We start from the raw sequence: 55,925 nt of genomic DNA, 5'->3' as shown, positions 1-55,925 counted from the left end.
ATGCAGCCCGACGGCATCCATCCCAATGGCGCAGGCGTGGCGCGGATTGTCGAGGCGGTCGGGCCGAAGGTCGAGGCGCTGATTGCACGGGTTGACCGCTGAGCGGTCAGGCGTCGACCTCTGTGCAGTCGTGGTCCAGAGCGTGCAGGGACGTCAGGATCAGGGCCATGCCCACCAGCAGACTGACGCTGAGATAAAGGCCGAAGGCGGCGAGCACCGACATGTCGAACCCGAGCCATCCGACCACCGCGCAGACCAGTCCGATCATGCAACCTATAAGGAAAGAGAAAATAGCCACTACACCCTCCATCTGTTTGGACGGTACGTGGTCAGACCCTAACAAAGCCTTAAGACCCGACTCGTGGCGCGGGGGATATTCGTTAAGATTCTTCATGTGCCGCTGACGGCCCGCCATGCAAAGCCCGGAAGTCTCGCGGCCATTTTCTGCATCAGGGGGCCATAATCCGTCTCTCCGGCCATCATGCGCAGGTATTCGCCGCGCAGGGTGCGAGAGCTGCGGAAACTGCGGATGAAGGCGGGGCGAAGGGTTTCCCGGAACATCAGGTTCCGCAACAGTCGGGCATGGCGCAAGCCGCGATGGATCGGGCGCAAATCGTTTGTATAGGCGGCCAGGGCCTTGTCCGGCGCGGCGTCTTCAAGAGCACGGCAGGCGGCGCGGGCCGCAAGCGCGCCGCTGTCCAGGGCATGGGCAATGCCCTCGCCGGTGATCGGGTCCACAAGGCCCGCCGCATCGCCCGCCAGCAGGATGCGCCCCTTGCCGGGGACGGCCCGGAAATCGCCGAAGGGCAGGAACTGTCCCTTGACCGGCAATGTGTCCGGCAGGCCCAGCTGGTCGAGGTAGCGCGCGAGCCCGGCTTTCATGTTGGCGTTTCGGGACATCACGCCGCCGAGGCCCACGGTGGTGCCCCGCGGTTTCGGGAACTGCCAGCCATAGCCCCAGTCCGCGGCGCCGAAATCGATGCGCAGCGGGCGGTCGGGGTCGGTGCCGGGATGCTCGACCTCCAAGGCAAATCCGATCCGGGCCCGGTCGAAGGCGGCGCCAAAGAGTGTCCGCGCTGTCGGGCTGTTGACACCGTCGGCGGCGATCATCAGCGGTGCCTCGATCCGGCCGCCGGGCAGGTCCAGTGCCGGGCCATCGGGGTCCAACCTGCCGCTCTGCCCTGTGAAATCCACCGCACCTGCCGCAAGTGCCTGTTCGACCAGCGCCGCGTCCAGCTCATAGCGCATACCCAGGTGCAGGGGGGGAGCATCGCGGCTGTCTCCGAGCGGTTGACCGTAGGCATGAAAGGTGAACATGTCGCGCCGTTCCAGCGGAACGGGTGGCAGTGTTCCGCCGAAGGTCTGGCGATAGCGCGAAATGGCGCGGCCGGTCAGGCCACCGCCGCACAGCTTGTTACGGGGAAATCGCGCCTTGTCGACCAACGCAACGCGCAGCCCGGCCTGAATCGCGCTCATCGCGGCGGCGGACCCGGCGGGTCCGGCCCCAAGAACGATCAGATCGAAGCGCCCGGATGCCTGCGCGCGCCCCCCCGTCACAGAACGGTGACTTTGGCGCCGGGCTGTACGCGTTCGTAGAGGTCGATCACGTGGTCATTGATCATCCGGACACAGCCGTTCGACACCGACCGACCGATCGACCGCGGGGCCGTCGTGCCGTGGATCGCGTTGAAGGTATAGCGCCCGTTCCGATACAGGTACAACGCCCGCGCGCCCAGCGGGTTGCCGGGACCACCGGGCTGGACATAGTCGTTGTCGATGAACTTTTCGTAGGCGTTCGGGTTGCGCTTGATCATCGCGTCGGTCGGACGCCAGGTTGGCCACTTCTTCTTGCCGCCGACATCGTAGGTGCCCGAAATCGCCTGCCCGGCGGTGCCAAGCCCGACGCCATAGCGGCGCGCCTGCCCCGGGGCCTCGACCAGGTAGAGGAAATGCGCCTTGGACAGGATGAGGATCTGGCCCGGGCTCAGGTCCGGCTTGATCGAGACGACCTGCGGCTTGAATTTCGTGTCCACCGAATAGGCGAGCGCGGGCATGGGGAATGCCGCGGCGGTGGCCGAGGCGGCAAGGAAGGTACGGCGGTTCAACATGGCAGCCTCTGCGATTTTATCCCGAGTGCGGCAATTTATGTGGCCCAAGACGGTCTGAAAAGCAATCCCGTGACAGCCACACGGGCGTCACGTTGCCGTGCAACTGCGCCCCACGTGGCACACCAAGCGGTGAGAGGGGTCACTCCTTGGGAACATCCGCGTTGCGCCCGGCCAAGATCACGCTGACCAGATAAGCGGATTGCGGGGTCATCCCGGCCATGATCGCGGCGGCGGCATCCGGGCGCATCCGGCCAAGGAAACCAGCGGCAAACTGGGGGTCCATCTCTTCGAACAGGGCGGCGGCCTGCTTGGGTTTCATGTTGGCGTAGACGTCGGTCAGCTTGTCGACATCGTCCGAGGCGGCGGTCCGTGCAAGGGCGAGGGTCTGCTTCAGGCTGGCCTCGGCCTCGGCCAGTGCCTGCATCTTGCGCTCGATTTCCTCTTCGGCGACGGCCAGCGCCTGCATGCGCACGTCGATGGCCGATTCGCGCTTGCGCAGGCGGGCCTCGCGGGCGTCGAGCGCCTCCAGCAGGGGTTTGATGTCGGCCTCTGCCACCACGCGCGGCGCGGGTTGGCCGGCAGCCGGTCGGGCCTTGGCCGCATCCGCCGCGAGGGCCGCCTCGAGCTGGGGTTTCGGGGCGGTGTCGCCTTCGCGGGCAATCGCCTCGCTGGCGCCCACGGCCAGCCGCAACAGGCCGGATGTCACCAGCAGGGCGCAGATCGCCGCGAGGGCGCCGCGCGGCTTGCGCTTGGGCGCCTTGCGCGCGGATTTTGCGGCGCCGGTGCGCGCGGAAACCTTGGCTTTGGCCATGTTCAACCCTCGTGTTGCGTGGCGATGCGGACGCTCAGTTGCGCGAGTGGCGCAGGAAAACCGGATCTTTCGCGTCCTGCTGTGGCGGCGCGCTGTTCTGCGGCAGGTCGTGCATCGAGGCCACCAGCAGTTCCAGCCTGCGGGCCACGTCTTCGGCCCTGTCGGTCAGCTCGCCCAGCGACTTGTTCGATTCGCCTGCGCTTTTCTGGGCGCTGCCCAGGGTCCTGGTCAGGTCGTCGACCTGCGCCGACAGCACCGCGACGGCGCCACCGACACCGTTTTCCAGGTCGGTAAAGCGCGACAGTCGCCGCGCCAGGATAAAACAGTAGAAACCGGCGCCAAGGGCGCCCGCCACCAGCAGGATATCTGCAATCGCTTCCATTCCCATCTCCCTCAATTCAGGACAAATTCAAGCACGAGGAGGTCGCGCACACGGCCTTCGCCGGCCACCAGCTTGATTCGGCGCAGCATCTGGCCACGCAGCCGCACCAGGGCGCCCTGCGCCTCGATGTCCTGCGCTTCGAGCGCGCGCAGGTAACTGTTGAGCACGTCCTGGATGCGCGGCAGGATCTTCTCGACCTCGCTCTTGTATTCCGACGGCACCTCAAGGCTGGCGCGAAAGCGCAGGTGGGTCGCCTGGGCGTTCGGCCCCAGCGAGATCAGCACCGGTGGCACCTCGACGAATGTGACGTCGGGCAGGGCCTTTGTCGCCACATGCGGTTCGCCGTGATCCGCCGGGGCGTGGCTGTCCGCCGCCTTGCCACCACCAAGGCCAAAGAGCCCCGACTGCACCGCGTAGAACCCGCCGCCGCCGCCAACAAGCGCCAGCACCAGGCCAATGATCAGCGGCAGCTTTGACGGCTTCTTGCCGGCAATCTCGTCTTCATCAACGGTGGCGTCAGACATTCTTTACCTCTTCGTCGGCGATGGGCTCGTTGTAACGAAAAGGGGCTAACTGATTGTTAAGGCGAATAGGCGAACCTCGGCACAACCGAACAGAATGTTTGGAGCGGAGGTCGGTCTTGAATCAGGTACTGTCGAGCTGGAATGCCCTTGCCGGGCGTCAACGCATGATCGTCATTGGCGCCACGGTGGTGGTGATGCTGGCGGTTCTCGGTCTGACGCGTCTGGCGTCGGCCCCCAACATGGCACTGCTCTATGCGGGGTTGGAAAACGATGCCGCCGGTGACGTGGTCAAGGCGCTGGAGGCCCGCGGAGTTCAGTATGACGTGCGTGCCGGAGCGATTTTCGTCCCCGAGGCAGAGCGCGACGCGCTGCGGCTCACCCTTGCCAGCGAGGGTCTGCCAGCCAACAGCGGCCAGGGGTACGAACTGCTCGACGGTCTGTCCGGTTTCGGCACCACCAGCCAGATGTTCGACGCCGCCTACTGGCGCGCGAAGGAAGGCGAGCTGGCGCGCACGATCGTCTCAAATCCCCAGATCGCAAGCGCCCGCGTCCATATCGCGAACTCCAGCGCGAACCCCTTTCAGCGCGATGTCACGCCCACGGCCTCGATTTCCGTCACCACCACCGGCGCGGTTCTGAACGCGGCGCAGGCACGGGCGCTGAAATTCCTTGTCGCCTCGGCCGTTCCCGGGCTTATCCCCGAGAATGTCGCCGTGATCGACGGCAAGGGCGGGTTGATCGGGGCCGAGGAAAAGACCGGCGGCGGCGTGACCGCGGATGACCGGGCCGCCCTGCTGCGCGATCGCGTCCAGCGCCTGATGGAGGCCCGGGTCGGGTCCGGCAACGCGGTGGTCGAGGTCAGCGTCGACACGGTGACGGAGCTGGAACTGATCCGTCAGCACAGCTTCGATCCCGACGGGCGCGTCATCGTCTCGACCGACACCGAGGAGCGCACCGACAAGTCGGAAAACCTGGGCGGGGGTGGCGATGTCACCGTGGCGTCGAATCTGCCCGATGGCGGCGCGGGTGGCGGTCCGGACCAGTCCTCTACCGCCAAGTCCGAAACGCGAGAGCGAATCAACTACGAGATTTCCGAGACCACGCGCGAGATCACCCGCCAACCCGGCGCGATCAAGCGGCTGACCGTCGCTGTCCTGGTCAACGGCAGCTTTGAACCGGCCGCCGACGGCTCCCAGACATTTGTTCCCCTGCCTGACACCGAGTTGGAGGCGCTGCGCGACCTCGTGGCTTCGGCCGTGGGTTTCGACGAGACGCGCGGCGACCAGATCACCCTGCGGTCGATGCCGTTCGAACGTCCCGACGGCCTTGGCACCGGCCCGCTGGAACCGGGCCTGTTCTCGGGGTCTCTCGACATGATGCGGCTCATCCAGATGGGGGTTCTTGCCGTGGTGGCGCTGATCCTCGGGCTCTTTGTCCTGCGCCCGATCCTGTCGCGCGGTGGCGAGACGGTCACGGCCAGCGCCGGTGCGCTGCCCGCGCCGGGCCTGCCGGCCGAAGGTGAGGCGCTGGAAGGCGAGATCGAACCCGACGGCGGTTTCGACAACCTGCCCGTACTGGCGGACGGCCCGGATTTCGGTGGCATGGGCATGGTCGATTTCGATGCCCCGGCAGAAGAGGATCCCGTCGAACGCCTGCGCAACCTGATCGAGGCACGCAAGACCGAAACCGTCGAGATCCTGCGCAGCTGGCTTGAGGAAGACAAGGAAGACGCGACATGAGCGCGCTTGCGGAGTTGCTCGAGGACTTTGGCGCCAAGGCAAAGGCGGCGGGTCTCGCCACGCAGCCGGAACCCTCCGAACCGCGGATCACCGAGGCCGAGATCGAGGGGCAGAAACTCGAGGCCTTCGAGAAAGGGTATCGCGCGGGCTGGGACGATGCGGTCAAGGCCCAGTCCGACGACCGCACGCGGATTTCCAGTGCCTTCGGTCAGCATCTCCAGGACCTGAGTTTCACCTATCACGAGGCCTATACCCAGGTGATGAACGCGGTGACGCCGCTGCTGGACGAGATGGTCCGCTCGCTCTTGCCGGAAATGGCCCGGCAAACACTGGGTCATCACATCGTCCAGCAACTCCAGGCCATGAGCCTCGAGATCGGACGGATGGACGTCGTGATCGCGGTACACCCCGATCGGGTCGAGGCGGTCGAGCCGCTGCTCGAACAGGACTTCGGATTTCCCATCCGCCTGACCCCGGACGATTCGCTGGCCGAGGAACAGGCCGACATCCGTTTTGGCGCAACCGAACGCCAGATCGACCTGAGCGACCTTGCCGCTTCGCTGGCCGAGGCCGTCGCGGGTTTTGCACATGACAACCAGAGGAAGATGAAACATGGATAGCGCGCAGACCGCCGCCCGAAGCGATCAGGGCACGCCCTTTACCTCGGTCCCGATCGAGATCACGGTTTCCGTGGGCCGCGCCCGCCCGCTGGTGCGTGAACTGCTGCAACTGAACGAGGGTTCCGTGCTGACGCTGGACAAGCAGCTCGACGATCCGGTCGAGCTCTATGTCGGGGAAAAGCTGATCGCCATCGGTGTGCTTGAGGTTGTCGATGGCGATGGGTCCGGCCAGTTGGCGGTCCGCATCACCGAGGTGGTCGACCTGCAGTCGCCGGCCTGAGCGATGCGTATCCTTCTGCCGGTGCTGGCGCTTTGCCTGCTGTTGCCGGGCATGGCCGGCGCTCAGTCCATTGCCATCGACATGGGCGATGGCGGGTCGGTCACGGCGACCTCGATCCAGTTGATCGCGCTGATCACCCTGCTGAGCCTGGCGCCGGGCCTTGCCATCATGGTGACCTGCTTTCCCTTCATGGTGACGGTGTTGGCGATCCTGCGCCAGGCCGTGGGCCTGCAACAGTCGCCGCCCAACATGCTGATCGTCAGCCTGGCACTGTTCCTGACCTACTTCGTGATGGAGCCGGTCTTCAACGAGGCCTGGGAAACGGGCGTCCAGCCCTTGCTGGAGGAACAGATCGAGGTTGAGGAAGCCGCGGTTCTGGCAATCGAACCCTTTCGCGATTTCATGGCAGGCCGCGTTGATCCGGACACCTATCGCGCAATGGCCGACCTGCGTCCGGATGCGGTCGAGACCACCCTGTCGCCGCACGCGCCGCTATCGGTGCTGGTGCCCAGTTTCATGCTGTCCGAGGTGGCGCGGGCCTTTCAGGTGGGGTTCCTGATCTTCCTGCCGTTCCTGATCATCGACCTTGTCGTTGCCGCCGTGCTGATGTCGATGGGGATGATGATGGTGCCGCCGGCGATCGTGTCTTTGCCGTTCAAGCTGGCCTTCTTCGTCCTGGCGGACGGTTGGGCGCTGCTCGCCGGGAGCCTCGTGCGTGGATATTTTTAGCCAGCATTAAGGTTAACGCGGTTAAGGTTAATGCGATTTGGGGCAGTGAAACAGTGGCGTGTTCACGGCTGGCGGGACGAGGGCCGGTCGAAGGGAAGGTGCAGGCGTTGGCGGCCGGACTCGGTTGGCCGCAAGCCGAGCCCGGCCGCCATTCCATCCTGTCCAAGCCGCAGGTCTAGTGGACAAAAGGGCGACCGGGGGTTCCGTCGGGCAGTTGATCCTGTGTCCGGGCGTCAGCCTCGGGCGATCTCGATCCGTGTCACTTGTCGATAAGGCTTGTCCGGTGACACCAGGATCGACCCGAATCCCGGCGTGTTGAGCGCATTCGGAAACGCCTGAGCCTCCAGGCAGATGCCGGCGAAATTCCCATGTTCCACCCCCGGCCAGGGCGAGGCATGGGGTTTGAGGAAGCCGCAGGTGTAGACTTGCAGCCCCGGTTGATCCGTCCAGAGCCGCAGGCTCATCCCGTCCGGAGACGTCAGTTCCGCGGCTGGTCCGTCCGTTCCGTCCAGGGCAAAGTTCAGGTCATAGCCCTCGCCGTCCGGATCGGCCTCGTCGATCCGCCTTGACTGTCGGTAGTCAAAACGCGTGCCATCGACGGCCGGTTGCTCTCCGGTGGGGATCAGGTCGGGGCCGGTCGGGGTATAGGCCGAGGCCGCAAGTCGCAGGGCATGGTCGCGCACCGTCCCCGACCCCATCAGGTTGAAATAGAGATGCTGGGCCAGGTTCACCGGGGTCACCCGGTCGGGCTTGGCCGTCATGTCCCAGGTCAGGGCCGCGCCCTCCAGCGACAGGCGGACCTCGAAATCGACGGCCCCGGGATAGCCCTGGTCAAGGTGCGGCGAATGCAGGCTCAGGCGCACCGCGCGCGGTCCTTCCGGCTCCATTTTCCAGTTCCGCTTGCCCAGGCCCATCGGCCCGCCGTGCAGGTGGTGCGGACCGTTGCCCAGGTCCAGCTGCCAGGTTTCGTCGTCGAGGGCAAAGCGGCCCTCTGCCGTGCGGTTCGCGACCCGGCCCACAACCAGCCCCATTGACCCCGGATTTTCGCGGTAAGCCTCGGGATCGTCATAGCCCAGCACGACGCGGCGCCCGGCCACCTGCCAATCCTGCACCGCGCAGCCCAGCGAAAGCACCGTGACCTGCGTGTCGCCATCGCTAAGCACATGGCTGGAAATCGGATCTGTCATCTTTGTCCTCCCCGTCGCGGGGAGGCTATCAGGCGGTCGGGGGAGTTCCCAGCCCGGTCAATCCTCGTCGGTGATGTCCGCGTGCAGGTGCCGTTCACCGCGCGCCGTTGCCAGGGCGATCTGTTTCTGCCGTTCGCGAAAGCGGGCCTTGTCCTCGTCCGAGGTTTCGTCGATGCAGAGGTGGCAGGACACGCCATGTTCGTATTCCGGGCGCGCGCGGTCCGTGGGCAAGATCGGGCGGCGGCAGGCGTGGCACAGGTCATGCGGGCCTTCGCGCAGCCCGTGTTCGACCGAGACCCGACCGTCGAAGACGAAACAGGCGCCTTGCCATGTGCTGTCCTCTTCGGGGATTTCCTCGAGGTATTTCAGGATGCCGCCCTTGAGGTGATAGACGTCCTCGATGCCCTGGCTCAGCAGGTAGTTCGTGGACTTTTCGCAGCGGATGCCGCCGGTACAGAACATGGCGATCCGCTTGTTGTGAAAGCGGTCCTTGTTGGCCTCCCACCAGGCGGGAAAGTCGCGAAAGCTGTCGGTCCGCGGGTCCACGGCGCCCTCGAAGGTGCCGATGGCGACCTCGTAGTCATTGCGCGTGTCGATCACGGCCACATCCGGCGACCGGATCAGTTCGTTCCACTCGGCGGGGTCGATGTAATGGCCGACGCGGGCGCGCGGATCGACGTCGGGCTGGCCCATGGTGACGATCTCTTTCTTCAGCCGCACCTTCATGCGGGCAAAGGGGCGCTCGGTGGCGGTGGAAAGTTTCCACTCCAGGTCGGCGCAGCCGGGCAGGGCGCGGATATGCGTCAGCACCGCCTCGATCCCGGCGGCGGGCCCGGCCACGGTGCCGTTGATTCCCTCGTGGGCCAGCAGCAGCGTGCCGGTGATCTTCTGACTACGGCAGAGGTCCATCAACGGATCGCGCAGCGCGGCAGGATCTTCGAAGCGGGTGAAGTGATAAAGGGCGCAGACGGTGAACATGGGATGTCGATACGCAGGCAGAGAAGGGTCGTCCAGCGGCTATTCTGCCGCAATGGCCAGCCCGTGCACAACAGCGGTAAAGACCTCGCTGTCGACGGGTTTTGCGTTCGGCAGGGCGCGCGACATGGCGTTGCGGACGGCGCCCAGAAGGCTGGAGCCACCGACATAGACCACCTGGTCGACCTTGTCCGGTGCGCAATCCGCCATGCGCAACGTGTCCAGCGCACACATGGCGATCTCATCGCCGTAGCCCGCCAGGGCCGCGGTCAGTGCCTCGGCCTTCAGCGATACGGAAAGCCCGCGTTCGACCACGCCCAATGCGATTTCGCCCGCCTCCGCGCCATTGGCTGCAATCTTTCCCGCCTCGACCGCATAGGCGATGTCATGGCCCAGGTGGGATTCCAGAACATCGGCCAGCCTTTCGAAACAGCGCGGTTCCGGGGCCAGGCGGATCCATTTCTGCACCTCGCGCAAGAGCCCGGCGTCATAGACGAAGGGGATCTTTTCCCAGCTTGCAAGATCATGGAACAGTGCGCGCGGTGCAGTATGCGTCTTGGCGCCCAGCTCGGCACCGATCTGCGCCCCGTAACCCAGAAGGGGCATGACATGGCCAAGGCTCAGCGCCTTGTCGAAATCCGTCCCGCCCAGCCGGATGCCGCCGCTGGCCAGAACACGGGTCTGTCCGTCGTCGCGCTCGCAAAGCGTGAAATCCGATGTCCCGCCACCGATGTCGACGATCAGCATCCGGCCCGCGCCGTCCACCGCCCGTGCGGCGGCCTCGGGCTCGGGCAGGAAATCGACCGAGGTGAACCCGGCCAGGTGATAGGCCTCTGTCAGGTCGGCCAGGGCCTGCGCGTCGCGTTCGGCCGAGGCCGAGTGGAAATGCACCGGGCGCCCGGAGAGGGCCGTGTCGAAGGTCATGCCGGTATGCGCCTCGGCCCGACTACGGATTTCGGACAGGAAGCGGGCGATGACTTCGATCAGGGTCAGGCGTTCGTTCAGCAAGCGGCGCGGTTCCCGCGCCAGCGGCGTGCCCAGGATGCTTTTCAGCGCGCGCATGAACCGGCCCTCTGCCCCGTCCATCATGGCGCGGGCGGCGCGGCTGCCGTAGAGGTATTGGCGCTCGGCGAAATCGACAAAGATCGCCGTAGGCAGCGTCTGTTCGCCCGGTTCCAGCGGGATCGCGTAAGGGCGCCCGCCCGCCATGACGGCGGCGCCCGTGTTGGACGTGCCGAAATCCACGCCAAGCCGTGCCATGTCAGAATCTCCTGTCCGGAAGGGCGCCACGCCTAGCAGTGCCGGCGCGGCATGGCAATTCCCGAACGCGCTGCCTATGCTGCCCCAAGACGCAAACGGGAGATGGCCCATGCACGCCCTGATCGTGATCGACGTTCAGAACGATTTCTGCCCCGGCGGGGCATTGGCGGTAGAGCGCGGGGACGAGATCGTGCAGCCGATCAACGCGCTGATGGCGGAGTTCGACGCCGTGGTGCTGACGCAGGACTGGCACCCGGCGGGGCATTCCTCCTTTGCCTCGACGCATGCGGGAAAGGCGCCCTTCGACATGGTCGAAATGCCCTACGGTCCGCAGGTCCTCTGGCCCGATCACTGCATCCAGGGGTCGCCCGGTGCCAATTTCCACACCGAGCTGGAGGTGGACCGCGCCGAGCTGGTCATCCGCAAGGGCTTTCGCTCGGCGATCGACAGCTACTCGGCCTTTTTCGAGAACGACCACACGACCCCCACGGGGCTGGAAGGGTACCTGCGCACGCGGGGCATCGACAGGCTGACAATGGTCGGTCTGGCGACGGATTTCTGCGTGAACTTCTCGGCCGTGGACGCCGCGAAACTGGGGTTTGCCGTGACCGTGCGGCAGGATCTGTGCCGGGCGATCGACCTTGACGGCTCGCTGCAGGCGGCGCTGGACGGGATGAAAGAGGCGGGTGTCACGCTTGCGTGAGGCCGCCGGTTCCGCTTTACCTGACCGCTGACGCGACGGAGGACGGGCATGGTCGATATTGCTACCCGGGTCTGGAACCACAAGTGGAAGATCGATCCGATCGTCCGCTCCCTGATCGACACGGATTTCTACAAGCTGCTGATGTGCCAGTCGGTGTTCCGCAACAAGCGCGACACCGAAGTGACATTCTCGCTCATCAACCGGTCGACGCATGTGCCGCTGGCCGAACTGATCGACGAAGGCGAGTTGCGTGAACAGCTGGACCATATCCGCTCGCTCAGCCTTACCCGCGGCGAAAGCACCTGGATGCGCGGCAATACCTTCTACGGCAAGCGCCAGATGTTCACGCCAGAATTCATGGACTGGTTCGAGAACCTGCGCCTGCCGCCCTACCACCTGGAACGGGTGGGCGATCAGTACGAGCTGACATTCGAAGGCAAGTGGCCCGAGGTCATGCTGTGGGAAATCCCGGCGCTGGCGGTCCTGATGGAATTGCGCGGGCGCGCGGTGCTGCATGATATGGGGCGGTTCGAATTGCAGGTGCTTTATGCGCGGGCGATGACCAAGCTCTGGCAGAAGGTCGAACACCTGCGGCAGGTGCCGGATCTGCGGATCGCCGATTTCGGCACCCGGCGCCGGCATTCCTTCCTCTGGCAGGACTGGTGCGTGCAGGCCATGCTGGAAGGGCTGGGCCCCAGTTTCGTGGGGACGTCGAACTGCCTGATTGCCAAGAACCGCGACCTCGAGGCCATCGGCACCAATGCGCATGAGCTGCCGATGGTCTATGCCGCCCTGGCCGGGGATGATGCCGAATTGGCGCGGGCGCCCTATGACGTGCTGGCCGACTGGCACGAGGAACACGAGGGCAACCTGCGCATCATCCTGCCCGATACCTACGGCACCGAGGGGTTCCTGAAGCGCGCGCCGGACTGGCTGGCGGGCTGGACGGGCATCCGCATCGACAGCGGTGATCCGGCGGCGGGGGCAGAGGCCGCCATCGACTGGTGGAAAAGCCGGGGCGAGGATCCGCGCAGCAAGCTGATCATCTTCTCGGACGGCCTGGACGAGACCAAGATCCTGGAACTTTTCCAGCAATTTACGGGGCGTGTCCGCGTCTCTTTCGGCTGGGGGACGCTTTTGACAAATGATTTCCGGGGACTTGTCGAGGACGACCGCCTGTCGCCCTTCAGCCTAGTCTGCAAGGCGGTCAGCGCCGAGGGCAAGCCGACGGTGAAACTGTCGGACAACCCCAACAAGGCAATGGGCCCGGCGGATGAAATCGCGCGTTACAAGCGTGTCTTTGGCGTCGGCGAACAGGAGGCGATGGAGGTCGTCGTCTGACATCCGCGGCCATGACGGCCGCGGGAGGGATTGAGAGCAGTTACTTTCTGGCCGGCCAGGGACCGGCCCCGTTCCACAGGGGTTTGCCTCGATGAAATACCGCCCGGAGGTCGACGGCTTGCGCGCCGTCGCCGTGTTGCCGGTGATCCTCTACCACGCCGGGTCCGAGGTCTTTTCGGGGGGCTTCGTCGGCGTCGACGTGTTCTTTGTCATCAGCGGCTATCTCATCACCGGTCTATTGCTGGAGGACATGGACGGGGGACGATTCTCGCTCTGGCGGTTCTACGAACGCCGGGCGCGGCGCATCCTGCCGGCGCTGATCGCGGTGATCCTGCCCTGCCTCGTGCTGGGCTGGTTCGTCATGCTGCCCGACCCCTACGAGAACCTGGGACAAAGCGTTGTCGCGACCCTGGTCTTTGGCAACAACCTGCTGGTCTACCTGACCAGCGGATATTGGGGCCCGGTCGGAGAATTCCGGCCCTTGCTGCACACCTGGAGCCTGGGGGTCGAAGAGCAGTTCTACGTCGTGGCGCCCTTGGCGCTGTTCGCGGTGTGGCGGGTCGCGCGGGGCTATCTGCTGCAGACGGTACTGCTGCTCTGGGGCATCAGCCTTGCCCGCAACCTGTCGCTGACCTGGACGGACTGGGACTATGCGTTCCTGATGATCGACACCCGGGCCTGGCAATTGCTGACCGGCGCGGCGGTGCTGCTGGCAGAGCGGCGCGGCTGGTTGGCTGGCAATGGCTGGCTGGCCTGCGCCGGGTTGATGGCCATCGGCGTTTCGGTTTTCGGGTTCAGCGTCGACGTCCCCTATCCGGGCTATGCCGCGCTGTTGCCGACCCTCGGCGCGGCGGCGGTGATCGGGTTCTCGGGCGCCGGTTCTCCGGTTGGGCGGCTGCTGTCTCTGGCGCCCCTGGTCAGGATCGGCCTCATTTCCTACAGTCTGTACCTCTGGCACCAGCCGGTCTTTGCCTTCACGCGTATCCTCAGCCACACGGAACCGCCGCTGATGCTGCTGGTCGCGCTGCTCGGTCCTGTCTTTGTGCTGGCCTGGCTGTCCTGGCGCTTTGTCGAGACACCGTTCCGCGACCGCTCGCGTGTGCCGGTGCCCATTCTGTGGCGGACGCTTGGCGGTGCATCGGTTCTGCTGTTGGGGGTGGGCTTTGCCACCTACCAGTTCAAGGGCTTTCCCGCCCGCATGGTCGACCTCGCGCGATTTGAACCGGCCGATGTCTACCGGGCCTACAACACGCGCATCTTCGGCTACCGGGCGCATGAGTTCGAAGACAACAACCGCCCCGACGTCCTGGTGATCGGCAACAGCCAGGCGCGGGATTTCATCAATATCTTGATCGAGGGCGGCTATGGCGACAGCGCCGACATCGTCTATCGCGACGACTATTTCCTCTGCGACCCCGACCGGCAGTCCGCCGAAACCGCGGATCTGTTGAGGCGCGCAGACGGAGTGATCTTTGTCACCTACTGGCTGACAGAAGCATGTTGGGACAGGGTCGCGGCGTCCGGCCTTCCAGAGCGGCCCGGCATCCTGTTCGTCGGGCCGAAGGTCTTTGGATACAACCTGAACGTCTTTGGACGTGTCCCGCCACAGGACCGACCGCAAGCGCGGGTCCAGGTCCTGCCCGAAACCGTGGATTGGAACGACTGGCTGCGCACGAAGATCCCCGAACCAATCTACCTGGACATCCTCCGCAGCTTTTCGAAGGACGGAAAGACACTGCCGGTCTTCGACGCGAACGGGACGTTCCTGTCAGGCGACCGCACCCATGTGACCCGCGCGGGCGCGGTTTTCATGGCGGGGCCCTTGCTGGACACGCCGCAATGGCGGCGGTTCCGCGATGCGGTGGGCTGGCTCCCGGACTAGGCGGTGCCCGTCACAACCCCCCGGCCTGCCGCAAGGCGCGCGGCAGGTCGCCCTCGACCCGGAACAAACGCCCCGAGGAGATGTTGGAGAGTTCGGCAAGCTGCCCCGCGTCCGCATCCCCGAAGGCGACAACCTGGATCGGAACATCCTTGGTAAAGGCAGTCTGATCCCGGTAGGCGAGCAACGAAATGCGGCTTTCCGTGTCGGACGGTCCGGCGGCGAGGACCACGATCCTGGGCTGGTAGTCGGTAATCGCACCGTCCACGGCATAGGGGCTGATGGCCTCGAAAGCCTCGTAGACGGCGTAATACATGTCCAGACCACCCGTGGCTTGCAGGTCGCTGAACTGTCGCAGGGCGGACTGGACCGCTGCCGCGTCGTCGCCCTCGATCACCATCGGATCAAGGATGTTGTTGTTGTAGGGAATGACGATGCTCACGTCCTGCGGGCTTGGCTGCAGCAGCCCGGTCATCGCGTCTTTCAGGTCGGTGATGGGTTGTCCGTTCATGGCGCTGGAGACATCCAGCACCCAGACTGTCAGAGAGGGTTTGCGCAACTCCGTGTCATAGAGCGCCAGCGCTTCGGAGATCACGGAGGCCTCAGGCCGGGGCATTGGGACGATGGCACGTGCGGGGTCGATGCCCCAGCCCGGGTTCCAGATGGATGTGTCCAGGTCGTCCGCTGACGCGGTCAGCGGTTCGGCGACCGACCCGGCCCGCCAGCCCAGTCCCGACAGGATGATCCGCGAGTCCTTGGTCCCGAGAAAGGCCTGTAGCTCGAGGAACTTGGCTTCCTTGTCTTCGTCGCCATCGGTCAGCATGCCCAGCGGGGCCTCCAGCACGGGCTGCGCCCCGGGCAGGTAGAGCACTTGCAGCGGCTCGATCCCCTTGGCCGCCAGTTGCCGGTTGGCAGCGATGACCTGCGCCTCGCTTGCAAACAGCGCGTCGAAGGCGTCGTCATTCGCCACAAGCGTCTCTGTCAGCGGGCCCGAACCGCCGGAGGTTCGGCTCATCCGGTCCAGCAGGGCGCGCATCTCGTCGCGCAGGGCCTCGTCTGCCAGGTGCTCTTCCGTCAGCACGTCCCCGGTGCCCGAGAGTGTGTGCCACATGCCCAGGTAGGTCGCGACGCCTGCGCCGGATTGCGTGGCCGAAGGCATGGCAAGGCGGAACTTGCCCTCACCGGCGGCCTCCCCGATCTCCTGCAGGGTCACGTCGGCTCGCCCGGTCCATCCCAGGGTCGTTGCCGTCGAGTTTCGCAGGGCCAGGACGACGGGGGAATGATGGACGGGCGCGGCATAGCGGATGCCACTGCTGTCGCCAAGCGTCAGCCACAGCGAATCCGCAGGCCAGACGGCGTCGTATTCGCCAACCGCCCCTTCGGACAGGTTGCGCGCGATCTCGGCGGAACCGCGATAGGTAAAGCTCAGCTCGGCATTGTTGTCGTCGGCCCAGTCCACCAGGGCGGGCTCAAGGGCGCGGTGCGTCGGATCGGCCAGGACATGCAGCGCGATACGCGGGGCGAAGGCGCCGAAATAGATCAGCAAGAGAACGACCAACAGCGCGTTCAGGGCGAGGAATATGGCAAACAGCGTCCGCATGAATTGGATCCGTGAAAACTTCTGACCGCATCGTATCCTGCGGGGCGTGGAATGGAACCCGTTTGTGCCTTTTCTAAGCAGGGGCACGGCGCTATGCACGGGGGGCTTTTGGAGGTGAGAATGACAGCGATCAAGCCGCAGCCCGGGATCATGGACATCGCGCTTTACGTGGGGGGCAAATCCCACGTCGAGGGTGTGACCAACGTGGTCAAGCTGAGCTCGAACGAGAATCCGTTCGGGCCGAGCCCTGCCGCGCAGGAGGCCGTCAAACGGTCCGTTCACGAGTTGCATCGCTATCCGTCCACCGACCATCGCGGCCTGCGCGAGGCGATCGGAGAGATGCACGGTGTCGACCCGGACCGGGTGATCTGCGGCGTGGGTAGCGACGAGATCATCACCTTTCTCTGCCAGGCCTATTCGGGGCCGGGCACAGAGGTTGTCTATACCGAACACGGCTTTGCCATGTACCGCATCAGCGCGCTGGCCGCCGGGGCGACCCCGGTCGAGGTCAAGGAGCGTGAGCGGGTCACGGATGTGGACGCGATCCTTGCCGGCTGTACCGACAAGACGCGGCTGGTCTTCATCGCCAACCCCAACAACCCGACCGGCACGATGATCGGCCTGGCCGAGATCGAGCGCCTGGCCGAAGGACTGCCCGAGCAATGCCTCCTGGTGCTGGACGGCGCCTACGCGGAATATGTCGAAGGCTATGACGGCGGCGCCAAGCTGGTCGAGCACCGCGACAACGTGGTGATGACCCGGACGTTTTCGAAACTCTACGGGCTGGGCGGGCTGCGCGTCGGCTGGGGCTATGGTCCGAAAGACGTCATCGACGTGCTGAACCGCGTCCGCGGACCGTTCAACCTGTCAGGCACCGCGCTGGCGGCCGCCGAGGCGGCTGTGCGTGACACCGCCTATGTCGAGAAGTGCCGGTCCGAGAACACCCGCCTGCGGACCTGGCTGGCAGAGGCCCTGGCCGAACATGGCGTGCCCAGCGACACCTCGACGGCGAACTTCGTTCTGGCACGATTTGCCGACCAGGCCGAGGCCGAGGCCTGTGACCTGTACCTGCAGAGCCAGGGACTGATCGTGCGGCGGGTGGGCGGCTACAACCTGCCCAACTGCCTGCGCATCACCGTGGGCGACGAACCGTCGTGCCGGCGGGTCGCGCATAACATCGGTTTGTTCAAGGCAGGTGCGCGATGACGGTGATCTACGAACGCGTGGCGCTGATCGGCCTGGGGCTGATCGCCTCGTCCATGTTCTGGGCGATGAAACGCGGCGGCGTGGCAGGTCACGTGACCGGCTACGCCCGTTCGGATGAGACGCGAGAGACCGCGCGGCGCATCGGATTGTGCGACGAGGTCTGCGACAGCCTGGTCGACGCGGTTCGGGATGCCGATCTTGTCGTGCTGGCAACGCCGGTGGGCGTCATGGGCCGGGTGGCCGAGGAGATCGCCCCGCATCTGAAACCGGGCGCCACGGTGATCGACGTCGGCTCGGTCAAAAGGACGGTGATCGAAGAGGTCGGCCCGCATATCCCCGAGGGTGTGCATTTCGTGCCATGTCACCCTATGGCCGGGACCGAACATTCCGGGCCCGAGGCCGGGTTTTCCACGCTCTTCGACAACCGCTGGTGCCTGATCGTTCCGGTCGAGGGGTCCGACCCTGCCGAAGTGGAGCGGATGCAGGCCTATTGGCAGGCGCTGGGGTCGAATACCGAGGTGATGGACGCAGAACACCACGACCTTGTCTGTGCCGTGGTCAGCCATATCCCGCACCTGATCGCCTATACGATGGTGGGCGTGGCCGACGACCTGCGCCGCGTGTCGGACCAGGAGGTCATCAAGTTCTCGGCCGCCGGGTTCCGCGATTTCACCCGGATTGCCGCCAGCGATCCGACCATGTGGCGCGACGTCTTCCTGACCAACAAGGATGCCACGATCGAGATCCTGGGCCGCTTTACCGAGGAATTGATGGCCCTGCAGCGGGCCATCCGCACCGGCGACGGTGAGCAGCTTCACGCCTATTTCACCCATACGCGGGCCATCCGCCGTGGCATTCTGGAGGCCGGTCAGGATACTGATAAACCGGACTTTGGCCGCGTGAAGGTGGAACGGTGAAACGACTGACCCTCGGGCTTTGCTGTCTTGTCATCCTTGGATCCTGCGGTGTGCGCGAACGCGTCGGCAATGGGCTGGACGGTGTGCGCGGCGCCCTTGGCAATGCCTTCGCCAGCAGCGACGGGCGCGGGCTGTGTGGCGATCCCTCTCTGCAGGGCGAGATCGTGGGCAGGGTTCCGGGCAAGCTGAACGGCTGCGGCATCCAGGACGCGGTGCGTTTGCGCACGGTGGGCAACGTCCGGCTGAGCCAGGCGGCGCTGATCGACTGCCCGACGGCGCGGGCGCTGGAGGTCTGGGTGCGTGAAACCGCCAAGCCGGCTGTCGGACGGCGCGGCGGCGGGCTTTCGGGTCTGAAGGTCGCGGCGCATTATTCCTGCCGGACCCGGAACAACCAGCCCGGTGCACCGATTTCCGAACACGGTCGCGGCAAGGCGATCGACATCTCGGCGGTGCTGCTCAAGGACGGGTCCGCGATCACGGTCGAGGATGGCTGGCGCAAGCGGCGGGACGGCAGGGCGCTGCGCCGGATGCACAAGGACGCCTGCGGAGTCTTCGGCACGGTCCTTGGGCCGGGATCGGACGGCTACCACGAGGACCACTTCCACTTTGACACCCGGCGGCATGGCAACGGCGCCTACTGCCGCTGAGGTTCTTCCGGATCGGAATAGGATGGGTCGATGACCCATCCTTGGGCCTGACCAGAGACGCCCGAAATCAAGTACACGGGGGTACGGCGGCAACGTCCCGCCGGGGGACGCTGCCAAGGGACGTCTAGTGCCGGGGTTCTTCCGGCGCTTCAGGGGCGGCATCGTCCCGGACGGGTTCGGCGGCCTCCGGGGCGATCGGCGTAACTGCCTTGGAGCCCATCAGCCCGTCGATGGTGCCGTCCATCGTCATGCCCAGTTCCTCGCCCAGCTTTTTGAGCGCCGGCATCTGCACGGCCATGCCCATGATCGAATCGAGCGCCTGGTTCACCGGGGCCTTGCCCTCGGATGACCCGGTACCGCCGTTGCCCCCGGCACCGTTCAGGCCGGAAACCTGGTGAATGCGGATCGAGTCGATCTTTTCGGCGGGCTTGACGGCCTCGGCCAGCATGCGCGGCAGGGCCTCGATCCGGGCCAGGTCGACGCGCATGGCAACCAGCGCATCCGACAGGGCGTTTTCGGCGTCGTTCAGGGCGCGCGTACCTTCGGCCTGGGCCAGCATGTCCAGCTTGCGGGCTTCGGCGGTGGTGGTGATCGCGTCGGCCTCGGCCTGGGCCTCTTCGCGGCGGGCGGCGGCGCGGTCGGCGGCGGCATCCTTTTCCGCCTGGGCGGACAGGCGGATGGCGGTGGCTTCGCGCTCTGCCTCGCGGGCGGCCTCGATCAGGGCAATCTGCTTGATCCGCTCGGCCTCGGCCACTTCCTTGGCGGTGGTCACCGCCTCCATCGCCTTGGTTGCCTCGGCGCGGGCAAGGTCGGCGCTGGCGCGGGCGCGGCTTTCTTCCTCGGATTTCTGCGCGATGATGATCTGGCGTTCCTGTTCGGCGACCTCCAGTTCGCGCTCCTTGGTGATCTCGGCCTCACGGATCTTGCGTTCGCGCGCGATTTCCGATGTGCGGACGGCTTCCTCACGGGCGATGCGCGACCGTTCGGTCTCGCGCTTCGAATCCTCGGCACGGGCGGCGATCTCGGCTTCCTGGGCGGCCTTCATCGTTTCGATGCGCTGCATCTGTTCGATGCGGGCCTGTTCCTCGTCCTGCTCGATCGACAGCTTGTGGCGCGCGGCCTCCATCTCGGCCCGGCGGACGGCAACGTCGGCCTCGGCCTCGATGTTGGCGCGTTCCTTGCGCGAGGTCGAAATCACCTCGGCCAGGCGGCGCATCCCGACGGCGTTGAAGGCGTTGTTCTCATCCAGCGCCTCGAAGGGAGTCTGGTCCAGCGCGGTCAGGGACACGGACTCGAGCGACAGGCCGTTCTTGGTCAGGTCCTCGGAGACGGTATTCTGCACTTCCTGCACGAAATCGGCGCGGTTCTCATGCAGGCTGTCCATCGTCATCTGGGCGGCCACGGCGCGCAGGCCGTCGATCAGCTTGCCCTCAATCATCTCGCGCAGTTGTTCGATGTCGAAGGTACGGTCGCCCAGTGTCTGGGCGGCGCGGGCGATGCCCTCTTCGGTGGGCGAGACGGAGACGTAGAATTCCACACCCACGTCGACGCGCATCCGGTCCTGGGTGATCAGCGCGGCCTCGCCGTCGCGTTTCACCTCAAGGCGCAAGGTTTTCATGTTGACGGGAAAGACCTCGTGCAGCAGCGGGACGACAAGCGTGCCGCCGTCCATCACCACCTTCTTGCCTCCGGCACCGGTGCGGACCAGGCTGACTTCGCGGGTGGCGCGGCGGTAGAGGCGGGCCAGCACCAGCATGATGAGCACGAGAAGGGCCAGAAAGCCCACGACGATAATGGCAATGAGTAGCAAGGTGTCCATTTTTGTCCCCTAAAGGTTAGAAATAAATCAGGAAAGTGCGACCAGCAGGTAGCCTTTCTCATATCGGTGGCGCAGAACCATGACCTCTGTCCCTTGCGGGATCGTTGCATCGTCGCGCAGCGGCTCGGCCCGCAGGTAGTGGATGTTGCCGTAGCGGTCGGTGACCTTGACCTCGGCCGGGCGGCCGCGTGCGGCGGTCCCCTGGGTCACGATCCCCGTGCGGCGGCCAAGGTGACGTTCCGACAGCGCCTCTGTTTCCGTCCTGGGCAGGAGGCGGGCAAAGAGCGCGCCGAACTGGCGGGCAAACCAGATCGCCGCCGCACCGGCTGGCAGGGCCACCAGCCAGGACGGGAGCGGGCCGCCAAGGAGATTGTCGGCCACGGTCTGGATGACCAGCCCGGTCAGGCCAAAGGCCAGCAGGATCGCCGCCAGCCAGATCAGCGCCGGCATCTTGCCGAAGCCCAGCCAGGCGGCCACGCTGCCCGCACCGTCGGGGGCGCCATTCGGCATATCGGCGTCCAGGTCGGGCACGTCCATGTCCAGGTCCGGCTCTGCCAGTTCCAGGTCGGCGATGTCGATGTCCGTCCCGTCCAGGCCCAGGTCGATCTCCATGTCGCCGAGGTCGGGCATGTCGATATCAAGGTCCGGTCCATCGACGTCCAGCCCGTCCGCGCCCGAACCCAGAAGTGTCCCGCCCAACAGGCCAAAGACCACCTCAAGCACCAAGAGGCCGAAGAGCAATGCCAGGGCGAGGATGAACGGGAACATCCCGTCAGACAGAAGAAGATCGAACATGCCTAATCCGAAATTGTGTATACTAAGGTATACTGAGCATATGGGAACCTCACGAACCCGTTACAAGTATGTGCACAATAAACCGGCAGCGCTGCAACAGGTTGATGACAGCAATCGGAAAATGCACCGGCCAAAGCAAGTCTGGAAAGCCCGACCCGGCCTGTGACCGCTGACTGGCGCCGCAGTCAGCAGCTGCCGATCCGCTGCGTCCAGTGGGCAACGTCTTCGGGTTCAAGCTCCAGCCGGACGCGGGGGACGGAATCGTCGGGCAGGTGCAGGGTCACTCCGCCAGAGCTTGGCAACACGGTGGCCCCGGTCAGGAAGCACGCGGAGCCATTTGTCCCCATCGACCTGACAAGTCCAGGCCCACGGGTGCTTGCGATCAGCGCCGCCTGGCCAGAGCGGCACAGCGTCACGCCGGTCACCGCGACGTCGGGAAACGCGCGCAACCAGACCCGGCACGCCGCCTCTGCCGTGGTGAACCGGCGGGCGCGCGAAACGCCGGTGACCTGCATCACCACGGCAGTTCCCGCGACGCTCAGCGCAACCAATGTGACGAGACCAGGCAGCGGCATGGATCCTCCTTGACGCGTCAGTTTGCATGCCTCGCGTGCGCAGACAAAACCGACCGCGCGTCACCTTGCCCGTGATCCTGCGCCGTGTGACGGGGAAACGGGATGGACTGTTCCCGTGGTTCAATTTGAAGAGGTTCGGCCCGACGGGAGTGGACGACACGGCAAAACGCGTGGGCGACGTTTGCGAGCGGACATCCCACCGTGTCGCTTTTGAATCTTTTGCCGTTCTCGATTCGAGCTGCGCAAGGCAGGCTGACCGGGCCAAATGTGGCGGAATTTGCACGCTGTCCGGAAACAACGCCGAAATCAGAGGCGGACTGTCACGCTGTCCGGGGGCATTTTATGGAAAATAGGCAGAAAGAGTTGCTCCGCGCCCCGGTTTTGCCCATTTTCAACCTTGTCGGTGGGGGCCGGCGACCCGGAGCAACCGAACGTGACAATGACGTTTTCAGCCTTTTGCCTGATGGGCCTTGTGGCCCTGGCGTTGCAGTCCCGCCCGACGCGGGAACCCGCACTGCAGGCCGTTCGGGCAGCGGTCAAACGGCCCCCGACCGGCACGAGGCTTTAGGCCCGACCAGAATTCTCTCTCACTCTCTCTCTCCGTAAATACCCCGTTCAGCCGCCGCTGGACGGGGTTTTTCCTTGTCGGCTCGATGCGGGCAGAGGGCGTTTAGCCCTCACCGCCGCCAATCAACGCGGCCAGCACGGCGCGCGCCTCGTCAGAGGCCCAGTCCGCATCCCCGGTCAGCCGCGCGATCTCTTGCCCATCGGGGTTCAGGATCACCGTCACCGGCAGGCCCAGCACACCCATCTGCCGCGCCAGCATCGAGCGCGGATCGCGGTGCAGTGGCAGGTTGTCGACACCGATCTCATCGAAGAACGCCTTCATCTTGGCGGGCGGATTGCGCGAGGTGGCGATGGTCACGACCTCGAAATTCTCGCCGCCAAGGTCCTCTTGCAAGGCCGACAGCATCGGCATTTCCTTGCGGCAGGGGGCGCACCAGGTCGCCCAGAAGTTCACGACGACCCATTTTCCCTGCCAGTCGGACAGGTTCAGCGGCTGTTCGTCGAAGGTCATGAAATCCACGTCGCCCGCGTCCTTGGGTGCGGAATGGAACACCAGCTTGCGCATGTCGCCCCCTGCCGCGGCCTTGGCGGCCTCGACATCGGCAAAGGCCGGATTTGCAAGCACCAGAGCAGCGGTATACAGAGCCGCAAGCGTGAGACGTATCATAAGACCTCCGAAGGACAGTGCATGTCTGACAAGACCTCGAACCAGATGTGGGGCGGCCGCTTTGCCGCCGGGCCCGATGCCATCATGGAAGCAATTAACGCCTCCATCGGCTTCGACAAGCGGTTGGCGGCGCAGGACATCGCCGGTTCGCGAGCCCATGCCGCCATGCTTGCGGCGCAGGGCATCATCACTGATAGCGATGCAAAGGCGATCCGGGAAGGTTTGCTCACGGTCTTGTCAGAGATCGAAAGCGGCGATTTCACCTTTTCGACCGCGCTGGAAGACATTCACATGAATGTCGAGGCGCGGCTGAAAGAGGTGATTGGCGAACCGGCGGGCCGTCTGCACACGGGCCGAAGCCGGAATGACCAGGTGGCGACGGACTTTCGCCTCTGGGTGCGCGATCAGCTGGACGCCGCCGAAAGCGGGCTGCTGGCCCTGATCCAGGCTCTGCTGGGGCAAGCGGAACAGGGCGCCGATTGGGTCATGCCGGGCTTTACCCACCTGCAGACGGCGCAACCGGTGACATGGGGCCACCACATGATGGCCTATGTCGAGATGTTCGGGCGCGATCTGTCCCGCGTGCGCGACGCCCGCGCCCGGATGAACGAATCGCCCCTTGGTGCTGCGGCGCTGGCCGGCACCGGTTTCCCGATCGATCGGCACATGACGGCCGAGACGCTGGGCTTTGACCGGCCAATGGGCAACTCTTTGGATGCCGTCAGTGCCCGTGACTTCGCACTCGAATTCCTCTCGGTGGCCTCGATCAGCGCCATGCATCTCAGCCGCTTTGCCGAGGAGCTGGTGATCTGGTCCTCTGCCCAGTTCCGCTTTGTCACCCTGTCGGACCGGTTCAGCACCGGGTCCAGCATCATGCCGCAGAAGAAAAACCCCGATGCGGCAGAGCTGATCCGCGCCAAGATCGGGCGCATCTTCGGCGCCAATGTCGCGCTGATGATGGTGATGAAGGGCCTGCCCTTGGCCTATTCCAAGGACATGCAGGAGGACAAGGAGCAGGTCTTCGACGCTGCCGACAACTGGGTGCTGGCGCTGGCGGCGATGGAGGGCATGGTGCGCGACATGAGCGCCAACACCCCCGCGCTGGAGGCGGCGGCGGCGCATGGTTTCTCGACCGCGACCGACCTGGCCGACTGGCTGGTGCGCGAAACCGGCCTGCCCTTCCGCGATGCGCACCATGTCACCGGCAGCCTTGTGGCCAAGGCCGAGGCCAGGGGATGCGACCTGCCCGACCTTTCGCTGGAGGAGATGCAGGAGGTGCATGGGAATATCGACGCATCGGTCTATGATGTTCTTGGCGTGCACAACTCGGTCCGGTCCCGGATGAGCTATGGTGGCACCGCGCCGACACGCGTGCGCGAACAGATCGCGACCTGGAAGGAGCGTTTGGCATGAGATTACTGGCAGTGCTTGGACTGGTGGTGCTGGCCGCCTGCGGTGCCGACGGTGAACCGGAAACGCCCGATGGCAAGAGCCCGGGGGTCGGTGTCTCGATCACCGGCAAGGCCGAGGTCGGGATCACCGGCTGATGTTGCGGTGGCTCTGGCTGGCGCTGGCGCTCTGGGGCGCGGTGCACCCGATGTATTACTTCATATCCTTCCTGGCCGCGAACGGCTGGGACCTGCAGGTCATGATCGACGCCTGGTTCGTCAATGACAGCACGCGCGGTCTGACCTGGGACCTGACCATCACCGCCGTCGTGCTGACGATCTGGGTGCTGGCCGAGGTGTCTGTCCGGCGCAACTGGACAGCACTGCTGGCGATTCCGGCCACCTTCTGCATCGGGGTCAGCTGCGGGTTGCCGCTTTATCTTTATTTCCGGTCGAAGCCGCTGTGACCCCGTCCCGCGCCTGACCCGGGACCTCCGGCGGCAGGAGGCCCCGGATCAGGTCCGGGGCGCGACGGTCACTTTTTCAACCAATTGGCAAAGGCGTCCTTGTAGTCCGAATGCCAGCGCGACAGCGGTGCGCGGTTCTCGGTGATGTCCTGCGCCGCCCAGAGAATGCGCTTGACGTCGGTTGCCCTGTCCACGTCGTTGTCCGGGCAGAGAATGTAGAAATCCTCGCGTCCAAGCGCCTCCAGCAGGAAATCCACCACCTGTTCCGGTGTCCAGGCGTCGTCCGGCTTTTCGGTCCGGCCGCGCGCGGTGAGCGGCGTGTAGACGAAGCCCGGAATGAACAGGCGCGCCTCGGTCTGGCAGCCCTCCATGTTGCGCAGCTCGTGCTGCAGCGCCTCGGTGAATGCCTTCACACCCGACTTGGACACGTTATAGGCCGGATCGCCTGGCGGTGTGGTGATCCCCTGTTTCGAGCCGGTGTTCACGATCAGCCCCGGTTTGCCAGCCGCCGCCATGTCCGGCGCAAAGATTTGGCTGGACCGGATGATTCCCCAGAGGTTCACGCCCAGGATCTGGTCCCAGTTGCCTTCGGTGTCGAAGATCGAACTGCCCGGCTGAATACCTGCGTTGTTCATCAAGAGGTCGACAGGGCCCAGCATCTCCTCGACCTTGGCCTTGAGCCGGCGCAACTGGATGATGTCGGACACGTCCGTTTCCATGCCAAGGGCCGCGCCGGTCTCTCTCACCGCCTTTTCCAGCGTCTCGCCGCGCAGGTCGGCGATGCAGACGCGCATGTCCATCTCGACCAGGCGCCGTGCCATCTCGCGCCCGATGCCGGAGGCCCCGCCGGTGATGACTGCCACATTCCCCGGTTTGATGGTCTGATGCATGGTTTCGCTCCCTCTGGCATTTGGTTGGCAGAGTAGAGTGCCGGGCGCGGTTTGTGCAATCGGCGATGGGGGCGCTGCCCCCGTCTCCCTTTGGTCGACTCCCCCGGAGTATTTTTGCCAAGAAGAAGCCCGGGGCATCGGCCCATGGCATGGTCCGACATGAAGAGAGGGCTGGCCCCGTTGCCCGCTCTCGGCTAAAGCGCGGACATGGATCATTTTCTGTACCGCGACGGGCAGCTCTATGCCGAAGACGTTCCGGTGGCCGAGATCGCGGCCGCCGTGGGCGCGCCGTTCTATCTGTATTCCACTGCGACGCTGGTCCGCCATTTCCGGCTGTTCGACGAGGCGCTGGACTGGGGTCCGCACCTTGTCTGCTACGCGATGAAGGCCGCCTCGAACCAGGCGATCCTGAAGACGCTGGCCGCCGAGGGCGCGGGCATGGACGTGGTTTCGGGCGGCGAATATGCGCGGGCCAAGGCAGCGGGCGTGCCGGGTGATCGCATCGTCTTTTCCGGCGTCGGCAAGACGGGCGCAGAAATCCGCGCGGCGCTGGAGGGCGGCATCCGCCAGTTCAATGTCGAGAGCGAGCCCGAGATGCGGGTGATCTCGGAGGTGGCCAGTGCGATGGGTGTCGAAGCGCCGATCACGCTGCGGGTGAACCCGGACGTGGATGCAAAGACCCACGCCAAGATCGCCACCGGCAAGTCGGAAAACAAGTTCGGCATCCCGATCGCCCGCGCGCGCGAGGTCTATGCCGACGCCGCCCGCCTGCCGGGACTGAAAGTCGTCGGCATCGACGTGCACATCGGCAGCCAGCTGACCCAGCTGGAGCCCTTCGAGCAGGCCTATACAAAGGTCGCCGAGCTGACCGAGGCGCTGCGCGCCGACGGGCATGAGATCACGCGTCTGGACCTGGGCGGTGGCCTGGGAATTCCCTACGCGCGTTCCAACGAGGCGCCGCCGCTGCCCACCGACTATGGCGCACTGATCCAGCGCACCGTGGGCCACCTGGGCTGCGAGATCGAGATCGAGCCGGGGCGCCTGATCATCGGCAACGCGGGGCTGCTGGTCAGCGGGGTCATTTACGTCAAACAGGGCGAGGGGCGGGACTTCCTGATTCTCGACGCGGCGATGAATGATCTCATCCGCCCGGCCATGTACGACGCGCATCACGAAATCGTGCCCGTAAAAGAGGCAGCGCCGGGCGCCGAACTGTCGCCCTATGACATCGTCGGACCGGTCTGCGAGACCGGCGATACCTTTGCCAAGGGCCGCCTGATGCCGCCCGTGGCGGCGGGGGACCTGGTCGCTTTCCGCTCTGCCGGGGCCTATGGCGCCGTGATGGCCAGCGAATACAACACCCGTCCGCTGGTGCCCGAGGTGCTGGTGCACGGCGATCAATTCGCGGTTATCCGCCCAAGGCCGACCTTTGACGACATCATAAATCGCGATACCATCCCCGAGTGGCTGTGAGGTATCCTCCTCGCAGGCTGACCCTGCGAGGAGCGATATGGCCCCGAACCGGACCGACATCCCCGAGATCTTTCGCACCCTGCGCTGGCCGCTGGTCCTTACCCGGCTTGGCATGGTGGCCGAACGGCTGGCGCGGTCCTTCTGGCCGCTCTGGTCCATCGCCATCTTCGCGCTCGCCCTCTTGATGCTGGGCGTGCAGGACGAGGTCGCGGTGGAATGGGTCTGGGGCGCCGCGGCGTTGCTGGGCGCGGGCGCGATCTGGGCAGGCTGGTACGGGGTGCGGCAGTTCCGCTGGCCTTCTCGTGGGGCGGCAATGCTGCGACTGGACGGCACGCTGAGGGGCAACCCGATCCAGGCGGCGTTGGACACCCAGGCAATCGGCGGCGGCGATGCCTCGTCCACGGCGGTCTGGCGCGCGCACCAGAAACGCATGCGCGACCGGCTGGCCGAGGCGCGGGCGGTCGAACCGGATCTGCGCGTGTCGAAGAACGATCCGCTGGCACTGCGCTATGTCGCGCTGCTGGCGCTGTCGGTGGCCATCCTGTTCGGGTCGCTGGTGCGGGTGCAATCCGTGACCGGCATGGGCGCCGGCGGTCCCGACCTGGCACAGGGTCCGGCCTGGGAAGGTTGGATGCAGCCGCCGGCCTATACGCGTCTGCCCTCGGTCTACCTGAATGACATCACTGCGCCGGAAATCGACGTGCCAGAAGGGGCCGAAATCACCCTGCGCATGTACGGCGAGGTTGGCGCGCTGAGCGTGCGCGAGAGCATTTCCGGCCGCGACCTGAGCCCGGAAGAGGCACAGGACACGGCGCAGGACTTTGCGGTTCTGAAATCCGGCGAACTGGCAGTGGATGGGCCCGGAGGGCGCGTCTGGCAGATCGCCATGATCCCCGATGCCGCGCCCGCCGTAAAACGCGATGGCGAGATCGAGGTCAGCTACGAAGGTGAGGCCCAGATCCCCTTTACCGCCAGTGACGACCACGGGGTCGTCATGGGCAAGGCGCGGTTCACGCTGGACCTGGCTGCTGTCGACCGGCGCTATGGCCGCGCGATCGAACCCGAACCGCGCGAAACCATCGAGGTGCCACTGCCGATGCCGGTGGCGGGCGACCGGTCCGAGTTCACCGAGGCGCTTGTCGGCAACTTCTCTCTGCATCCCTGGGCAAACCTGCCGGTGAAACTGTCGCTGGAGGTTCAGGACGGGCGCGGACAGAGCGGCCTGTCGGAACCGCAGTCGCTGACCATGCCCGGGCGGCGCTTTTTCGATCCTGTCGCCGCGGCGCTGATCGAACAGCGGCAGGCGTTGCTGTGGAACCGTGAGAACGCGGCCAACATCGCGATGATCTTCAAGACGATCCTGAACGAGCCGGACGACCTGTTCCGCAAGGATGTCGAGTACATGCGTCTGCGCGCCCTGACCAAGCGGCTGGAGACGCTGGCGAAATACGGCGCCATCACGGACGAGAAACAGGACGAGCTGGCGCAAAAGATGTGGGACCTGGCGCTGGAAATGGAAGAAGGCGACCTGGACGACGCCCGCGAACGCATGGAGCGGGCGCGCGAACGGCTGGAAGAGGCCATGAAGAATGGCGCCTCGGACCAGGAGATCGCCGAGCTGATGCAGGAACTGCGCGAGGCGACGCGGGACTACATGCGCCAGCTGGGCCAGCAGCAGGCCCGGGAGAACCCCGAAGGCCAGCAGATGAATCCGCAGGACATGATCGAGATGTCGCAGGACGACATCCAGCGCATGATGGACCGCATCCAGGAACTGATGGAGCAGGGCCGGATGGCCGAGGCCGCCGAAGCCATGCGCCAGTTGCAGGAAATGCTGGACAACATGCAGATCACCCAGGGACCCGGTGGCGGCGGACAGTCGCCGGGCGAACAGGCGATGGAGGGGCTGGCCGACACACTGCGCGAACAGCAGGAACTGTCGGACGAGGCGTTCCGCGACCTGAACAACGGCCAGCGTGGCCAGGGCCAGCGCCAGCCCGGGCAGGGGCCGCAGGGACAGGATCGCCAGCCCGGCCAGGGCCAGGCGGGACGTGAACCCGGGCAGGGGCAGGGCGGTGACGATCCCGCCAGCGAACTGGCCGAACGCCAGCGCGCCCTGCGGGACGAGCTGAACCGCCAGCGTCAGGCGCTGCCCGGCCAGGGCACCGAGGCGGGCGAACGCGCCGCCGAGGCGCTGGAACGGGCCGAAGGTGCCATGGACGGTGCGGAACGTGCGCTGCGTGACGGCGATCTTGGCCGCGCGATCGACCAGCAATCCCGCGCGCTGGAAGCGTTGCGCGAAGGCATGCGTGACCTGGGCGAGGCGCTGGCACAGCAACAGCAGCAGCGCACCGGCGAACAGGGTTTTGCCGACGGCGGCGACCCGGGCGAGCAGCGCGACCCGCTGGGACGGAACACCGGCAACACTGGCCGGGTCGGCACCGACGAGGGCCTGTTGCAGGGACAGGACGTCTATCGCCGGGCCGAGGAGTTGCTGGGTGAGCTGCGCCGCCGGTCGGGTGAGCTGGACCGTCCAGAGGAAGAGCGCAATTACCTCGACCGGCTGCTGGAACGATTCTGACCCGCAATCCGATTGTGCGCTTGCGCGCGCAGTTTGCCTCGGGCCCGGCCTTTGGCCGGGTCCTCGGGGGCCTCCGGCGGGAGTATTTTTGCCAAGAAGAAGCCGGGGTCAGCTGTCAGGGTCGACCTTGCCGCGCAGGGATTTGACCTCTCCGCGCTGTTTCTTGGACTGGAGGCGACGTTTCTTTGACCCCAGCGTGGGTTTCGTGGGAATGCGGCGCTTGGGCTTTTGCGTAGCTTTCAGAACCAGTTCCGCCAGCCGGTCGCGGGCGATTTCGCGGTTGCGGGCCTGGCTGCGGGTGTCTTCGACCTGGATGACGACGGCGCCGTCCTTGGTCCAGCGGCGCCCGGCCAACTTGCGCAGCCGCGTCTTGACCGCCTGTGGCAGGTTGGGGGAGCGTTCCGCCTCGAACCGCAGCTCGACGGCAGTGGAGACCTTGTTGACGTTCTGGCCGCCCGGGCCGGAGGCGCGGATGAATTGTTCGGTCAGTTCCCAGTCTTCGAGGCTGATTTGGTCGGTGATCCGCAACATGGGCTAGGACCTAGTGCAAAATAAAAAGGGCCGCCAGATCAGCGGCCCTTCGAGAATACGGAGGCGGGGCCGGTTAGGCTCTGCCAATTCGGGGGATCATCGCCCCAGGGGCTGCCCTAGAGCGCGCTCTCCCGAACTGTTCCGACACCTCTCTCCAATGCTTCTCTCGACACTGGATCACCTCCTTTCAGCTGTTGAAAACGCAAGATGATGGTGCCACGCACATGGCAAACCACAAAGTCTTTTTTGCGTCTCAAGCCAATTTTTGATTCTGCAGTGCCCGCGAAACGATCATCCGGAACGGGACCAGGGCCAGGAGGGCGAGGCTGAGTTTCACCATCCAGTCGGCCACGGCCAGCGAGACCCAAAGCGGTACCTCGGGTCCGACGCTCAGGAGCGGCAGCACTTCGTTGGCCCATGCGACATCGTTTGCCGGTTCGATCCAGGTCAGCGTGGAAGAAAAGGCAATGGTGAAGAAGATCGCCGTGTCCAGCGTCGAGCCGACCAGCGTCGAGGCCAGCGGCGCGCGCCACCATTTTCCCTGCCGCAGGCGGTCGAAGATCGCCACGTCCATCATCTGGGCGGTCAGGAAAGCCAGGCCCGAGGCGATGGCGATCCGCAGCGTCACCGCCGGGTAGGTGAACCCGTCGCCCTGCAGCAGGATCTGGGTGCCCACGAGCGAGCAGAAGACCCCGACGATGAACCCGACAAAGACCACCTGCCGCGCGGGGCCCGGGCCGTAGATGCGGTTCATCAAGTCAGTGACCAGGAAGGCCAGCGGATAGGTGAAGGCGCCCCAGGTCAGCCATTGGCCGAACAGGAACTGGACGAGGATGTTGGAGGCCAAGACAATGGCCGCCATGGCAAGAATGCCGGGAAGATGAGCGCGTGTCATGTGTGTGACCCGTTTTTTGCAAGGTTGCGGGGACTTGATCCGGAGATCCGGATTGCGGGGGCTTACAGGTGGCCCCGGTGCCGCGTCAAGGGGCATGGGGGTCAGTGGGTGACCCGGTACTCGACGAACTCGCTGCGCAGGAAGCTCTTGAAATTGTCGTCCGACAACATGGTGAGTCGGATCGCGCCGGTGGCGTCGCGCCACACCGCCAATCCTTCGAGATTGCCGTGTCTGTGGCGCGGCGTTTCCAGCAGGGTCTCTTCGCCGGCGATCCTGTCGCCGGTGATGACGAACCGCCGGACCCGGCTGCGAAAGCCGAAGCCGGTGAATTCGCGTTCCAGCAGGTAGAACCGCCCGTCGGGGCCGAAATCGGCGCCGACCGGGAGAAAGCCGCCCGAGCGTGGGATCGAGAACGGCTGGCTCCATCGGCTGCCGTCGAAACGCCAGACCGGGAAGGGCCGCGTCAGCCGGCCCGAGCGTTCGGGCAAGGTGTAGAGATGGCCCTTGTCGTCGATGGCCAGCGCCTCGAAGCCGGAATTGCCTTGGAGGGCGGCAAAGGCATCAGGTGTGGGCAATGGCTGGCTGCGATCCGGAGAGGGATAGGCGCTGACCCGGTGATGCCCCTCGAACGAGACATGGATGCGTCCGTCAGGGCCAATCGCCAGGCCCTCGGAATCCGCCTCCAGTCCCGAGACAGGCGCGCCTTGCGGGTTGCGCAACGGGCCGGGGGTATCTTCCTCGATGGCGGTCAGTTTCGGGCCCTCGCGGTGAAGGCGCCCGGTGACGATGAAGCCGCGGTCGGAAATGGCGGTGAACCGCGTGCCGTCCTCGGACAGTTCCAGCCCGGAAAACCCGCCCATCCGGTGTGGCCCTGGGGGCCAGTCCAGATGGCCGATGAACTGGACCTTCGGGCCGACCTCTGCCGCGCAGGCGCCAAGGCTTGCGAGGCTGGCGCAGACCAGGGTCAGCGCCCGCAGGCGGCGAAACAATCGGCGTGTCATGCGTGGGTCAGTTCGCGGCCAGCACGTCGGCACAAACGCGCGGCAGATCGCCCAGCGTCAGCTCGCGCCGGGGCGGCGAGGGTTTGGCGTTGGGATCGGGCGGCGGTGGGTTCAGGATACGGTCGACCCAGCCTTCGGCCTCCTTGCAGCCGTCGCCGGGGGGCGGCGCCGCCTGATCGACACAGCCCGCAGCGCCCTTGGGGCAGCTGAGCCGGACGTGGAAATGGTAGTGATGCCCCCACCAGGGGCGCACCTTGCGCAGCCAGGACTTGTCGCCCTTTTCATCGTTGCACATCTGCACCTTGGCGCCCGGGAAGATAAAGATGCGCGCGACGCGGGGATCGCTGGCGGCGGCCTTGAGGATCTCGTGGTGCTGTTTCGTCCACTTGTCGTTGGTATAGGCCCCTGCCGAGCGACGCATCGAGATCGACGAGATGTTTTCGCGCGCCTTGACCGAGAGGTTCAGGTTGTCGGCGGGGCGCAGCCAGATATCGGCGTCCAGCCCGATCTGGTGGCTGCGGTGGCCGGTCAGCATCGGGCCGCCGCGCGGCTGGCTGAAGTCGCCCAGGTACAGGCCGTTCCAGCCCGGCTGCTGCGCGGCCTTGCGGCTGAGGTCCTGAACGTAGTCGATCAGCTCGGGGTGGCCCCAGTTGCGGTTGCGGCTGAGGCGCATGGCCTGCCAGGTCGGCCCGGTTTCGGCCAGCTGAACGCCACCGGCAAGACAGCCCTTGGCATAACCCCCGAAGGGTTCGGCCTTTTGCGTCGAGGCCTGGCTCTTGGCGCCGAAAAGCTGCTTGGCCTCCTTGGAGGACAGCACCGGATCCAGCGGACGGGCCGGGGCACGGGCCCAGGAGATGTCACGCCCGCCGCCACCACAGGCAGCCAGGGCAAGGACAAGGGAAATGGTCGTAATGAAACGGATCATGCGGGTCTCTCTCCCTGCGGATGCACCCATGCTAGCAGAACGAGTCCGATCAGGAAAAGCCCGATCACCGGCAGAAAGCCCAGCTGGTTGGACTGTGTCACATAGGTGAACAGGGTGATGAGCGCGGGGGCCAGAAAGGCCGTGGCCTTGCCCGCCAAGGCAAACAGGCCGAACCCCTCCGCCGGGCGCGCGGGATCGCAATGGCGCACCATCATCGACCGCGACGCGGAATACAGCGCGCCGCCGGTGCCGCCGATGATCGCACCGCAGATGTAGAAGATGATGTCCGGCACCAGCGAGCCTTCGGCCAGCGGCATCCCGAACAGGCTTTCGCGCGACATGCCCACGATCACGCAGCCGACGAGGATCAGAACCCAGATGCAGGTGCGGATCACGGGCTTGGGGCCGAACCGCTGATCCGCCAGCCCGCCGACCCAGGACAGGACCGCGGCTGCGATGGCGGCGATGATGCCGAAAACACCGACCTGGATCACCTGCCAGTCCAGCACCAGCGTCGCGTAGATGCCACCATAGGCATAAAGCGCGGTCAGCGCGTCGCGGTAGAACAGCGAGGACAACAGGAAACTGCGGCAGGACTTGCGGCGCGAGACGCGCAGGATTGTCTGCCAGAGGTCTGCCAGCACCTTGCGCACGCTTTCCGGTTTCTTGCGTTCCAGCGGGTCGTCATGGTTCCAGGCGAAGAAGGGGATGAGGAAGATCGCGAACCACAGCCCGATGAAGGGCCCCACGAACCGCGTGCCCTCGCGTGCCTCGGCGTCCAGCCCGAATGGCGGGGAAAGGCCGATCAGGGTGGTGCCGCTTTCGTTTTCGGCAAAGAACAGCAGCATGATGAAGAGCGACAGCACACCCCCCCAATAGCCAAAGGCCGTGGCGGTCCCCGAGATGCGTCCCACCTCCTCTTGTGTGCCGAGGCTGGGCAGGATCGCGTTGTTCAGGTTGAAGGCGGATTCGCTGGCCACAAAGCCGATCCAGAACATCGCGAGGGCAATGTAGAGCCCGCTGCCGTTCGGTTGCAGCTGCCAGAGGGTGAAGGAGGAAAGGATGGCGATCACGGTGAACAGCCAGAACCAGGGTCGCTTACGCCCGGTGGCATCGGCCCAGGCCCCCAGCAGAGGCGCGGAAAAGGCGATGACAAGGCCGGCGACGGTCTGGGCCGAGGACCAGAGGCTTTGCGCATTGGCCTTGGCACTGGCGGCCTCGGCGCCCTGGTTCATGAAATACTCGGCGGCGACGGCGGCGAAATAGGGGCTGAAGATGAAGGTCAGGCCAAGGGTCGCGTAGGGCTGTTGCGCCCAGTCGAAGAACATCCAGCCCCAGATGCGTTGCCGTTTCGTCGGATGTGCCATGCCTGCCCCTTTTCGGAATGGGGCGATAGAACCCATCGGCAGGGGGCGTGGCAAGTGGTTAACGACGGCGGGTGTTCCGAGGCTAGATAGTCGCTGGCTTCGTCACTTTTTCGTTGCAGGCGGCCATGGCCGTGCGTCTTCGGAGGCGATCCAGGTCTGCACCCAGTCGGGCAAAGTCGGGCTTTCCGCAGGCGCGCCCAATGCCGGGGCCGAGCGATCCGTGGTGACGATGCCCTTGGCGTCGGTCAGGGCGGCGCGATAGATCGCCTGGCTGGTACATTCGCCGTCCGCTCGCCACATCGACTGGTCGAGGTAGAGAAACCGGCGGTCCCAGCCCAGCATGCGCGAGTGCATCTCGACCTTGTCCCACATGCGGACCCGGCGCCGGTAGCGCACCATCGACCCGGCGATGGTCAGGCCCCAGCCTTCGCGTTTCAAGACGTCCACCAGGCCGGTGCGGATCGCCAGAGGAATGCGGCCAAGGTCATAGATCGTCAGGGTGCGGCCGTTGTTCAGCTCCCACCACAGATCGAGATCCCAGGGCATGCAGACATGGGTCGAGACATGGGTGTCGAAGAGGCCCAGTCGCGGGGCGCGGCGGGCTTGGCGGACGTTGCGGGCAAGACGCAGAAATGGGTACATGGGCAGGCTCCTTGGCCCGCGTGATGCTGCGCGCGCAAAGCCGCGTCAATCGGGACCTCGCGGCACACTTGTCCTTAAGTGTTTCTGCGCATACCTCTGGGCCGACCGGCACCACGAGGAAAGGCCCATCAGATGCAGTCGCTCTTTCAGATCCTGAACATGCTTCTCAGCATCGCGGTCTTCATCATCGTCGCCCATGTGATCATGAGCTGGCTGATCAACTTCCAGATCCTCAACCTGCGCCAGCCCATCGTCGCGGCGATCTGGGACGGGTTGAACCGGATCCTTGAACCTGTCTATTCGCGCATCCGGGGCATCCTGCCGCCGATGGGCGGGCTGGACCTGGCGCCGCTGATCACGCTGATCGGGGTCTACGCGCTGCAGATCATCCTGGCCAACAACGCCGGGTTTTTCTACAGCTTCTGACCCTGTGCGCGCCACGGTCAAAAGCCGCATATTGTGGTGGCTGGGGCTTGATTCACCGAATCTTAGTATGTGATTGTCTGGATTGAGAGCAGATCCAGACAAATCCGACAGGTTTTCCATGCCGCGCGATGCCGGGGGCGCCGAGGCGCTGTTGCAAGAGATTTTCGGCTTCGACGCCTTTCGCCCCGGCCAGGGCGAGATTGTCGAGGCCGTGGCCGCGGGTGAGAACGTGCTGGCCATCATGCCGACCGGCGGCGGTAAATCCCTGTGTTTCCAACTGCCTGCGCTGTTGCGCGACGGGGTGACGGTGGTGATCTCACCGCTGATTGCGCTGATGCGCGACCAGGTGCGGGGCCTGCGTGAGGCAGGCGTGGCCGCCGGTGCCCTGACCTCGGGCAACACGCCCGAGGAAACGGATGCGGTCTGGGACATGCTGCATTCCGGTGAATTGAAACTGCTTTACCTCGCGCCCGAACGGCTGGCCAATGGCGGCACGCAGCGGATGCTGGCGCAGGCGGGGATCTCTCTGATCGCCGTGGACGAGGCGCATTGCGTCAGCCAGTGGGGTCATGATTTCCGCCCCGACTACCTGCGCATCGGGGAATTGCGCCGCGCGCTGAATGTGCCGCTGGCGGCCTTTACCGCGACGGCGGATGTCGAAACGCGCGAGGAAATGGTCACGCGGCTCTTCGACGGACAGCCGCCGACGACCTTCCTGCGCGGTTTTGACCGGCCCAACATCCATCTCGCCTTTCAGCCCAAGGACGGGCCGCGTGCCCAGATCCTGAAGTTCGCCGGTGCCCGCAAGGGGCAGTCCGGCATCGTCTATTGCGGCACTCGGGCCAAGACCGAAGGCATCGCCCGCGCCCTGCGCGAGGAGGGCCACGCCGCCTGTCACTATCATGGCGGGATGGAGGCCGATGACCGCCGTCAGGTCGAGGAACGCTTCGCCACCGAGGATGGGCTGATCGTCGTCGCCACGGTGGCCTTTGGCATGGGCGTGGACAAGCCGGACATCCGCTGGGTGGCCCATGCGGACCTGCCCAAGTCGATCGAGGCCTATTACCAGGAAATCGGCCGCGCAGGCCGCGATGGCGCCCCGGCCGAGACGTTGACCCTGTTCGGCCCCGAGGACATCCGCCTGCGCCGTTCGCAGATCGACGAGGGGCTGGCACCGCCGGAACGCCGCGCCGCCGATCACGGGCGGCTGAATGCGCTTCTGGGGCTGGCCGAGGCGCTGGGCTGTCGCCGCAAGGCGCTGCTGGCCTATTTCGGCGAAGAGGCCGGGGCCTGCGGCAACTGCGACCTCTGCGATACCCCGCCAGAGCTGTTCGACGGCACCGAGGCGGTGCGCAAGGCGCTTTCTGCCGCGCTGCGCACGGACGAAAGCTTTGGCGCCGGGCACCTGATCGACATCCTGCTGGGCAAGGAGACCGACAAGATCAAGCAACGGGGGCATGACGGCCTGCCCACCTTCGGCGTCGGCAAGGATCTCAGCCGGGGCCAGTGGCAGGCGGTGTTCCGGCAGATGATGGGCCATGACCTGATGCGCCCGGACGCGGAACGCCACGGGGCGCTTGTCATGACGGACCGGGCCCTGCCGATCCTGCGCGGCGAGGAGGCGATCCAGCTGCGCAAGGATGCCGTCGTCCGCGCGACGGAGCGCCGCCCGGCGGTCAAGGCCCTGGTCAGCGAGGAACACGCGCCCATGCTCTCGGCGCTCAAGGCCAAGCGGCGCGCGCTGGCAGAGGCGGCGCGCGTGCCCGCCTACGTGATCTTCGTCGACCGCACCCTGATCGAGATGGCCGAGACCCGTCCCGCCAACATGGACGAGCTGGCCCGGATTTCCGGCATCGGCGCCAAGAAGCTGGAACGCTACGGGGCGGAGTTCCTCGAGGTGCTGAACGGCGGGTCCGAAGAGATGCACCCGCGCCGGCGCAAGCTGGCGGCGCGGGGCACAGGGGCGGTTTACGATGCATTGATGGCGGCCCAGGCCGATCTGCTGCGCGGTCCCGACGGCACCGACAAGCCGCTCTCCTGTTCCGCCTCTTTGCTAGCCAAGCTGGCAGAGCGTCCGCCCCATAGCGAGGACGCGCTGTGCCAGGCCCTGGGCGACAAGCGGGCGGAACGGTTCGGCCCGGTCTTCTGGTCGGTGCTGCAGGAAAACGCGGGCTGACAGGCCCGGCTCTGGACCTTGGCGGGCGGGCAGACTACCTCGGGGTCACTGGAAGTGATGGAGGTAGATGGTGCTTGTCGTGATCTCTCCGGCCAAGCGGCTGGACTGGGCGGAACGGACGGTCGAGATGACCAAACCCGCGTTCGAGGAAGACGCACAGCGTCTGGCCAAAACGGCCCGGAACCTGAGCCTGAAGGACCTCAAGGGCCTGATGGACCTGTCGGATGACCTCGCGCGGCTGAACCGCGATCGTTTCCGCGCCTTTACCGACACGCCCGGCCCCGAGGACCTGCGCCCCGCCGCGCTGGCCTTTGCCGGGGACACCTACCTGGGACTCGAGGCGGGTTCGCTCGATCCCGAGGAAATGACCTGGGCGCAGGATCACCTGCGGATCCTGTCGGGGCTTTACGGGGTGCTGCGCCCGCTGGACGCGATGCAGGCCTACCGGCTGGAAATGGGTTCGCGGCTGAAGACGCGGCGCGGCGGCAACCTGTATGACTACTGGCGCGACCAGATCGCCAAGGCCCTGCGTGCGCAGGCCGAGGCGCTGGGGACAGACGTGCTGGTCAATTGCGCCAGCCAGGAATATTTCGGCGCCGTGCCGGAAAAGCCCCTGAAGCTGCGGATCATCACGCCGCAGTTCATGGAGGACAAGCCGGGCGGCCCCAAGATCGTCAGCTTTTTCGCCAAGCGGGCGCGCGGGTCGATGGCACGCTACATCATCCAGCGCCGCCTGACGGACCCTGACGGCCTGCTGGATTTCGACCTTGGCGGTTATGTCTACCAGCCGGACATGTCAGAGCCGGATCGCCCGGTCTTTCTGCGCCCGGCAGAGGCCGGCGCACAATCGGCCTAAACGCCGGTCAAGAGACCGCGCGCCGCGATTTCTGCGGCGCGTAAAGGTCGAATTTCTCGGCCAGCGCGGCCTTGCGCAGTGGCTTGGTCAGGTAGTCGTTCAACCCGGCCGCCAGGATGCTCTCGCGGTCGCCGCTCATGGCATGGGCGGTGACGGCGATGATTGGCACCTGCGGGCCGCCGTTTTCCAGCGCCCGGATCTCGCGCGTGGCCTGTTTGCCGTCCATGCGCGGCATCGAGATATCCATGAAGATCAGGTCCGGCCGCCGGTCGCGATAGGCCTCGAGCGCCTCGATCCCGTTGTTGGCAAAACGCAGGGTCACGTTGAAATCCTTGGCCATCTTGCGAAAGACGAGCTGGTTGGTCTTGTTGTCCTCGGCCACCAGTACGTCCAGTGGGCCGCCCGGTTCCGGCGAGGCAAGGGCAGGGGGCGCACCTTCGGCCGGGTCCCGGGGGCCGGGGCTGTCACCTTCGGGGTAATGGGCGACGCCGATCTTTTCCAGGGCGGCAAAAAGCGCCCGGCGCGGCACGGGTTTCTGCAGGACGGCGGCGATGTCCAGGCCCGGACGTCGGGCGACCTGGACCGGATTGTCTGCCATCAGGATGACCGGGATGTTACGCCCTCCGCGGGTGACCTGGGCGGCGAGATCCTGGCCGCTCATGTCGGGCAGGTCCTGTTCGATCAGCAACAGGTCGGGGCGCTGGGCCATGTGGTCGATGGCCTCGTACCCGGTCTTGCAGAAATCCGCGCTCAGCCCGATGATCCCCAACTGTTTCGACAGGATCTCGCGGTTGACGTTGTGATCGTCGACGACCAGCACCCGTGACAGGTGGCCGGGCAGGCGGGCTGTTTCGAAGACGGCGGGTTCCTCGGTTGGCAACAGGATGCGCAATCCGAAACAGCTGCCCTTGCCCAGGTCGGATTCCACCCAGACCTCGCCGTCCATCAGTTCGACCAGCCGTCGGGTGATCGCCAGGCCCAGGCCCGTGCCCTCGAACGTGCGGTTGCGCTCATCCTCGACCTGGTTGAACTCGCCAAAGACGTGGTCGACCTTGTCGGGCGGAATGCCGATGCCCGTATCCTCGACCGTGATGTGGATGGACGAGGCGTTTTCATCCCCCGGCACGCCGACGACCCGCACAAGGACGTGGCCCTGGATGGTGAATTTCACCGCGTTGCCCAAGAGGTTGGTCAGGATCTGACGGACCCGCCCGGCATCGCCGATGAAACGGGTCGGCAGGAACATGTCGTAATCGACCAGCAGCGAGATTTCCTTGTCCCGCGCGGTGGGTTGCAACAACATCACCACCTCGTGGATGGCGCGTTCAAGGTCGAAGGGCGCGGGGTGCAGTTGCAGCTTTTCGGCCTCGATCTTGGAATAGTCGAGGATGTCGTTGATGATGACCAGCAGCGCCTCGCCCGAACTGCGGATCGTGTCGGCATAGAGCTGTTGTTCCTCGCTCAATTCGGTGTCCATCAACAGGTCGGCCATGCCGACGACGCCGTTCATTGGGGTGCGGATCTCGTGGCTCATGTTGGCAAGGAAGGCGGACTTGGCGCGGTTGGCGGCCTCGGCCCGGATGGTCGCCTCTTTCAGTCGCTCCTGGTCCTGCTTGATCTGGGTGATGTCGACCCGCAGCCCGACGAGGCCACCGTCGCGGGTGCGTCTTTCGTAGACCCGCAGCCAGCGACCGTCCTCCAGCTGCTGTTCCAGTTCGGTCTCGGATTGGCGGTGCACGAGCAACCGTTCCTCGAGCCAGTCCTCCTCGCGCCCTATGGCCTCAGCGTATTGCTTGCGGTCCAGCCCATAGCGCAGGATTTCCTCGAAACTCGCGCCGCGCCGCATGGCGGGGGCGCTCTTGGCGTAGATGTCCTTGTACTGCTGGTTGCACATCAGCAGACGGTCTTCGGCGTCGTACATGACAAAGCCGTCGGGCATTTCCTCGACCGCGGACCACATGCGCATCAGCCCGGTGATGTCGACGCCCAGGCTGACGATCCCGCCATCCGGAAGGCGCCGGTCACGGATCTTGACAAAGCGGTTGTTCCACAGCCGCAGCGTCTCGTTCGGGATCGGGTCCATGTCCCAGCGGGCGCGCATCCGGTGGGTCCAGGCGTCCGGGTGTTCGCCCTGCGGATCGACGATGCCTTCCTGGACCAGCACCTTGAGCACATGTTCATAGGAAGCGCCGGGGGCGATGCTTTCCACCCCTTCGAAGACCTGCAGGTAGGCGGGATTGGCCAGTTCCAGGCGCAGGTTCTCGTCGTACATGGCAAAGCCGTCGCGCATGGTTTCCAATGCGCTCCACAGCTGTTCGGTGACCACCTCGATCTTTTGCGTCGCCTCGCCCAGCTGGTGCATGACGCGCTGGTTCTCGTCCCGGACAACCTTGACCTCGGTCCGGGTTTCCTGAATCTCGTTGCGCAGTTCCAGCGCGTGTTTGCCCAGGCGGCGGTTGGCCTCGAACAGTTCGGCCTGCTTTTGTTCCAGAAGTCTTTCCGCAGCCAGCCGTGCGCGCCGTTCCGCGGCCAGGCGATCGGCCATTTCCATCCCGGGCTCTCCTTTCAGACCCCGGGACTCTTGCCCCGGCGAGGTGAACATCTCCTTAAACTACGGGCGTCAGCCCCGGCTTGGGTCAGGTTTCCCTGACCTTCCGAATCCTTGTTTTGCCCCCCGGCGCGTGCCACGATGAACCGCATTGTTCTGAAAGGAGCTTTTTGATGCGTCGCTTTGCTCTGGGCCTCGCCGCGGCCCTCTTTGGCTTGTCCTCTGCTCACGCGCAGGAGGCGATGCCGGACCGGCGGTACGTGGTCACCCGGGACATCGACTATGTGGGCAAGGACCTGCAAGAGCTCTTCGACACCACGCTTGATGCCTGCCAGCAGGCCTGCCTGGATGCCGAAGGATGCATCGCGTTCACTTTCAACAGCCGGACGAACGCCTGTTTCCCAAAGACTGAGGTGACGGACCGCGCCGCCTACGAAGGGGCGGTGTCTGGGCGCGTCGTCATCACCCCGCCCGAGGTTCTGGCCCGGGCCGAGACCCGGCGCGAAGACCTGGGTTTCCTGCGCGACGGTGACATCGACCGCGCTCGTGCCGAGGCGATGGATCTTGCCGTGCGCCACGGCGGCGGGCAATGGACCGTCCAGGCGTTGCTGGATGCGGCGACCCGGGCGCGTGACGAGGGCAACCTGCGCGATGCGATCCACTGGACCGGTGCGGCGCTGGCGCAGAACGATGATCCGGCGCTGTGGCTGCAGTATGGCCAGTGGTCGACCGACTACCTGCGCGAGGTGCAGGGCGCGGACAAGCGCAAGTATGGCCGCCGCGCCTTCCTGGCCTCGATCAATGCCTATCTGCGCACCGGCGACGATGCGCAGCGGATCACTGCGCTGTACGATCTGGCCCGCGCGCTGGAGGCCGACAAGCGCGGCCGCCTGATGATCCCCGCGCTGCGCCTGGCCGAAAGCATCGGCCCCCGCGCCGATGTCTCCGCGCTGCTGGACGATGCCATCGGCAAATACGGCTTTCGCGTCGACGATCACATTGTCGAGGCCGACAGCGCCACGCCGCGCATCTGCGCCAGCTTCAACGAGCCGCTGGTGCGCGTGGGGCAGGACTATGCGCCCTATGTCAAGCTGCCCGATCCGCGCCTCGCGGTGGTGCAGGATGACGAGCGGATCTGCGTGACCGGCGTCGAGCATGGCAGCCGCTATACAATCACCTTCCGCTCGGGCCTGCCCGCCAAGTCGGGCGAGGAACTGATCCGCGACGTGCCGATCACTGCCTATGTCAGCGACCGCACCCCGACCCTTGGCTTTCCGGGCCGGGCCTACGTTCTGCCGCGCACGGCGGATGCGGGCATTCCCATCGACACCGTCAACCTCGACGAGGTCGATCTGACCCTGCGCCGCGTGTCCGACCGCAACCTGGTGCGCGCGATCCAGGAAAACTACTTTGGCCGCCCGCTGGGCCGCTATGACGAAAACTACTTTGCCCGCGACGTGGCCGAGGAGATCTGGACCGGCACCGGCGTGGTGGAAAACCGCCTGAATGCTGACATGATGACCCGCCTGCCGATGGGTGAGGTCCTGGGCGACCTGCCGGCCGGGATCTATGCGCTGACCGCCGCCGTGCCGGACCCGAAACGCGGTGAAGGACGCCGCGCGACGCAGTGGTTCATCCTCTCCGACATCGGTCTGACGACCCTGCAGGGCACCGATGGCCTGACCGTCTTTGCCCGCGACCTTGGCGACGCCTCGCCGATGGCCGGGCTCGAGGTCTCGTTGCTGGCCGAGGCCAACCGCGTGCTGGAGACCGTGACAACCGATGCCGATGGCGTGGCGCGTTTCGCGCCGGGCCTGTTGCGCGGCAAGGGCGGTACGGCGCCCGCGCTGGTCATGGCCAAGAGGGGCGAGGAAGACCTTGCCTTCCTGTCGCTGACCGATCCGGCCTTTGACCTGTCCGACCGTGGCGTCGCGGGCCGCGCACCCGCCGGGCCGCTGGATGCTTTCGTCGCCACCGATCGCGGCGTCTATCGCGCGGGGGACGAGGTCAACGTGACCGCCCTGTTGCGGAATGCGCAGGCCGATGCGGTCAACGATGTGCCGCTGACCGCCGTTCTGACCCGGCCCGATGGCGTCGAATACTCCCGCCATATCTCGGACGGGGGGGATGCGGGCGGCCATGTCTTTACTCTGCCGCTCGGCCCGACGGTGCCGCGCGGCACCTGGCGGTTGGCCGTCTACGCCGACCCAAAGGGCGAGGCGCTGACCTCGGACACCCTGCTGGTCGAGGATTTCGTGCCCGAGCGCATTGATTTCGACCTGTCGCTGCCCGAGGGGCCGATCAACCCGCTGTCGCCGCCGCTGTTGGAGGTGGACGCACGGTATCTCTTTGGGGCCCCGGGCGCCGACCTGGACATCGAGGGCGAGTTGCGCCTGTCCACCGGCACCCGGCTGGATACCTTCCCCGGCTACCGCTTTGGCCGTCACGACGACAACGCGCTGACCCGGATCGAAAGCTTTGCCGCCGATCTGACCACGGATGCCGCAGGCGCCGCACAGCTGACCCTGCCGATGCCCGACATCGACCCCAAGGGCCGCCCGATGACGGCCACCGCCACCCTGCGCCTGTCCGAGGCCTCGGGGCGTCCGGTGGAACGTCTGATCTCGCGGTCCGTGGCCCCGCCGACCCCGATGATCGGGATCAAGCCCGCCGCCGAGGAATTCGCCGAAGGTGCCGAGGCGCGGTTCGAGGTGATCGCCGTGGGGCCGGACCTGCAACCGCAGGAGATGGAGGTCAGCTGGCAGGTCAACCGCGTGCGCACGCGCTACCAGTGGTATCAGAACTACGGCAATTGGTACTGGGAGCCGATGACAACCCGCGAGACCGTGGCCAAGGGCACCGGCACGCTGGGCGCCGACCCGCTGAAGATCGCGGCGGAGGTGGACTGGGGGCAGTACGAGGTCGTCGTGGAACGCGCCGACGGTGCCTACCTGGCCGCCTCGATGGGTTTTTCGGCAGGATGGTACGCGCCTGCCGATGCCGCCGACGCCCCTGACATGCTGGAACTGTCGCTGGACAAGCCCGCCTATCAGCCGGGCGACAGCGCAACCCTGCGCATGGTCCCACGTTACGCGGGCAAGGCGGTTGTCACCGTGCTGGCCGACCGCGTGATCTCCATGCAGGCGGTGGACGTGGCCGAGGGGGAAAACACCCTGACCCTGCCCGTGACCGAGGATTGGGGCGCCGGTGTCTATGTCACCGCGCAGGTGATCCGACCGATGGACGTGACGGCGGGCCAGAACCCGGCCCGCGCCCTGGGCCTGACCCATGCCAGCGTCGATCCCGGCGATGCCAAGTTGAAGGTCGGATTCGACGCGCCTGCGGAGAGCGCCCCGCGTGGGCCGCTGACCGCGAAGGTGCGGATCGACAACGTGACACCCGGTGAGCAGGCCTATGTCACCGTTGCTGCTGTCGACCTGGGGATCCTGAACCTGACGGGCTTCGACACGCCGGACCCGGCGGGTCATTACTTTGGCCAGCGCCGACTCGGGGTTGAAATCCGCGACATCTATGGCCGTCTGATCGACGGCATGAACGGCGCGATGGGCGCCGTGCGGTCCGGTGGTGACGGGGCCGCGGGCATGCGCCTGCAAAGTCCGCCGCCGACAGAGGCGACCGTCGCATTCTTCTCCGGCCAGTTGCCGGTGGGCGAGGATGGCACGGTCGAGGTCAGCTTTGACATTCCCGATTTCAACGGCACTGTCCGGCTGATGGCGGTGGCCTGGTCGCCCAAGGGGGTCGGCTCTGCCGAGGCGGACGTGCTGGTGCGCGACCCTGTGGTGATCTCGGCCTCGCTGCCGCGCTTCCTGTCGCCGGGCGACGAAAGCCGCCTGCTGCTGGAACTGACCCATGCCAAGGGTGAGGCCGGCGAGATGCCCCTGACCGTCACCGCCGATGGCGTGACGCTGGACACCGGCGCCCTGCCTGCGAACGTGACGCTGGGCGAGGGCGAAAAGACCGCGCTGGACATCCCGCTGACCGCGGGCGCCGTGGGCGACCACAAGATCCAGATCGCCGTGATCACGCCAGATGGCCAGCGCCTGACCAAGGACCTGACGCTGGGCGTGCGCTCGAACGATCCCGACGTGGGCACCACCCGCCGCATCCAGTTGGCCGCAGGTCAGACCTTTACGCTGGACGATCAGGTCTTTGCCAACCTTCGCCCCGCCGGTGCCTCGGCGATGGTTTCTGCCGGGCCGCTGGCGCGCTTCGATGTGCCGGGCATGCTGGCCTCGCTCGACCGTTACCCCTATGGCTGCACCGAGCAGGTGACGTCGAAGGCACTGCCGCTGCTCTACATGTCCGCGATTGCCGAGCCCCTGGGCCTGGGCGACACGGACCGCATCGACCTGCGCATCGAGCAATCCATCGCGCAGGTGCTGACCCGGCAGGCATCCAACGGGGCTTTCGGCCTCTGGGGCGCGTGGTCGGGTGATTTCTGGCTGGACGCCTATGTGACGGATTTCCTCAGCCGCGCCAAGGCGGCGGGTTACGAGGTGCCGGACACGGCCTGGCAGAACGCGCTCGACAACCTCAAGAACCGGATCGCCTATGCGCCGGACTTCGACAAGGGCGGGCAGGATATCGCCTATGCCCTGATGGTCCTGGCGCGAGAGGGTGAGGCCGCGATGGGCGACCTGCGCTACTACGCCGACGAAAAGGCGGCGGATTTCGCAACGCCGCTGGCACAGGCGCAACTGGGCGCCGCGCTGGCCAGTTATGGAGACCAGCCGCGCGCAGATGCGATGTTCGGCCGGGCCGCGGCCCGTCTGCTGGCCACGCCGGTGTCGACGAAACAAGGCTATCGTTCCGACTATGGCAGTTCCCTGCGCGACGCGGCGGGCCTGCTGGCCCTTGCGGTCGAGGCGCGGTCTGACCGGTTCGACCGCAACGACGTGGTGCGGCGGATTTCCTCTGTCGACCGTCCGCTGTCGACGCAGGAAAAAGCCTGGGCGCTCTTGGCGGCACACGCGATGGTGCAGGATCCGACCGTCTCCGGGCTTGCCCTGAATGGAGAGCCGCTGTCCGGTCCCTTCGTGCGCCGGATCGAGGCCGAGGGGTTGGAGCCTGTGAGCCTGACCAACACCTCGGACAAGCCGACCGACATCACCCTGACGACTCTTGGCAAGCCATTGGGCGCGACCGAGGCGACGGGGTATGGCTATGCGCTGACCCGCGAGTATTTCACGCTGGAGGGCGAGCCGGTTTCGGAGATCCGCGCGGGCGACCGCATGGTCGCCGTGCTGACCATCAAGCCTGCGGAAAAGACGGGCGCGCGCCTGATCCTCGACGATGCGCTGCCCGCGGGGTTCGAGATCGACAATCCCAGCCTGCTGCGCTCGGGCGATATCCGGGCGCTCGACTGGCTGGAACTGGCCAGCGCCGAACACACCGAGTTCCGTGCCGAGCGTTTCCTGGCCGCCATCAACCAGGAGTCGGACAAGCCGCTGAAGCTGGCCTATATCCTGCGGGCGGTCTCGCCCGGCACGTTCCACCACCCGGCGGCGCTGGTCGAGGACATGTACCGGCCCGAATACCGGGCGGTCACCGCCTCCGGCAGCGTGACGATCCTGCCATGAGCGGCGAGACGGTAGCGACGATCCACTGGCGGGCGCTGGACCGCGACGGGGAAGACAAGTGCCGCCTGGCGCGGCTTGACCAGGGCTGGATGCTGGTCGGTCATGCCCGGTTCCGCGATGCCACCGGCTGGGCCGCGCTGGACTACGTGATCCGCGTCGGCGCGGACTGGTGCACGACCAGTGCCGACATCACCGGCGACTACGGCGGTGATGCGGTCGCGCTGCGTCTTGCACGGGGTGAGGATGGCTGGACCGTGAACGAGGCCCCGCGCCCCGATCTGGCAGGGGCCGAGGACGTGGACCTGGCCTTTACCCCCGCGACCAACCTGATGCCCTTGAACCGCGTGCCAGAAGTCGGGCGGCTGGAGACGACATCGGCCTGGCTGCGCTTTCCCGGCCCGCAGGTGACACCGCTGACACAGGCCTACACCCGCGAACGCGGCGGGCTGGTGCGTTACGAGGCGCAGGAAACCGAGTTCGAAACCCATTTGTCGGTCGACACCCACGGATTTGTCACCCGTTACCCGGGCCTCTGGGAGGCGGATGTGTGAAACGGCTTGTCGTACTCGTCGTGCTGCTGTGGTCGGCGGCCTTCGCGCGCGACCGGTTCGACGATTTCATCGACGCCACGGAGATTCCGGTGCTGGTTCACGCGACCTCGCCTGAGGTTCGGGACCGTAACGGGCATCTTCTGCGCGCCTACACGATCGAAAACGGGCTCTGGCGCATGGAGGTCTCTCCGGACCAGGTCGACCCGCTGTTCTTCGAGATGCTGGTCGCCTACGAGGACAAGCGGTTCTACAGCCATCCCGGTGTCGATCTGCGCGCCACGATTCGGGCTGCCGGGCAGGCGATCCGGCATGGAGAAATCGTATCGGGCGCCTCGACCCTGACGATGCAGGTGGCGCGGTTGCTGGAGGACGGCACCACGGGGCAATGGCGCGGCAAGCTGCGGCAGATGCGGCTGGCGCTGGCGTTGGAACGGCGCCTGGACAAGCAAGAGATCCTGGCGCTCTACTTGCGGCTTGCGCCTTATGGCGGCAACGTCGAGGGGCTGCGCGCCGCCTCGCTGATCTGGCTGGGCAAAGAGCCCGCGCGGCTGACACCGGCCGAGGCGGCGCTGCTGGTCTCGCTGCCACAGGCCCCCGAGAGCCGCCGCCCTGACCGCCACCCCGAGGCGGCGCGGAACGCCCGCAACCGCGTGTTGCAGCGCATGGCCGGCGCCGGGGTGATCCCGATGGAGGCTGCGGAATCCGACAGTCTGGACCCGGCCCCCCTGGGCCGTCAGCCGATGCCGCAACTGGCCCCGCACATGGCCGACCGGGCAGTGGCGATGGGACCGGGCCGCCACGACCTGACGCTGGACCGGGATTTGCAGGCCGGGTTGGAGAAACTGGCCCGGAGGTACATGTCGGGCCGGGGTGAAAAGCTGTCGGTTGCCCTGGTGCTTGCGGATCACCAGAGCGGTGAAATCCTCGCCTCGGTCGGGTCCAAGGATTATACCGACATGGCCGCGCAGGGCTTTGTCGACATGACCACCGCGCAGAGGTCACCGGGCTCGACGCTGAAACCGCTGGTTTACGGGCTGGCCTTCGACCGCGGACTGGCCCATCCCGAGACGCTGATCCTGGACACGCCGGTCCAGTTCGGAACCTATGCGCCGCAGAATTTCGACGGCGAATACCGGGGAGAGCTGCCGGTACGCCGGGCGCTGCAACTGTCTCTGAACATCCCCGTTGTCCGCCTGACAGAGGCGCTGGGCCCGGCGCACCTGATGGCGGCGCTGGAACGGGCGATGGTCGATCCGGGTGTGCAGGGCGGTGCGCCGGGGCTGGCGCTGGCCTTGGGCGGCGTTGGCCTGACGCTCGAGGAGATGGTGCAGCTATATGCGGCGCTGGCACGAGGCGGCGAGGCGATCCCGTTGCGGTGGCGGGCCGGAGTGGACCCGGACAAGGCACCGTCGCAGCGCGTTCTCAGCCGCACCAGCGCCTGGCAGGTTGGCAACATCCTCGCCGACCTGCTGCCGCCCCCCTCGGCGGGGCCACCGGGGCGCGTGGCTTACAAGACAGGCACATCCTACGGGCATCGCGATGCCTGGGCACTGGGTTGGACCGGACAGCACGTGGCGGGGGTCTGGATCGGGCGGCCCGACGGCACGCCTGTGCCTGGCGCTTTTGGCGGCGACCTGGCGGCGCCGCTATTGTTCGAGGCGCTGGGCCGCGTCGAAAGCCGGTTCGAACCCTTGCCCCCGCCGCCGCCTGAGACGCTGCTGGTCAGCCGCGCGCAATTGCCCGAGACGCTGCAGCGTTTCGGGCCGCGCGACACGGTGGCCGAGTTGAAACTGACCTTCCCGCCCGAGGGCGCGCGGCTGGCGGCGACCGGGCTGGGCGTACCGATCAAGCTGCGTGGCGGTGTGCCGCCCTACACGCTGCTGGCGGATGGCGCCGTGCTGGCGACCGGTCTGCAAAGGCCCGAGTTCTTTGCTCCGCTCGCGGGGCCGGGATTTACGACCCTGTCGGTGATCGACGCCAAGGGGGCCGCGGGGCGGGTGTCGATCGAGTTGCGGTAGGGGCGGTATCGCCGCGCGATGCGCGGCGACCGGCGCGGGCTGCGCCCGCGTATCGGGGGCTCTGCCCCCCGCCTGCGGCGTCCCCCGGAGGTATTTTTCTGCCCAAAGAAACAGGGGTCTGTGCAGGATGTGCCAGTCCTGCGCATCGATGTGATTCGGCGAAGCCTTGCCATCCGATTCGGATCGGCAATTCCCCGCGCACAAAATGGCATTGACGTGCTAGAATCACCCAAAAGGTCCGAGCAGACGGAGCAAAACATGGCACAGGTGCTGTGGCGGCTGGCAATGGCCGCCGTCCTTCCGGTTTTCGCAGGCATGGCCCAGGCGGCGCAGATCACCCTGTCGGAAGGGCAGGACATGGGCTGTCAGTTGCGCATCGACGGCGAGATCGTCAGCGGCGATGCCGAGGCGTTGCGAGCGATCCTGGAAGACATGCCCTGGCCCGATGGCACCAGCCCGGTGGGGCAGCGCATTTGCCTGAACAGCCCCGGCGGCTCGCTGATCGAGGTGGTGCGCATGGCGGATATCGTCAAGGCGCGTTTCATGGGCACCGCCATCGCCGAGGGGGCCACCTGCGAGAGCACCTGCGCCCTGCTGTTCCTGTCCGGGCGCTTTTCGCATCCGGAATCCGATGGCGCGGCCATACCCGACCGGATCCTGCATCCGCGCGGGACACTTGGCTTTCATGCCCCGGCGCTGGTGGAGGAAGACCGCAACTATAGCCGGGACGAGGTCAACGCGGCCTATGCCCGGGCCCTGGGCAGCATGGGCGAGGTCTTGCGCGTCACCTCGGACATCCCCGAGTCGCTGTTCCTGACGATCCTGAACACGCCGGCCAGCGACATGAGTTACGTCGAGACGGTGGAACAGGCGGCGCGCTGGCAGATCGAGGTGGCACCGGTGTCCCTGACAGCCTCGGACATCGAATCCTCGTTGCGGTTTGCCTGTCTGAACGGTGACGGCGGCATGCTGGATCAGCGCGCGTCAGACAGTTACCTGTATGGCTCTGCCAACCTGCCTTTCACCTTTGGCAACCTTGGGCCGGACCGGGCACAGGTGACGTCGCGCGGCGGCTTCCGGGCCGAGGACTCGGCCAATTGCGAAATGACCTTGCGGGCCGACGGCGATCCCCTGGACCGGATAGGCTACCTTGTCATGGATGGCGCGGGAGCCAACGAGATCTCGCGTCGCGAGGTCTATCCCTACATGTTCCACGATCCGCGCCTGCCACTGTCCGCGCTGCCGGTGGTGCGCAGCCCGGCCGAAACCGGCGAGCAGATCTTTTTCGCCGCGATCCAGGCGGCTGCGCGCGCGGAACTCTCCGAAGTCGAGATCCGGTCCTGCTGGCTGCTGAACCCTGAGGCGCGGATCGTCAACGTCAACGAATACGTCAACCTGCGCGGCGGACCGGGGTTCGAGGCCGAGGTGCTGCGGCAGGTGCCGCTGGGGGAAAGGGTGCGGGTGATTGCCACCCAGGACCTGCGGACGCCCGAAGGCGGTGACAGGGCGCGCAGCTGCATGAAGGCCTGCAACAACCTGGCGCTGGACAACGGGGACGCGGACCTGCGGGCCCAAGTGGACCGTTGCATCGAGGGCAATGTCTTTTGGTACGAGATCCGCGACGGATCGGGCACCGCCGGTTACGTCAGTCGCAAGTTCCTGGCGGATTGATCGGGTCGCTGGCGGCTGCGCCGCTGTGCATTCCCGGCTTCGTGTGATTCCGGAGCCGTGCTAGCCTTTGGACTGTATTTCGCAGCAGGAGCCCCGATATGACCAGCGCGCTTCGCCTCCTCCTCCTTGCCGTCTTCTGTTTCCATGTCCTGACCGGGACCCGGCCCGCCTCGGCGGCGACCATCACCCGGGGTGGCGATGCGGTCATGGGGTGCAGGCTCTCGATTTCAGGGCAGATCGAGGAGGGGGATGCGGATGCCCTGCGCGCCCTGCTGGACCAGATTGGCTTTACCGCCGATTACTCGCCGGTCGGACGCCGCATCTGCCTGGATTCCCCCGGTGGAGGCTTGCGCGAGGCGCTGGCGATGGCCGACCTGATCGGGGAGCGTGCCTATGGCACCGCCGTACCCGCAGGCGCTGCCTGTGAAAGCGCCTGCGCCGTCATTTTCCTGGCGGGCCGCTACCGCCATCCCGAGGCGGGCGGCGCCCATAGCAACGACAGGCTGCTGCATCCGCGGGGCAGGCTGGGCTTTCATGCGCCCTCTCTGTTGCTGGGGGATCGCGCCTATACGCGTGACGAGGTCGATACCGCCTATGCCATCGCGCTGGATAGCATGGCGGGGGTATTGCGGCACCGCGCAGACATGGGCACAGCGATCCCGGATTCCCTGTTCCTGGCGTTGCTGGGCACGCCACCCTTCGAGATGACATATGTCGAGACGGTCGGTCAGGCCGCGCAATGGGAGATCGCGGTAGCGCCGGTGGCCTTTCCCGCCGACAACGCGCAACAGGCGCTGAGCAATCTCTGCTGGCACGTCGATTCCGGCCTGATCGATTATCCGCTTCAGTCGGAGCCGAGGCCGCTCGATTTCACCTACGAGGATATCGACGATACATCGGTTTACGCCCTCAGCAACCGCAGGTTCCGCTACGAGGGCTCTGCCCGCTGTGAACTGCGCATCTTCGGAGATTACGGACCTGTCCGCTACATGGGCGGGGCCTCTTACACCGGCGGCGCAACCGATCAGGACATCAGCGGGCAGGCGTTTCCCTACATGCTGTACCCGCCGGACACGCCCATCGCGGATCTGCCGGTCTGGACCGAGGGGGATGACGCCCATGTCCGCTCCTTTTTCCGCGCGGTGCAGGATCCCGGATCGGCTGGTGGCGCTGTCGGCGGGTTCAACAACTGCCGCCTGGCCAGCACCTCGGCCCGGGTCATCAACGTCAATGAATTCGTCAACCTGCGCGCCGCGCCCGGCCTGCGCGCGCCCATCGTCGGGCAGGTGCGGCTGGCGGACCGGGTGCAGGTGCCCGACACCGGTCGCCTTTTGCCCCTGCGTGACAGTGAACGCGGACAGGAGTGCCTGAATTTCTGCCGTGCGCTGACCGAATACCCGTCATCAGAGGACGTCCGGCGCCGGGCCGAAGGCTGCATTGCCGAGAACATGCTGTGGTACCAGGTCGTCGCGCCAGACGGGAACACGGGGTTCGTCAGTCGGCATTTCCTGGCCGAGTGACTGACGGATAATCTGACTTGCGGTGCCCGGTCAGGCTGGCTTCCCTGAGGCAGAGGCGACATGAGCAGGAGAGACAGGATGCGAAAGATCCTTTGGGCCGGAGTTTTGGGGATGGTTTGTTCGGCCTCGATGGCCGGCGCGCAGGCGCGGGGCACGGCCCAGCCGATCCCTGATGCCACCTGGGCCGCGATGCAGGGTGTCAGCTGGCACGCGAACCTGCCGTGTCCGGCACGCGAAGACCTGCGCCTGCTGACCGTGCCCTATGTGGATTTCAAGGGTCGCACCCGGCAGGGAGAGCTGATCGTTGCCGCCGATGTGTCCAGGGACATCCTGGACATCTTCGCCGATATTCACGCCGCCGGGTACCCGATCCAGAGCATGCGGCTGGTGCATCACTTTCGCGGAGATGACGGGTTTTCGATGGCGGCCAACAACACAAGCGCCTTCAATTGCCGTGTCGTGGCGGGGACTTCGCGTCTGTCCCAACATGCGCTTGGCCGCGCCATCGACATCAACCCGGTGCAGAATCCCTTTGTCACCGGCGGTCGCACCTCGCCTTCTGCGGGGGTCGACTACGACGATCCGGGAGAACGGGGCGCACGGCCCCGGGGGGTGATCGTTGCCGGGGATGCCGTGGTGACAGCCTTCAGGAAACGCGGCTGGGGCTGGGGCGGCGACTGGACCTCGATGAAGGATTACCAGCACTTCTCTGCCACCGGGAACTGAGAAGACAGCGGATAACCGCGCCCCGGCGGTTGAGGTCGGGGATACCGTAATTGAATGACCGCGCGCGTCGGCGCCCAATGGATGACAGGTTGGCAGACCAGTCTGCCCCGTTTTTCCGCACCGGGCCGCGCCCGGCTATTTTCAGAGGAAACAGATATGAAACCGAATTTTATTAATCGCCTCGCAGGGGCGGGTCTTGCCGCCCTCGTCACCTTGACCGTCTCCGGCGCAGCCGAGGCCCAGCAGTGGGTTTCTCGGCATGGCATGACCAGCGCGCAATACCAGTCATGGTTCGACACCTACAAGGCGCAGGGCTATCGCCTGGCCGATATCGACGCCTACAGCGTGGGCGGCAAGGGCTATTACGCCGCCATCTGGTCGAAATCCGGCGGTGGCGCCTGGGTTGCGCGTCACGGGCTGCAGGCGCCCGCCTACCAGCAGACCTTCGACAACCTGACCGCCAAGGGTTATGCCCCGGCCTTCATCGATGCGATGAGCCTCGGCTCCGGGCTGTTCGCGGGGTTCTGGCAAAAGTCGGGCGGTGCCTGGGTCGCGCGGCACGGATTGTCAGGCCAGAAATACCAGCAGGAATTCAACAAGTGGGTCGGGCAGGGCTACCGGCTGGTGGATGTCTCGGGTTACTCGGTGAACGGTCAGGCCCGCTATGCCGCGATCTGGAAGAAACAGGGCGGCAGCGCCTGGCAGGCGCGCCACGGCATGAGCAGTGCCAGCTACCAGCAGACCTTTGACGCGATGAAGGCACAGGGTTATCGCCCGGTGCACGTTGACGGCTACACGGTGAACGGCAAGCCTTACTTTGCGGCCATCTGGGACAAGGGCAAGGGCGGCTGGGTCGCCCGGCACAATCTGACCTCGTCGCAATACCAGGCAGAATTCGACAAGTGGGTCGGTCAGGGATACCGCCTTGTGGATGTGTCGGGATACGAGGCCGGCGGCAAGGCCCGATATGCCGCCATCTGGCATCGCTGAGCAGGCGCCACAACGTCAGGGGCGCGGTGTCAGTCCGCCGCCCCCTTGTCTGCGCCAAAGACCAGGCCCGCATGCCGTTCCAGGTAGATGCGCAGCCAGGGCGTGAACCGATCCGGCGTCTCGCGCACTTCGGCCTCCAGATCGCGGCGCGGGACCCAGCGGATGTCCATGACTTCCTCGGGGTTCGGTGCCAGCGTCATCCCGGGCCCCGCTTCGGCCCGAAAGATCTCGACCACCTCGTGTTCGATCATGCCGCCGCCCACCCCGGCCCGGTATTCCACCTGTCCCATGTGATGGGGCACGACGCCCGTGATGCCCAGTTCGTCCTGCAGCCGCCGCATCGCGCAGGCGGCTGCGGTTTCGTCCCAGTCGGGGTGGGTGCAGCAGGTATTCGCCCAAAGCCCGGGTGTGTGGTACTTGCTCAGGGCCCGGCGCTGGATCAGCACTTGGTCCCCGCGGGTGACAAAAACTGACACGGCCTTGTGTTTCAGGCCGCGTTCGTGGGCTTCCAGCTTTTCCACCGGTTGCAGGGTGCCATCCACCCAGGCGGGGATCATGATCGTCATGGCAGTCCGGGGCTTGGCCCCTCGTGATGGGTCAGGATTGATCACTTATAGCGGCAGGGGCGGGGTCTTTGCACGCCGAAACAGCGGGGCCCCTCGTTCACCTCCGGAAAACCGGACTGTGCCATGCTGCCCGGTGCCCCTAGGCTGCATGGGCATTTGCCTGTGCCGGGACAGCCCGGCCGGGCCCCGAAGATTGAGACCGGAGACGACCGATGGATTTCGACGCGCTGTTCGCTGCCCAACTGGACAACCTCAAGGCAGAGGGCAACTACCGCGTCTTCGCCGAGCTGGAGCGGGACTGCGAGACCTTCCCCAAGGCCCGGCGCCGGGCCGTGGGGGGTGCGCAGGATCTCACCGTCTGGTGTTCGAACGACTACCTCGGGATGGGCCAGCATCCGGCGGTTCGCGCGCGGATGAAGGAGGTGGTGGATCAGTGCGGCACCGGGGCGGGCGGCACGCGCAACATATCCGGCACCAATGCGCATCACGTCGCTCTGGAGGCGGAACTCGCCGACCTGCACGGCAAGGAGGCGGCGCTGCTCTTCACCTCGGGCTATGTCTCGAACTGGGCCGCGCTTTCGACGCTCGGCAGCCGTTTGGCGGATGCGGTCATCCTCTCGGACGCGGCCAATCACGCCAGCATGATCGAGGGCATCCGCCATTCCCGCGCCCGCAAGGTGATCTGGAAACACAACGACCCCGAGGACCTGGACCGCAAGCTGGCGGCGCTGCCCGCCAACGCGCCCAAGATCGTCGCCTTCGAATCCGTCTACTCGATGGATGGCG

Annotated in this window: 50 protein-coding genes (1 of these 50 running past the window's edge); 27 read left to right on the top strand and 23 right to left on the bottom strand. The window is 65.9% G+C overall.

The genetic code is table 11. The features are described 5' to 3' along the window. Positions 1-102: the 3' end of an arylesterase gene (locus G9Q80_RS26930; RefSeq protein ID WP_074622474.1), read on the top strand. Its footprint begins 570 nt before the window's first position; 102 of the gene's 672 nt are visible here — the last part of the coding sequence; its start codon lies off the left edge, out of view; it ends in the stop codon at positions 100-102. A 4-nt stretch (positions 103-106) separates the two neighbouring features. Here G9Q80_RS26930 and G9Q80_RS26925 read toward each other — a convergent pair whose 3' ends face one another. From G9Q80_RS26925 to G9Q80_RS26900, 6 genes are all read right to left on the bottom strand, one after another. Further along, positions 107-268: a hypothetical protein gene (locus tag G9Q80_RS26925; protein ID WP_157903857.1), complete on the bottom strand. Its 162-nt coding sequence runs from the start codon at positions 266-268 to the stop codon at positions 107-109. Between the two features lie 122 nt (positions 269-390). After that, positions 391-1,557, bottom strand: a complete 1,167-nt coding sequence (locus G9Q80_RS26920; protein ID WP_088715909.1) for a geranylgeranyl reductase family protein — start codon at positions 1,555-1,557, stop codon at positions 391-393. Further along, entirely contained in the window at positions 1,554-2,108 is a 555-nt protein-coding gene (locus G9Q80_RS26915) for a L,D-transpeptidase (protein ID WP_172428576.1), read from the bottom strand. The genes G9Q80_RS26920 and G9Q80_RS26915 overlap by 4 nt, the downstream gene beginning before the upstream one ends. A gap of 139 nt (positions 2,109-2,247) precedes the next feature. Then, on the bottom strand, positions 2,248-2,919 hold the full coding sequence (locus tag G9Q80_RS26910) for a MotE family protein (protein WP_088715908.1): 672 nt from the start codon (positions 2,917-2,919) through the stop codon (positions 2,248-2,250). A 34-nt stretch (positions 2,920-2,953) separates the two neighbouring features. Then, entirely contained in the window at positions 2,954-3,301 is a 348-nt protein-coding gene (locus tag G9Q80_RS26905; RefSeq protein WP_043143043.1) for a hypothetical protein, read from the bottom strand. Positions 3,302-3,312: 11 nt separating this feature from the next. Next, the gene (locus G9Q80_RS26900) at positions 3,313-3,825 is read right to left on the bottom strand and encodes a flagellar basal body-associated FliL family protein (protein ID WP_043143045.1); all 513 of its coding nucleotides are present in this window, start codon (positions 3,823-3,825) and stop codon (positions 3,313-3,315) included. A 116-nt stretch (positions 3,826-3,941) separates the two neighbouring features. Here G9Q80_RS26900 and fliF point away from each other — a divergent pair, with 116 nt between their 5' ends. From fliF to fliP, 4 genes are read left to right on the top strand one after another with little or no spacing between them, the layout of a single operon-like run. Next, entirely contained in the window at positions 3,942-5,564 is a 1,623-nt protein-coding gene (gene fliF, locus G9Q80_RS26895; RefSeq protein ID WP_088715907.1) for a flagellar basal-body MS-ring/collar protein FliF, read from the top strand. Then, positions 5,561-6,184, top strand: coding sequence for a FliH/SctL family protein (locus G9Q80_RS26890; RefSeq protein WP_088715906.1), 624 nt, complete (start codon positions 5,561-5,563; stop codon positions 6,182-6,184). Before fliF ends, G9Q80_RS26890 begins: the two co-directional genes overlap by 4 nt. Then, entirely contained in the window at positions 6,177-6,464 is a 288-nt protein-coding gene (locus G9Q80_RS26885; RefSeq protein WP_043143049.1) for a FliM/FliN family flagellar motor switch protein, read from the top strand. The genes G9Q80_RS26890 and G9Q80_RS26885 overlap by 8 nt, the downstream gene beginning before the upstream one ends. A gap of 3 nt (positions 6,465-6,467) precedes the next feature. Continuing rightward, on the top strand, positions 6,468-7,193 hold the full coding sequence (gene fliP / locus G9Q80_RS26880; protein WP_088715905.1) for a flagellar type III secretion system pore protein FliP: 726 nt from the start codon (positions 6,468-6,470) through the stop codon (positions 7,191-7,193). Positions 7,194-7,426: 233 nt separating this feature from the next. Here the strand turns inward: fliP and G9Q80_RS26875 are convergent, their stop codons facing one another. Genes G9Q80_RS26875 through G9Q80_RS26865 form a run of 3 tightly spaced genes read right to left on the bottom strand, consistent with a single transcriptional unit; the run spans position 7,427 to position 10,615 of the window. After that, on the bottom strand, positions 7,427-8,380 hold the full coding sequence (locus G9Q80_RS26875; RefSeq protein ID WP_088715904.1) for an aldose epimerase family protein: 954 nt from the start codon (positions 8,378-8,380) through the stop codon (positions 7,427-7,429). Positions 8,381-8,437: 57 nt separating this feature from the next. Then, positions 8,438-9,358 (bottom strand): oxygen-dependent tRNA uridine(34) hydroxylase TrhO, encoded by a 921-nt coding sequence (gene trhO, locus G9Q80_RS26870; RefSeq protein WP_088715903.1) that lies wholly within the window; start codon positions 9,356-9,358, stop codon positions 8,438-8,440. Positions 9,359-9,397: 39 nt separating this feature from the next. Next, positions 9,398-10,615 carry an Hsp70 family protein gene (locus G9Q80_RS26865; RefSeq protein ID WP_088715902.1) on the bottom strand — a complete coding sequence of 406 codons (1,218 nt, stop codon included), beginning with the start codon at positions 10,613-10,615 and terminating at the stop codon, positions 9,398-9,400. A gap of 109 nt (positions 10,616-10,724) precedes the next feature. Here G9Q80_RS26865 and pncA point away from each other — a divergent pair, with 109 nt between their 5' ends. From pncA to G9Q80_RS26850, 3 genes are all read left to right on the top strand, one after another. Continuing rightward, on the top strand, positions 10,725-11,318 hold the full coding sequence (pncA, locus tag G9Q80_RS26860) for a bifunctional nicotinamidase/pyrazinamidase (protein WP_168246602.1): 594 nt from the start codon (positions 10,725-10,727) through the stop codon (positions 11,316-11,318). A 48-nt stretch (positions 11,319-11,366) separates the two neighbouring features. Continuing rightward, positions 11,367-12,659, top strand: a complete 1,293-nt coding sequence (pncB, locus tag G9Q80_RS26855) for a nicotinate phosphoribosyltransferase (RefSeq protein ID WP_088715900.1) — start codon at positions 11,367-11,369, stop codon at positions 12,657-12,659. 91 nt (positions 12,660-12,750) lie between these two features. After that, complete coding sequence (locus G9Q80_RS26850; protein ID WP_088715899.1) at positions 12,751-14,541, top strand: acyltransferase family protein; 1,791 nt, start codon at positions 12,751-12,753, stop codon at positions 14,539-14,541. Between the two features lie 10 nt (positions 14,542-14,551). Here G9Q80_RS26850 and G9Q80_RS26845 read toward each other — a convergent pair whose 3' ends face one another. Next, on the bottom strand, positions 14,552-16,138 hold the full coding sequence (locus tag G9Q80_RS26845) for a substrate-binding domain-containing protein (RefSeq protein WP_088715898.1): 1,587 nt from the start codon (positions 16,136-16,138) through the stop codon (positions 14,552-14,554). Between the two features lie 120 nt (positions 16,139-16,258). On the opposite strand from G9Q80_RS26845, the gene hisC reads away from it, so the two are divergent. Genes hisC through G9Q80_RS26830 form a run of 3 tightly spaced genes read left to right on the top strand, consistent with a single transcriptional unit; the run spans position 16,259 to position 18,908 of the window. Beyond that, positions 16,259-17,344 carry a histidinol-phosphate transaminase gene (hisC, locus tag G9Q80_RS26840; protein ID WP_088715897.1) on the top strand — a complete coding sequence of 362 codons (1,086 nt, stop codon included), beginning with the start codon at positions 16,259-16,261 and terminating at the stop codon, positions 17,342-17,344. After that, complete coding sequence (locus G9Q80_RS26835; protein WP_043143058.1) at positions 17,341-18,261, top strand: prephenate/arogenate dehydrogenase family protein; 921 nt, start codon at positions 17,341-17,343, stop codon at positions 18,259-18,261. The genes hisC and G9Q80_RS26835 overlap by 4 nt, the downstream gene beginning before the upstream one ends. Further along, positions 18,258-18,908: an extensin-like domain-containing protein gene (locus G9Q80_RS26830; protein WP_232788246.1), complete on the top strand. Its 651-nt coding sequence runs from the start codon at positions 18,258-18,260 to the stop codon at positions 18,906-18,908. The genes G9Q80_RS26835 and G9Q80_RS26830 overlap by 4 nt, the downstream gene beginning before the upstream one ends. Positions 18,909-19,032: 124 nt before the next feature. Here the strand turns inward: G9Q80_RS26830 and G9Q80_RS26825 are convergent, their stop codons facing one another. The 4 genes from G9Q80_RS26825 to G9Q80_RS26810 all read right to left on the bottom strand — a co-directional run bounded on the left by G9Q80_RS26825 (position 19,033) and on the right by G9Q80_RS26810 (position 23,331). Then, positions 19,033-20,727 carry a flotillin family protein gene (locus G9Q80_RS26825; protein WP_088715896.1) on the bottom strand — a complete coding sequence of 565 codons (1,695 nt, stop codon included), beginning with the start codon at positions 20,725-20,727 and terminating at the stop codon, positions 19,033-19,035. Positions 20,728-20,754: 27 nt separating this feature from the next. Beyond that, the gene (locus G9Q80_RS26820) at positions 20,755-21,522 is read right to left on the bottom strand and encodes an OB-fold-containig protein (RefSeq protein WP_088715895.1); all 768 of its coding nucleotides are present in this window, start codon (positions 21,520-21,522) and stop codon (positions 20,755-20,757) included. Positions 21,523-21,707: 185 nt separating this feature from the next. After that, positions 21,708-22,097 (bottom strand): hypothetical protein, encoded by a 390-nt coding sequence (locus G9Q80_RS26815; protein ID WP_088715894.1) that lies wholly within the window; start codon positions 22,095-22,097, stop codon positions 21,708-21,710. A gap of 670 nt (positions 22,098-22,767) precedes the next feature. After that, positions 22,768-23,331: a TlpA family protein disulfide reductase gene (locus G9Q80_RS26810; RefSeq protein ID WP_088670080.1), complete on the bottom strand. Its 564-nt coding sequence runs from the start codon at positions 23,329-23,331 to the stop codon at positions 22,768-22,770. A gap of 21 nt (positions 23,332-23,352) precedes the next feature. Here G9Q80_RS26810 and argH point away from each other — a divergent pair, with 21 nt between their 5' ends. Genes argH through G9Q80_RS26795 form a run of 3 tightly spaced genes read left to right on the top strand, consistent with a single transcriptional unit; the run spans position 23,353 to position 25,186 of the window. Next, the gene (argH, locus tag G9Q80_RS26805; RefSeq protein WP_088715893.1) at positions 23,353-24,744 is read left to right on the top strand and encodes an argininosuccinate lyase; all 1,392 of its coding nucleotides are present in this window, start codon (positions 23,353-23,355) and stop codon (positions 24,742-24,744) included. Further along, a complete protein-coding gene (locus tag G9Q80_RS26800; RefSeq protein ID WP_088715892.1) occupies positions 24,741-24,878 on the top strand; it encodes an argininosuccinate lyase in 138 nt (45 codons plus the stop codon). The genes argH and G9Q80_RS26800 overlap by 4 nt, the downstream gene beginning before the upstream one ends. Continuing rightward, a complete protein-coding gene (locus G9Q80_RS26795) occupies positions 24,878-25,186 on the top strand; it encodes a DUF2834 domain-containing protein (protein WP_088715891.1) in 309 nt (102 codons plus the stop codon). The genes G9Q80_RS26800 and G9Q80_RS26795 overlap by 1 nt, the downstream gene beginning before the upstream one ends. 68 nt (positions 25,187-25,254) lie before the next feature. Here G9Q80_RS26795 and G9Q80_RS26790 read toward each other — a convergent pair whose 3' ends face one another. Beyond that, on the bottom strand, positions 25,255-26,076 hold the full coding sequence (locus G9Q80_RS26790; protein ID WP_088715890.1) for an SDR family NAD(P)-dependent oxidoreductase: 822 nt from the start codon (positions 26,074-26,076) through the stop codon (positions 25,255-25,257). Positions 26,077-26,283: 207 nt separating this feature from the next. On the opposite strand from G9Q80_RS26790, the gene lysA reads away from it, so the two are divergent. Together lysA and G9Q80_RS26780 are read left to right on the top strand one after the other, a co-directional pair. Next, positions 26,284-27,549: a diaminopimelate decarboxylase gene (lysA, locus tag G9Q80_RS26785; RefSeq protein WP_069211241.1), complete on the top strand. Its 1,266-nt coding sequence runs from the start codon at positions 26,284-26,286 to the stop codon at positions 27,547-27,549. 37 nt (positions 27,550-27,586) lie between these two features. Next, complete coding sequence (locus G9Q80_RS26780; protein WP_088715889.1) at positions 27,587-30,130, top strand: DUF4175 domain-containing protein; 2,544 nt, start codon at positions 27,587-27,589, stop codon at positions 30,128-30,130. Positions 30,131-30,238: 108 nt separating this feature from the next. On the opposite strand, the gene arfB is transcribed toward G9Q80_RS26780, so the two are convergent. From arfB to G9Q80_RS26750, 6 genes are all read right to left on the bottom strand, one after another. Continuing rightward, the gene (gene arfB / locus G9Q80_RS26775; RefSeq protein ID WP_088670086.1) at positions 30,239-30,661 is read right to left on the bottom strand and encodes an alternative ribosome rescue aminoacyl-tRNA hydrolase ArfB; all 423 of its coding nucleotides are present in this window, start codon (positions 30,659-30,661) and stop codon (positions 30,239-30,241) included. A 253-nt stretch (positions 30,662-30,914) separates the two neighbouring features. Continuing rightward, positions 30,915-31,556, bottom strand: coding sequence for a queuosine precursor transporter (locus G9Q80_RS26770; RefSeq protein WP_043143078.1), 642 nt, complete (start codon positions 31,554-31,556; stop codon positions 30,915-30,917). Positions 31,557-31,657: 101 nt separating this feature from the next. After that, a complete protein-coding gene (locus G9Q80_RS26765; RefSeq protein WP_088715888.1) occupies positions 31,658-32,557 on the bottom strand; it encodes an esterase-like activity of phytase family protein in 900 nt (299 codons plus the stop codon). Between the two features lie 7 nt (positions 32,558-32,564). Then, a complete protein-coding gene (gene mepA, locus G9Q80_RS26760; protein ID WP_088715887.1) occupies positions 32,565-33,482 on the bottom strand; it encodes a penicillin-insensitive murein endopeptidase in 918 nt (305 codons plus the stop codon). Beyond that, positions 33,479-34,849: an MFS transporter gene (locus G9Q80_RS26755; protein WP_088715886.1), complete on the bottom strand. Its 1,371-nt coding sequence runs from the start codon at positions 34,847-34,849 to the stop codon at positions 33,479-33,481. Before G9Q80_RS26755 ends, mepA begins: the two co-directional genes overlap by 4 nt. 102 nt (positions 34,850-34,951) lie before the next feature. Beyond that, positions 34,952-35,491 carry an acyl-CoA thioesterase gene (locus tag G9Q80_RS26750; RefSeq protein WP_088670089.1) on the bottom strand — a complete coding sequence of 180 codons (540 nt, stop codon included), beginning with the start codon at positions 35,489-35,491 and terminating at the stop codon, positions 34,952-34,954. A gap of 132 nt (positions 35,492-35,623) precedes the next feature. Between G9Q80_RS26750 and G9Q80_RS26745 the strand changes: the two genes are divergently transcribed. The 3 genes from G9Q80_RS26745 (at position 35,624) to yaaA (ending at position 38,949) form a co-directional block, all read left to right on the top strand. Beyond that, entirely contained in the window at positions 35,624-35,917 is a 294-nt protein-coding gene (locus G9Q80_RS26745) for a YggT family protein (RefSeq protein ID WP_043143084.1), read from the top strand. A gap of 118 nt (positions 35,918-36,035) precedes the next feature. Then, positions 36,036-38,093, top strand: coding sequence for a DNA helicase RecQ (gene recQ, locus G9Q80_RS26740; RefSeq protein ID WP_088715885.1), 2,058 nt, complete (start codon positions 36,036-36,038; stop codon positions 38,091-38,093). Between the two features lie 70 nt (positions 38,094-38,163). Further along, the gene (gene yaaA, locus G9Q80_RS26735; protein WP_069211294.1) at positions 38,164-38,949 is read left to right on the top strand and encodes a peroxide stress protein YaaA; all 786 of its coding nucleotides are present in this window, start codon (positions 38,164-38,166) and stop codon (positions 38,947-38,949) included. A gap of 7 nt (positions 38,950-38,956) precedes the next feature. Here yaaA and G9Q80_RS26730 read toward each other — a convergent pair whose 3' ends face one another. After that, positions 38,957-41,500, bottom strand: a complete 2,544-nt coding sequence (locus G9Q80_RS26730) for a hybrid sensor histidine kinase/response regulator (protein WP_088715884.1) — start codon at positions 41,498-41,500, stop codon at positions 38,957-38,959. A 170-nt stretch (positions 41,501-41,670) separates the two neighbouring features. Here G9Q80_RS26730 and G9Q80_RS26725 point away from each other — a divergent pair, with 170 nt between their 5' ends. The 7 genes from G9Q80_RS26725 to G9Q80_RS26695 all read left to right on the top strand — a co-directional run bounded on the left by G9Q80_RS26725 (position 41,671) and on the right by G9Q80_RS26695 (position 54,573). Continuing rightward, a complete protein-coding gene (locus tag G9Q80_RS26725) occupies positions 41,671-47,097 on the top strand; it encodes an alpha-2-macroglobulin family protein (protein ID WP_088715883.1) in 5,427 nt (1,808 codons plus the stop codon). Continuing rightward, the gene (locus G9Q80_RS26720; RefSeq protein ID WP_088670092.1) at positions 47,094-47,648 is read left to right on the top strand and encodes a putative glycolipid-binding domain-containing protein; all 555 of its coding nucleotides are present in this window, start codon (positions 47,094-47,096) and stop codon (positions 47,646-47,648) included. Before G9Q80_RS26725 ends, G9Q80_RS26720 begins: the two co-directional genes overlap by 4 nt. Continuing rightward, positions 47,645-49,666, top strand: coding sequence for a penicillin-binding protein 1C (gene pbpC, locus G9Q80_RS26715; RefSeq protein ID WP_088715882.1), 2,022 nt, complete (start codon positions 47,645-47,647; stop codon positions 49,664-49,666). The genes G9Q80_RS26720 and pbpC overlap by 4 nt, the downstream gene beginning before the upstream one ends. 258 nt (positions 49,667-49,924) lie before the next feature. Further along, positions 49,925-51,337 (top strand): SH3 domain-containing protein, encoded by a 1,413-nt coding sequence (locus tag G9Q80_RS26710; RefSeq protein WP_157903856.1) that lies wholly within the window; start codon positions 49,925-49,927, stop codon positions 51,335-51,337. Positions 51,338-51,435: 98 nt separating this feature from the next. Then, on the top strand, positions 51,436-52,857 hold the full coding sequence (locus G9Q80_RS26705) for an SH3 domain-containing protein (RefSeq protein ID WP_088715880.1): 1,422 nt from the start codon (positions 51,436-51,438) through the stop codon (positions 52,855-52,857). A 78-nt stretch (positions 52,858-52,935) separates the two neighbouring features. Next, positions 52,936-53,583 carry a M15 family metallopeptidase gene (locus tag G9Q80_RS26700; RefSeq protein WP_069211253.1) on the top strand — a complete coding sequence of 216 codons (648 nt, stop codon included), beginning with the start codon at positions 52,936-52,938 and terminating at the stop codon, positions 53,581-53,583. 156 nt (positions 53,584-53,739) lie between these two features. Continuing rightward, on the top strand, positions 53,740-54,573 hold the full coding sequence (locus tag G9Q80_RS26695; protein WP_052244544.1) for a hypothetical protein: 834 nt from the start codon (positions 53,740-53,742) through the stop codon (positions 54,571-54,573). 29 nt (positions 54,574-54,602) lie between these two features. Here the strand turns inward: G9Q80_RS26695 and idi are convergent, their stop codons facing one another. Continuing rightward, positions 54,603-55,139, bottom strand: a complete 537-nt coding sequence (gene idi / locus G9Q80_RS26690; RefSeq protein ID WP_074622439.1) for an isopentenyl-diphosphate Delta-isomerase — start codon at positions 55,137-55,139, stop codon at positions 54,603-54,605. A 212-nt stretch (positions 55,140-55,351) separates the two neighbouring features. Here idi and G9Q80_RS26685 point away from each other — a divergent pair. Further along, positions 55,352-55,925 (top strand): aminotransferase class I/II-fold pyridoxal phosphate-dependent enzyme (locus G9Q80_RS26685; protein ID WP_168246601.1); only part of this gene is annotated, 574 nt, incomplete at its 3' end.

Origin of the sequence: Mameliella sp. LZ-28 (genome assembly GCF_012274245.1) — a bacterium.
GTDB lineage: Bacteria > Pseudomonadota > Alphaproteobacteria > Rhodobacterales > Rhodobacteraceae > Antarctobacter > Antarctobacter albus.
Note: the sequence above shows the minus strand (reverse complement) of the source record. Positions and strands in the feature narration are given on the sequence as shown.

Excerpts from the sequence above, each read along its gene's own strand:
- G9Q80_RS26925 (WP_157903857.1), bottom strand. The coding sequence starts at position 268 with ATGATCGGACTGGTCTGCGCGGTGGTCGGATGGCTCGGGTTCGACATG.
- G9Q80_RS26915 (WP_172428576.1), bottom strand. The coding sequence starts at position 2,108 with ATGTTGAACCGCCGTACCTTCCTTGCCGCCTCGGCCACCGCCGCGGCA.
- G9Q80_RS26910 (WP_088715908.1), bottom strand. The coding sequence starts at position 2,919 with ATGGCCAAAGCCAAGGTTTCCGCGCGCACCGGCGCCGCAAAATCCGCG.
- G9Q80_RS26905 (WP_043143043.1), bottom strand. The coding sequence starts at position 3,301 with ATGGAAGCGATTGCAGATATCCTGCTGGTGGCGGGCGCCCTTGGCGCC.
- G9Q80_RS26900 (WP_043143045.1), bottom strand. The coding sequence starts at position 3,825 with ATGTCTGACGCCACCGTTGATGAAGACGAGATTGCCGGCAAGAAGCCG.
- G9Q80_RS26890 (WP_088715906.1), top strand. The coding sequence starts at position 5,561 with ATGAGCGCGCTTGCGGAGTTGCTCGAGGACTTTGGCGCCAAGGCAAAG.
- G9Q80_RS26885 (WP_043143049.1), top strand. The coding sequence starts at position 6,177 with ATGGATAGCGCGCAGACCGCCGCCCGAAGCGATCAGGGCACGCCCTTT.
- fliP (WP_088715905.1), top strand. The coding sequence starts at position 6,468 with ATGCGTATCCTTCTGCCGGTGCTGGCGCTTTGCCTGCTGTTGCCGGGC.
- G9Q80_RS26875 (WP_088715904.1), bottom strand. The coding sequence starts at position 8,380 with ATGACAGATCCGATTTCCAGCCATGTGCTTAGCGATGGCGACACGCAG.
- trhO (WP_088715903.1), bottom strand. The coding sequence starts at position 9,358 with ATGTTCACCGTCTGCGCCCTTTATCACTTCACCCGCTTCGAAGATCCT.
- G9Q80_RS26865 (WP_088715902.1), bottom strand. The coding sequence starts at position 10,615 with ATGGCACGGCTTGGCGTGGATTTCGGCACGTCCAACACGGGCGCCGCC.
- pncA (WP_168246602.1), top strand. The coding sequence starts at position 10,725 with ATGCACGCCCTGATCGTGATCGACGTTCAGAACGATTTCTGCCCCGGC.
- pncB (WP_088715900.1), top strand. The coding sequence starts at position 11,367 with ATGGTCGATATTGCTACCCGGGTCTGGAACCACAAGTGGAAGATCGAT.
- G9Q80_RS26850 (WP_088715899.1), top strand. The coding sequence starts at position 12,751 with ATGAAATACCGCCCGGAGGTCGACGGCTTGCGCGCCGTCGCCGTGTTG.
- G9Q80_RS26845 (WP_088715898.1), bottom strand. The coding sequence starts at position 16,138 with ATGCGGACGCTGTTTGCCATATTCCTCGCCCTGAACGCGCTGTTGGTC.
- hisC (WP_088715897.1), top strand. The coding sequence starts at position 16,259 with ATGACAGCGATCAAGCCGCAGCCCGGGATCATGGACATCGCGCTTTAC.
- G9Q80_RS26835 (WP_043143058.1), top strand. The coding sequence starts at position 17,341 with ATGACGGTGATCTACGAACGCGTGGCGCTGATCGGCCTGGGGCTGATC.
- G9Q80_RS26825 (WP_088715896.1), bottom strand. The coding sequence starts at position 20,727 with ATGGACACCTTGCTACTCATTGCCATTATCGTCGTGGGCTTTCTGGCC.
- G9Q80_RS26820 (WP_088715895.1), bottom strand. The coding sequence starts at position 21,522 with ATGTTCGATCTTCTTCTGTCTGACGGGATGTTCCCGTTCATCCTCGCC.
- G9Q80_RS26815 (WP_088715894.1), bottom strand. The coding sequence starts at position 22,097 with ATGCCGCTGCCTGGTCTCGTCACATTGGTTGCGCTGAGCGTCGCGGGA.
- G9Q80_RS26810 (WP_088670080.1), bottom strand. The coding sequence starts at position 23,331 with ATGATACGTCTCACGCTTGCGGCTCTGTATACCGCTGCTCTGGTGCTT.
- argH (WP_088715893.1), top strand. The coding sequence starts at position 23,353 with ATGTCTGACAAGACCTCGAACCAGATGTGGGGCGGCCGCTTTGCCGCC.
- G9Q80_RS26800 (WP_088715892.1), top strand. The coding sequence starts at position 24,741 with ATGAGATTACTGGCAGTGCTTGGACTGGTGGTGCTGGCCGCCTGCGGT.
- G9Q80_RS26795 (WP_088715891.1), top strand. The coding sequence starts at position 24,878 with ATGTTGCGGTGGCTCTGGCTGGCGCTGGCGCTCTGGGGCGCGGTGCAC.
- G9Q80_RS26790 (WP_088715890.1), bottom strand. The coding sequence starts at position 26,076 with ATGCATCAGACCATCAAACCGGGGAATGTGGCAGTCATCACCGGCGGG.
- lysA (WP_069211241.1), top strand. The coding sequence starts at position 26,284 with ATGGATCATTTTCTGTACCGCGACGGGCAGCTCTATGCCGAAGACGTT.
- G9Q80_RS26780 (WP_088715889.1), top strand. The coding sequence starts at position 27,587 with ATGGCCCCGAACCGGACCGACATCCCCGAGATCTTTCGCACCCTGCGC.
- arfB (WP_088670086.1), bottom strand. The coding sequence starts at position 30,661 with ATGTTGCGGATCACCGACCAAATCAGCCTCGAAGACTGGGAACTGACC.
- G9Q80_RS26770 (WP_043143078.1), bottom strand. The coding sequence starts at position 31,556 with ATGACACGCGCTCATCTTCCCGGCATTCTTGCCATGGCGGCCATTGTC.
- G9Q80_RS26765 (WP_088715888.1), bottom strand. The coding sequence starts at position 32,557 with ATGACACGCCGATTGTTTCGCCGCCTGCGGGCGCTGACCCTGGTCTGC.
- mepA (WP_088715887.1), bottom strand. The coding sequence starts at position 33,482 with ATGATCCGTTTCATTACGACCATTTCCCTTGTCCTTGCCCTGGCTGCC.
- G9Q80_RS26755 (WP_088715886.1), bottom strand. The coding sequence starts at position 34,849 with ATGGCACATCCGACGAAACGGCAACGCATCTGGGGCTGGATGTTCTTC.
- G9Q80_RS26750 (WP_088670089.1), bottom strand. The coding sequence starts at position 35,491 with ATGTACCCATTTCTGCGTCTTGCCCGCAACGTCCGCCAAGCCCGCCGC.
- G9Q80_RS26745 (WP_043143084.1), top strand. The coding sequence starts at position 35,624 with ATGCAGTCGCTCTTTCAGATCCTGAACATGCTTCTCAGCATCGCGGTC.
- recQ (WP_088715885.1), top strand. The coding sequence starts at position 36,036 with ATGCCGCGCGATGCCGGGGGCGCCGAGGCGCTGTTGCAAGAGATTTTC.
- G9Q80_RS26730 (WP_088715884.1), bottom strand. The coding sequence starts at position 41,500 with ATGGAAATGGCCGATCGCCTGGCCGCGGAACGGCGCGCACGGCTGGCT.
- G9Q80_RS26725 (WP_088715883.1), top strand. The coding sequence starts at position 41,671 with ATGCGTCGCTTTGCTCTGGGCCTCGCCGCGGCCCTCTTTGGCTTGTCC.
- G9Q80_RS26720 (WP_088670092.1), top strand. The coding sequence starts at position 47,094 with ATGAGCGGCGAGACGGTAGCGACGATCCACTGGCGGGCGCTGGACCGC.
- G9Q80_RS26710 (WP_157903856.1), top strand. The coding sequence starts at position 49,925 with ATGGCACAGGTGCTGTGGCGGCTGGCAATGGCCGCCGTCCTTCCGGTT.
- G9Q80_RS26705 (WP_088715880.1), top strand. The coding sequence starts at position 51,436 with ATGACCAGCGCGCTTCGCCTCCTCCTCCTTGCCGTCTTCTGTTTCCAT.
- G9Q80_RS26700 (WP_069211253.1), top strand. The coding sequence starts at position 52,936 with ATGCGAAAGATCCTTTGGGCCGGAGTTTTGGGGATGGTTTGTTCGGCC.
- G9Q80_RS26695 (WP_052244544.1), top strand. The coding sequence starts at position 53,740 with ATGAAACCGAATTTTATTAATCGCCTCGCAGGGGCGGGTCTTGCCGCC.
- idi (WP_074622439.1), bottom strand. The coding sequence starts at position 55,139 with ATGACGATCATGATCCCCGCCTGGGTGGATGGCACCCTGCAACCGGTG.